The organism is Pseudomonas medicaginis, from assembly GCF_965119365.1.
GTDB lineage: Bacteria > Pseudomonadota > Gammaproteobacteria > Pseudomonadales > Pseudomonadaceae > Aquipseudomonas.
This window is the reverse complement of sequence record NZ_OZ221631.1, coordinates 2802816-2858592: the sequence shown is the minus strand read 5'-3', so window position 1 is coordinate 2858592 and position 55777 is coordinate 2802816. Positions and strand designations below refer to the sequence as shown.

The window sequence follows — 55777 nt, the reverse complement described above, 5'->3', positions numbered from 1 at the left end:
GACATGGCGCAGATGCACCGTCTGGCCTGCAAGTACCCGCACATCGCTCTGTCTTGCGGCTGGGACGATCAAGCCTTGGAGTTTTTCGCCTGGGGCGCCCGCAGCTGGGTATGTGCCGGTTCCAACTTCATTCCTCGTGAACACGTCGCGCTGTACGAGGCCTGCGTGGTCGAGAAGAACTTCGACAAAGGTCGCCGCATCATGGCGGCGATGATGCCGCTGATGGATTTCCTGGAAGGTGGAAAATTTGTCCAGTCCATCAAGTACGGCTGTGAACTGAACGGCTTGAGCACCGGTGGCCTGCGCGCCCCCCTGCACGGCCTGGACCTTGATGAGAAACAGGCGCTGCAAAGTGTCGTCACCGAGCTCAAGCGCAACATCGCGCAAATCACTGGAGGTGCATGAGATGGCTGATTTACTGACCAAGGAACAGTACGCGGCCATCGCCGCCAGGTTGCAGTTTCCTACCCAGGCATTCATCAACGGCGAGTTCCGCGATGCGCTCTCCGGAAACACCTTCATCACGACGAACCCTGCCACGGGTGAACAGCTTGCAGAAATAGCGGCTTGCGATACCCGTGACGTCGACGTTGCCGTGGCTGCCGCCAAGCAAGCGTTCGAGGACGGCCGCTGGCACAAGCTGTCGCCCGGCGCACGCAAGCAGGTGCTCCTGCGTTTCGCCCAATTACTGGAAGACAATGCCCATGAGCTCGCGGTGCTGGAAAGCCTGGACAGTGGCAAGCCGGTCAGCGAATGCCAGAACGTCGATGTGCCCGACACCATCCATACCTTGCGCTGGCATGCCGAGTTGATCGACAAGGTGTACGACAGTACCGCGCCGACCGGCCACGGGGCCGTAACAATGGTGGTGCGCGAAGCGATCGGCGTGGTCGGCCTGGTCCTGCCTTGGAATTTCCCGCTGTTGATGCTGGCCTGGAAGATTGGTCCGTCCCTGGCCGCCGGCTGTTCCATCGTGGTCAAGCCCGCCAAGGAAACCACCCTGACCGCGCTGCGTGTCGCCGAGCTGGCCCATGAGGCTGGTATTCCGGCCGGCGTATTCAACATTACCCCTGGCGGTGGTCGCGAGGCTGGCGAGGCAATCGGCCGGCACATGGATGTGGCGATGGTCAGCTTCACCGGCTCTACCGACACGGGCCGGTTGTTCCTCAAGTACGCGTCCGAGTCGAACCTCAAGCGCGTGGTGCTGGAGCTGGGGGGCAAGAACCCCGCCGTGGTGATGAATGACTGCGAAGACCTCGATCAGGTTGCCCAGTATGTAACGGCCGGTGCTTTCTGGAACATGGGCGAGAACTGCTCGGCGTCGTCGCGGCTGATCGTCCATGAAGACGTCAAGGATGAGTTGCTGCAACTGATCGGCAAGCACCTGCGCGATTGGAAAATGGGTGACCCGCTGGATCCGCAAAATCGCCTCGGGGCCATGATCAGCAAAACGCATTTCGAGAAGGTGCGTTCGTATCTGGAATATGCGGCCGAGCAGAAACTCAATGTGCTGCAGGGTGGCGAGACCGAGTCCGGTGTGTTTGTGCAGCCGACGATCATCGATGGCGTTGAACGTGACAGTCGCCTGTTCATCGAGGAGATCTTCGGGCCGGTACTCAGCGTGACCAGTTTCAGTTCGATCGACGAGGCCATCGAACTGGCCAACGACACGGTCTACGGCCTGGCGGCATCTGCCTATACCGGTAGCCTGCGTAACGCCTTGCGGCTGTCGCGGGAAATTCGGGCGGGCGTGGTCACGGTCAACTGTTTCGGTGAAGGCGACGCCTCCACGCCGTTCGGCGGCTACAAGGAGTCCGGTTTTGGTGGTCGCGACAAATCCGTCTGGGCACACGATCAATACACCGAGCTGAAAACCATCTGGATCGATGCTTCGTAACCTGATCGAGCACGGGCTGTACTGACAGCGTTCAGCACACCGGTCACCGCTCCACGCAAGCGGTGATCGGATCAGGTACTCAAGCACTGATCCGTTATTCAAGCCCGTTGAGCCTTCTAGCAGATTGAACATTGGACGCCACCATGACCACTTCACCTTTTTCGATTCCAGCCAATGCTCGGCGTATCGACCCCGCCAGACAGCGTGCAACCGCATTAAAAAAAGATGGCTCCGTCAATGACAACGACCGCGTCGAAATAGGCCCCACTCCCCTGGCGTTTGCGGAGTGGGAGCGTTTGGGCCTTGAGCCGCCCCATTTACCCACCCTGCGTAGCTATCGATTGCAGCGAATAGTCGATCAGTTGGTCGTCCGAGACCTGGGCGGCATTCTGCTGTTCGATCCCCTGAATATCCGCTACGCGACCGACACCACCAACATGCAACTCTGGACGACCCATAACCCGGCGCGGGCATGCTTCGTCGCCGCCAGTGGGCACGTCGTGTTGTGGGATTTCCATGGCTGCGATCACCTTTCCGCGCACTTGCCGCTGGTAACAGAGTTGCGCAGCGGCGCGTCTTTTTTCTTTTTCGAGACCGGCGAGCACACCGATCGACACGCCAGGCATTTCGCCGCCCAACTCGACGAGTTGCTGCGCCAACACGCCGGAGCCAACCGCCGGCTTGCGGTAGACCGAATCGAAGTCGCCGGCGTGCGCGCACTGGATGCCCTGGCGATCAAGATTTGCAGTGGCCAGGAAGTGGCCGAATTCGCGCGCATGATCAAGGGCCCGGATGAAATCAAGGCGATGCGATGCGCAGTGGCCTCGTGCGAAGCCTCGGTGGCCGAAATGCATCAGGCAATGCGCGCCGGCGTGACCGAAAACGATGTCTGGGCCGCCCTGCACGCCGGCAATATCCGCCGTGGCGGCGAATGGATCGAGACACGAATCCTCAGTTCCGGTCCTCGCACCAACCCCTGGTTCCAGGAGTCTGGCCCAAGGGTGTTGAGCGACGGCGACCTGTTGTCGTTCGACACGGATCTGATCGGCACCTACGGCATGTGCGTGGACATGTCCCGCAGTTGGATTTGTGGGGGACTTGAGCCCACGGCCGAACAGAAGCGCCTGTATCGAATTGCCCATGACCATATCACCTACAACAGCGAGCTAATCAAGCCAGGCGTGCGCTTCACGGAACTGACCGCCAAGGCCCATCGGCTGCCAGAGTCCTGCCGCGCCCAGCGGTACGGCGTGCTGTTCCATGGTGTCGGCCTCTGCGACGAGTACCCCTGTGTCCGCTACCCCGAGGACCTGGAATCCTACGGATACGAGGGCGAGCTGCAAGCTGGCATGGCCCTGTGTGTCGAGGCGTACGTGGGTGAAGTGGGCGGCCGCGACGGCATCAAGTTGGAGAATCAGTTGTTGGTCACTGAAACCGGCTATGAATTGCTGACGCATTACCCCTTCGACGACAGCTTTCTGCGCATATGAAGCTTGATTGATGAGTCAGTCAACTGAGGGTCATAAACCATCAAGCATAGGATTTCTCTTGCTTGATAACTTCTCCCTGACGTGTTTCACGCAATGCCTGGACGTGCTCGTGACGGCCAATCTGATCCGGCCAGGCTCGGTAAAAGTCCATACATTCAGTCGAAACGACTCCGAAGTCGTCAGCGACCTGGCCATCCCGATCAGGCCGGATACCCCCCTGACGGACATCAGGATCGCCGCCCTGGATCTGATGATTGTCTGCGGTGGGTTGCGCACGCCGAGAGTCGTGCCTGACGGGTTGGTGAAACTATTGAACAAACTCGCCAGCATGCCCATCGCGCTCGGTGGGCTATGGAATGGCGCCTGGTATCTGGGCAAAGCCGGGTTATTGGATGGCTACCGCTGTGCCATTCACGCAGAACAACGAATCGCGTTATCCGAGTTCTCACCTAACACGAACGTTACGTTGGACGCCGTGGTATTTGATCGAGACCGGCTTACGGCGGCGAGCCCTGCGGGCGCTTTTCAAATGATGATGAAGTGGCTCCACAAAGTGCTTGATCAAAAAGTCGCAAACGCGGTTTTTGATCTGTTGGATCATGACCAATCCAGATTCCGTACTGCGGTACAAGCCCAAGATGGCAAGGTCAGTGCCCCGCTACGAGAAATCATCACGTTGATGGAGTGTAATTTGGAGGAACCGCTAGGCCCGGATCAACTTGCCGAGTGTGTTCAACTATCAAGACGTCAGGTCCAACGTCTTTTCCAGGAACAATTAGGGGTCCCTCCACAGCGTTATTACTTGGAACTACGACTTAAAGGCGCCCAACGCCTGATACAAAACTCACGCCTGACGATCATCGATGTTTCGATTGCCTGCGGTTTTGTCTCAACCCCCCATTTCAGTAAATGCTACAGCTCTTTTTTTGGTTATCCACCCTCCAGGGAAAGTCGCCACGAACTATGAGCGCTGCTGGGAAAGTGACTCGCGAATGAGCCCTCCCCTCGCCCCAACATTGAAACACTCACCACCGCCACAGTCTCTGCCGTTCCAATACCTATAAATACCCGCGGGAGAAGTCATGAATATCAAACAGAAACTGACGTGGGCGTTCGCGGCCATCGCCTGCCTCCCGGTAGCCCTGGTGGCCGTGCTCGTTGTGCTGAACCTGCGCGACGCCGCCGAAGCCAGCTTCCTGGACAGCAGCGGCCGTGAAATCCGTCAGATCGACCATGGCATGAAACAGTTCTTCGACGGCATCAGCCAAAACGTCGAGTACATCGCCAAGGATCCACGGGTCATCGCGGCCAAGGGCTTGAAAAACTATTCCGGTGCCGACGCCGCACAAGCGCCCTTCCCCGAGATCAACCAACAGCTTCTGGGTATCTTCGAAAGATTCGCCAAGAGCCACCCGACCACCGCCTACCTTTCCCTGGGGATGAACGACGCCGGCTACGCCACGTGGCCTGATGATCCCAAAATGTCCAACTACGACCCGCGCGTGCGCCCTTGGTACAAGGCGGCCATGGCCGCCCCGGGCACCACCGTTCGCACGGGCGCCTACTACTGGGCACCGGACGATGTGTCGCTGATTGGCACCGTACGCACCGTTGCCGACGCCAGTGGCAACCCGGTGGGTGTCGTCGGCCTGGATGTGTCGCTCAAGCAACTGACCGAGCTGGTCAAGAACATCAAGCTGGGCGAAAGCGGTTACCTGATACTGCTCGAGGCCAACGGCAACGTTTTGGTCGATCCCAGCGATGCCAAGCACAACTTCAAGCCGCTGGCCGACCTTGGACCCAACTATGCCGCGCTGGCCAAGAGCAGCGATGGCGTGACCCAGATCGAAATCGACGGCGTGCCCTACATGGCCAACGTGATCACGTCCAAAGACCTGGGCTGGCACTTCATCGGTCTGATCAAGCGCGATGAAGTGATGGCCGAGGCCGCGAGCCTCACCTGGTTGATCGCCGTCATTGCCGCTGCGCTGGCCGTGGTCTTTGCCATCGTCGGTACAAGTTTCGCCAGCGTCATCGTGCGACCGATTCGCAGTGTTGCCAACGGCCTGCAGGAAATCGCCGAAGGTAAAGGCGACCTCACCCGCAAGCTCATCGTGCAAGGCAAGGACGAAACCGCCACCCTCGCCAGCTGGTTCAACCAGTTCCTGGGCATGATCGTGGAGCTGGTGCAGCGCATCGGCAGCGCCTCGTCCGACCTGCAAAGCGCCGCCGCCGATACCAGCCACGTGGCCCAGAACATGAACGAAGCCGCCGGGCGCCAGCGTCAGGCCGTAGAGCTGGTGAGCACCGCGTTCAACGAAATGGTCGCCACCGCCAACGAAGTGGCCCGCTCTTGCAGCCAGGCCGCCTCCAGTGCGGACGAAGGCTATCGCGATGTACACGACGGCCAGCGCCACATCGGCGAAGCCACGGGCAGCGTGCTGAAACTGAGCGAGGACCTGCAACAGTCGACCCAGACCATGCAGGCGCTGGAGCAGGACAGCAAGAACATCAACACCATCCTCGACACCATTCGCTCGATTGCCGAACAGACCAACCTGCTGGCCCTCAACGCCGCCATCGAGGCCGCGCGGGCCGGCGATCAAGGTCGTGGGTTCGCCGTGGTCGCCGATGAAGTGCGAGCGCTGGCCCGGCGCACCGCCGATTCCACAGGCGAGATCGACAGCCTGCTGGGCAACCTCGCGCGGCGCACCCAGGAAGTGACCCAGCAGATGCAGGGCAGCCTCCAAGTGTCGCAAACCAGCGTCGAGCGCATCCAGCAGGCCCGCGACAGTTTCGACAAGATCCGCACCTCGGTGGACTCGATCCGCGACCAGAACACCCAGATCGCCACCGCCGCCGAGCAACAGCACCAAGTGGCCGAAGACATCAACCGGCACATCACGCAGATCCATGCCGATGCGCAGTTGGTCGAAGAATTCGCTCACTCGGCACAGACCGGCTCGGGGCGTTTGACGGATATCTCCGGGCAGCTCAAGGGGTTGGTTGGACGCTTCAAGTTCTAATTCGCACAACCTGAGGCAGATATGCCCAAAGAGGAGCGCAACATCGTGTCTACTTCGCAGGACCCTGCCCCCCGATCCGTCGGATTCCTGTTGCTGGATGACTTTACGTTCATCTCCCTGGCATCGGCCATAGAACCCTTGCGCATGGCCAATCAACTCTCCGGCAGAGAGTTGTATCGATGGTTCACGCTGAGCAAGGACGCAAAGCCCGTGCGTGCCAGTGCCGGCTTGCAAATAACGCCCAACGCCAAAATGGAAGAGGCCTCGGCGTTAAGTACCGTGATCGTGTGCGGCGGGATGAGTGTTCGGGACAGCGTCAGCGATGAACATGTGCTTTGGTTGCAGCACCAGGCCAGCCTGGGCTGCAAGTTGGGCGCCATCTGCACGGGGAGCTGGGCCTTGGGCAAGGCCGGACTGCTGGATGGACACCGCTGCAGTGTTCATTGGCAATGCCTGGCGACAATGCGCGAAGCGTTTCCCGGAGCGGATATCACGACACACCTGTTCTCCATCGACAGAAGCCACCTGACCTCTTCGGGTGGCACGGCGCCGATGGATATGATGTTGCACTTGATCAGGAGCGAGCACGGCCGTGAATTGGCCGCGGCGATCTCCGACATGTTCATGTACGAACGCATGCGAGATGATCAGGATCAACAGCGGATACCGCTCAGGCATACATTGGGCGAACAACAGCCCAGGTTGCAAGCGGCCGTCATGTTGATGGAGGCCCATCTGGATGTCCCTCTTGTGCTCAACGCGCTGGCCTTCAAGGTCGGTATTTCACGTCGCCAACTGGAGCGGCTGTTTCATAAGTACCTGGACGTCTCTCCGTCGCGCTACTACCTCACTCTGCGTCTAGTCCGGGCACAACAGTTATTGAAACAGACCTCATCGCCCGTCCTGAAAATAGGCGCGCTGTGCGGCTTTGGTTCAGCCGCCCATTTCACCAGAAGCTATCGCGGCTATTTCGGCGTAACGCCTCGTGATGAACGCGCTTCGTCGAATACCCATGGGACAATCCCAACGAACTCCCGGACAGTCACCGCCTTCACGTAGACGGTGACCGTTTTTTGATGGGGCTCGAACACACATTGCTTTTATCCATTAAGGATTGGCGTTAGACGGCCTCGACAGCCCGCCGGTGAGTGTAACTGGTGGCAAAACAACCGTATTTATATTGACCGCAGGTGTAAGGCGTGTATTTGGCCGTTTTATCGTTTTCGATCCCATTTCCCGAGCGATGTAATCGAACGGTCTTACAGACGGCTAAACTGCTCCAGCAGGTCGACGGGAACGCTGATCCCATCATTCTGTGCGTTGGTCGTTGAATGTTGCCGTTTCCATCCCGGCCTGTGGATGCCCAACTGCCTCAAGCGGGTCAGTTGATTTGAAAGCCGCTGCTCGAATCCCGTTGGAAAGAAGTCCGGCGCCAGGAGCAGGACCAACAGGCCACAGCCAGGTGTCTGGGCTCCCTGATTGAACGCCTGCGTATCCAAGGCCCAGTTGGCGCCCTTGAGCCCCGCCGCTAGAACCTCGACAATAAATCGGTCGAGATGAATCACAACGGCGGCATTAGACAAGAGGCAATCGACAAAGGCCCGCGTTTGCTGTGCTGCAGCAAGCCCACTTCTGACCTTATCCTTGGTATTAGCCTTGCCTCCCTCATTAGGTAGTCACCGCACACGGCTTTTGCACTATCCCGTGGGCTCAGCACCGGGACTGGAGTGGCTGGAAAGAATGGTTCCAACGCCTTGGTTACCCAGCGCCAGAACCTCGCCGGCGCATCAATATCAACAGCTACGCCATGCTGATTCAGTCAGCGCTGGCTGGCCAGGGAATCGCCCTGGCCTGGTCGGACCTGCTCAGCAATCACTTGCAAACCGGCAACCTCGTGCGGCCGACGCAAGCCATCCTGCGTACCGATGCACAGTTCTGCCTGCTGGAACCCCAAGGCCGGGCCCCGAGCAGGCAAAGCGTCAACCGCTTCCATCAGTGGCTGATGGCGCATCTGGCGGCGACGGTCGACGTCTGAGCGATCGTCTAGGCCAAGGATGGCCCCTACAGCGGGGCCGTGGTCACCGGTTTCAAGCAAGGTATGTTCGGACATTTTTTTCTCGTCGAACGTTGCGTGGAGTTGCCGGACTCAGGCAGCGGAACCGGGCGTCCTTTAATTAACATCTTAATAATAGCTGCCGTCAATCGTCCTTCTGTCGCCAGGCGGTGTCCGCACAACGCAAATATCTTGGCCGCCAAGGTCAAACCCGCCCTCCCCGCGCTGTTTATAGTCGGCTTCACCGACAACCATGACAGACGTTAATCATTCCCGAAGCCGCTAACCGCGCCTGCCTTGTTAGCTCGTCGCAGTGGCCTGGACACCCATGTTCTACAAGGAAACCAACCATGAAAGCACTGCGTTGGCATGCCGCCCGCGACCTGCGTCTGAGCGACGTTGAGCTCCAAGCGCCAGGGGTAGGTCAAGTTGAACTGCAGGTCGCCTACTGCGGAGTTTGCGGCAGTGACCTGCATGAATATTAGGACGGTCCGCACTCGATTCCCCAAACCGAGCCCCACCCCTTTTCGGGATGCCGGCCCCCCTGACACTCGGCCACGAGTTCTGCGGTGTCATCAGCGCCATCGGTGCCGGTGTCACGGATCTGGAGATCGGTGACCAAGTTGCAGTGGAGCCTGAGTATCGCTGTGGCGAATGCCGTTATTGTCGGGAGGACGCTATAACCTGTGCGAATCGATGGGGTTCATCGGTCTGATGGGCGACGGTAGTTTCGCCGAACGGGCGCTGGTACCCGCTAATATGCTGCACCGCCTTCCTGACGACGTCAGCTTACGCCAGGCCGCAGTGCTCGAACAGGCTGCCGTCGCTTTGCACGCCCTGCGCCGTAGCAGCCTGGCGCCCGGGGATCGCTGTGTCGTGTTTGGACTCGGCCCGATCGGTTTGTTGCTGGTGATGCTGGCTCGTCTGCGTGGCGTGGTGGACATCACAACGGTCGATATAAGCCCGGAACGATTGGCCCTGGCCGGGGAATTCGGTGCCAACCGAGTCATCGACGCACGCGAAGGTGATTTGGCTGCAGCGCAACTGCGAGAAGGTGCCGCTCCAGACTGCGTCTTCGAAGCCGCGGGTAGCCAAACCAGTCTCAATGCGGCCCTGGCTTGCCTGCGTAAGGGCGGAGAGTTGGTCCTGGTGAGCCTGATGGGCGAGATCCGACTGGACGCCTTCGACCTGGTCAACCGGGAGCTGAGCTTGATCGGTAGCGTGGGTTACTGTGACGTCTATCCCGAGCTCATTACCCTGCTCGCCGACGGCCGCCTCGACCTGGCCCATGCGGTGACCCGTAGCGTATCCCTTGAGCACGCGGTGGAGCACGGCTTCGAAGCCCTGCTCAGGGACAAGTCGCAGATCAAAATATTGGTCAACCCCAATCCAGCCTTGGCCAACGCCTAAAAGAACAATACCGCCATCAGCCGCGACCTGTCGCGCCCAAGCGTGGTGATCAAGAACACCCAATAAAGGTGCCCACATGACATTCACTGCCCCCTGTGCCTTCGACTACATCGTAGTGGGCGCCGGCTCTGCCGGCTGCGTCCTGGCCAACCGGCTTTCTGCCGATCCCAGCGTCTCGGTCTGACTGGTTGAGGCCGGCCCCAGCGACCATACACCGCTTCCTGGCGGTTATATCCGCGTCCCAGACGGGATCATCCGCTTGATTGCCAACTTGAAGTGGAACTGGATGCATCGCTTCAGTGCCCAACCCGGCACTGCCAACCAGTCTATTCCCAGCCCACGCGGCAAGGTCTGGGGGGCTCCAGCGCGATCAACGGGATGATTTACATCCGCGGCGACCGCCACGACTACGACCGTTGGGCCGCCTCAGGCAACCGAGGCTGGAGCTACGACGATCTGTTGCCCTATTTCCGCCGCTCCGAGCATTTCGAACCCGGTGAGTCACCCTGGCACGGTCGCGGCGGTGAGCTGAATGTGGCCGAGCAGCGCAGCCCTAGCTCGATCAACCCAGTGTTCTACCAGGCCGGGAAGGAAATGGGCTGGGCCTATAACGCTGACTTCAATGGCGAGCAGCAGGAAGGCATAGGCCCCTTCCACGTCACGCAGATCAATGGCGAGCGTTGCAGCGCCGCACGCGCCTTCCTTCACCCCATCCTCCACCGATCCAATCTCACGGTACTGAGTAACACGCTGACCCACCGGGTAATGCTGGAGGGCAAGCGCGCTACTGGTGTGGAGGTTTTTCACGCCGGCCAAGTGACGCAATTGCAAGCACGCCGAGAGGTGATCCTTTGCGCCGGCTCGATCAACTCGCCACAACTGCTGTTGCTCTCCGGCATAGGCCCGGGCGCTGAACTGGCGCGCCACGGTATCGTCCAGCATCACGGACTGCCGGGGTTGGCGAGAACCTGCAGGACCATCAGGACATCGTGCTCATGTATCGCACCGGAGCCGAGCATGGCTACGGCCTCAGCGCCCAGCCCAAAAGCTGGCTGCCGCTGCTGCTTTCGCCCTGGCAGTACCTGTTCGGGCGACGCGGTCCCATGACCTCCAATACTGTCGAGGCTGGCGGTTTCCTTCGCCTCAATCCACAGGCGCAGACACCCGAGCTCGGGGTGATCGTGGCGCCGGCGCTAAAAAACCAACCGCAACGGTTAATCCCGCTGGGCCACGGTGTCAGCTTCCACGTCTCCCTGATGCATCCGCAGAGCCGTGGCCGGGTCCGCCTGGAGTCCGCCATTCCCCACGCCAAACCGTTGATCGAGGCCAACCTCCTGAGCCATCCAACCGATGTCGACATGCTGGTGGAAGGCTTCAAGCTGATTCGCAAGCTGGCGACAACGCGCACCCTCACTCGCCGCCTCAAAGGCGAGTTGGTGCCCGGGCCGCAGGTGGCCAGCCGCGACCAGATCGAGCGCTGGATTCGCGCCAACCTTGGCACCGTTTCCCACCCTGTGGGTACCTGCAAGATGGGCCACGACGAACTCGCGGTCGTTGATGACGAACTTCGCGTGCGGGGTGTGGAACGGTTGCGGGTCGCCGACGCGTCCATCATGCCGACGCTGATTACCGGCAACACCAACGCTGCGGCAATCATGATCGGCGAGAAAGCGGCAGACCTGATCCTGGGCAGGGCAGCGCCTGGTGGCGATAATAGTCTGCGACCCGAACGCGCGCCCCACGCTGAGCAGGTTTGACCGCCTCTGCTTCTGAGTAAAACCCTACACTTGTCCCAGGCCGCCATCGACCGGCAGATCGATGCCGGTCACAAACGAGCTGTCGTCACTTGCCAGAAACAGCGCGACGGTGGCCGCCTCCTCCACGCGTCCGACCCGGCCCATTGGCATCGCCTGGAGCAGCGTCGGCAGCGCTTGCTCAATCACTTCGGCCGGAACGCCCAGCTTCCCGAAAATAGGGGTTTCTATCAAGCCAGGACTGATTGAGTTCACGCGGATCTTCCGGTCCTTGAGATCCGTCGTCCAACTACGGGCAAACGAGCGCGTCGCGGCCTTGGTCGCCGCATAAACCGAATGCAACGGTGAGCCCTTTTTATGCGCGACCGACGCGTTGAGAATCACAGAGGCCCCCTCGCTGAGCAGCGGCAGCGCTTTTTGCACAGTGAAAAACAGGCCACGGACATTCGCGTTGAATTGCCGGTCGAAGTCCTCCGGCGTCACCGCCTCGAATGGCGCAAGATTGTTGACCCCCGCGTTGGCGAACAACACGTCGATCCTGCCAAAGCGCTGGCCGACTTCAGCATAGAGGGCGTCCAGCGCGTCCAGATCGGAAACATCCGCGACGATGGCCACGGCGCTTTCGCCAATGTCGGCAGCGGCGTTATCGAGGGCGGATTGGGTGCGGCCGACGATGACGACATTGGCGCCTTCCTGGGCAAACAGCTTCGCCGAGGCGAGGCCGATGCCGCTACCGCCGCCGGTAATGACCGCGACCTTTCCAGTGAGTTTTCCCATTTCATTTACCCCTTGTATCGATAGGGTGCGATAAAGCGCGTCGCACCAGCGCGTTGAGAATGGTCACCCAGGTCGATAAACACGGCCCCGGGCCGATTTCTCAGGCTTGATGTGTGATGACGACCTTGCCAAACACATTGCGCTTGGCGAAATGCTCGAACGCGGCCTTGCCCTCGTCGAAGGTAAAGCGGCTGTCGATCACCGGACGAATGCCGTTGTGTGCTACCGCGGCGACCACGTTTTCCAGGTCCTGGCGGTTGCCGGTCGCAATCGTCTGGAACCGGGCGAAGGTCAGGAACATGTCGAGATAACCGGGCATCTCGCCCTCCGCCAACACGCCAACCATCGACACTTGGCCGCTCAGCGCAATGGCTTTGAGGGACTGCGCCAAGGTACCCGGGCCACCGACTTCGACCACGCGGTCGACGCCGCGCCCACCCGTGAGTGCCTTAGCCTGCTCGCCCCAGTTGGGATGCTCGGCATAATTGATGACATGGTCGGCGCCCAGAGCGCGTAGCCGCTGTGCCTTCTCGTTCGACGAGGTGGTTGCGATCACCTGGGCACCGCGCGCCTTGGCGAACTGAAGCGCGAACAGCGACACGCCACCGGTTCCTTGTGTCAGCACGCGATGATGCGGCCCGACATCAGCGACCGCGTTCCAGGCGGTGACGGCGGCGCACGGCAGTGTCGCGGCATCCTCGAAGCTGATCGAATCGGGAATGGCGACCAATTCGTTCTGGTCGATGGCGCGGTATTCAGCCATCCAACCATCCATCTGGGTGCCAAATTGCGGCCCGAACTCGCGGAACGGTCCTGCATGCCAGCCCGGCATAAAGTTGTTCGCCACCCGGTCGCCCACCGCGAAACGAGTGACCCCCGCGCCAACGGCCTCGACAACGCCGGCGGCATCGGACAACTGCACGCGCCCGGCTTCGAGGGGAAAGGGTGACCAGCCGTTGATGATCGTGAGGTCACGAAAATTGAGCGAGGTTGCCTTGATGTTGACCAGGACTTCGCCTGGCCCTGGTTCAGGAATGGGCTCCTCGCACATCACCAGGCCGTCGATTGAGCCGATATCCTGCAAACGATAGATCTTCATGCATAACCTCCAGAATGTGGCAGGAGTATGGCGGCGCTTGACCGGACCCTCCATTGCCTGGAGTATGCAATTCATAATCCATCGTCCGATATCATCATGCATCCCTTTGATTCCGTCCTCAGCGCCATGCAGCTCGAGAGTTCGCTCTTCGTGCGCATGCGCGCCCATGCACCCTGGGCGATCTCGTTCGACAGTGGCGGCCAGGCACGGCTTGTCGTGGTCGCCAAGGGCCGGGGCTGGTTCACCCACGTCGGCCACCCGCCGATGGTCGTCCAGGAAGGTGACTGCCTGATCATCAAGCAGGGCGTCATGGGCATATTGGGTGATGCGCCGGAGCGAATGGCCGTGCCTTGTTGGGAAATCGCCGACCATGTCACCGGCAAGACCGTGTCGTTCGGTGGGGACGGTGAAGCGTTCGAGTTTTTCTCGACCTTGTTCACGTTCGACCACACCGCAGGCGAGCCCCTGTCGGCACTCCTACCCGATGTCGTCCATATCGCGATGCCCGAGTCCGACGCAGGGCGAATGGTCTCGATCCTCGAGCAGATCGGGGCAGAGGAGGCACAAGCCGCCCTTGGCGGTTCCTATGTCGTCGGCCGGCTGCTCGACGTGCTGTTCATCCAGGCGATCCGAACCTGGGCCAGCTCGGAGGGTAATTTGCCCGAGGGTTGGCTCGCCGGACTGACGCATCGCCAGTTGGCGCAGACACTGCAAAGGATTCACGCCGATCTAACACACCCCTGGACGCTGGAACAGCTCGCTCGCGACGCCGGAATGTCGCGTTCTACATTCGCAGCCCTGTTCAGGTCGGTCGTCGGTGTGCCGCCGATGACCTACATCACGACGTGGCGAATCTATCGTGCCAAGCTCCTCCTCGCTGCCGGTCACTCGATCGCGGTCGCGGCGCAGCAGACCGGATACGGCAGCGACATCGCGCTGAGCCGCGCATTCAAGACCGCCACCGGCGTGTCACCCGGACAATGGCGGCGCGAGCGCCAGGCTTAAGACAGGAGTGACCGGGACAATCTTATCGTCTGAGGTCTGCCAATCGATTTCGCTACCGTTGACAATCGCGTGGAGGAAATCCTGGCCTTGGCCAGGTATTCGTTGCTCACGCCTTTGGGAATCCAGCCAGCACCGCTGGGGTAGACACCTTGGCCATCATGCCGCCGCCAGTTCTGCCGCGTTGCACAGCACGATGGCGTAAACGGATGCAGAATGGCTTATCGGTCTGAGCCACCATGATCTTGTCAGTGGGTAGCGTCCAAAACAAAACGCAGCAGATCTATGGCAGTGATTCTGGACGATGGGTTAAGAATTTCGCACTCTACGCAATGGAACATCTACTGCAGTCAAGCCATGATTAATTTAGACCATTCCGCCCAGGGTGACTTTCAACTCATAAAGTTATATTTTCGAGTACAGGAAGCGTTACTCCAACAATGCCATTACATTTAACTCGATCTATCGTTCGGGTTTAGGAGGACGTCCGCCCCCCTGTTAACCCTATGTAAACCCAAGCCCATAGGACCAATTTATATTGGGGAGTACACATTAACGCTCGGTAATCCACGGCAAGCGCCAAAACTAAATTAAAACCGTCCATCTCAAAACAAAAACGTTGAAAACAGGCAAGAAGTTGACTAACAGGTAATTGGAATGACCTCGCCGAGTTGAATTTTAAAGAGTCAGCAATGCTCTACATTGTCCGCCACTGGACAATTTTACAGTTCTGCACGGGAGGCCCAGCCACGAGAAATGGAGGTCCGCCCGCCTATGGCTACTTACGTTTTTCATCCACAAATCAAGCTATTCTACCGGCCCATCGAAGCAGCGCTGCGTTGGCGCAACCTTATTCATCATGAACCAGAAATACTAAAAGCCGCTTGGTCCAGACCGGATAATTTCACTGATTTGTTTTCACAATGGCCGGGCCTTCAAGAAACTGTAGAAAAAATTGATGACGCCATACGACATGGTGATTTGCGCTACGGCTGCCTTGGAATCTCGGTTCCCATGGGAACATACGTGGAGCCTTATCAACTGACCATACGCCATTCCGATCTACTCAACTGGATGCGGCTTTTCTATCCTGACCAGAGACCTGCTTTCCTATTTGGGCCTAGCAAAGAGCCCCTTGAAACCATAAGTTTAGGTACCTTTCTTGCATTACAAGCAGATCGGGACGTTCTATTGCGAGAGTTAAAGGCATTACAGCGACAGCACCATGAGATTCTGGTAGATCTTCAAACAATTGGGGTCGAACGGGACGATCTCAGGGCAATGATCAAAACTCATGGACATCTTAGTGAGCGTAGCGAGCTCACCTATAACAATATCATCGGGGCTTTACTCAACCTATTTCTGGAGCATTCTCCTGCTGGTAACCCTCTCTCAGTATTCAGGAATCAGTCTGCAATCGTCGATGCGATTGTTGCTCGCTATAGCGAGATACCTGGCTTAAGCAAACGAACACTGGATGAAAAGTTCGCTGCCGCCAATCGAAGCTTTAAAAAAAACAAGTAGGGCTAGGGTATTGCACTGCAACGCGCTCAATTGCAGTGCAATGACTCAATCCCTTTCCTGCTGTTCAATTCAGGTCACTTCCCACTGCGCGCCAATCGATGCCAGGAGTGACGATCATGTCCAACCAACTCTCCCCCATCACCGAAGCAGATCAACCACCGGTCGAACGTCACATCATGCGGCGTGACGAGGTGGAGCGTAAAACCGGCTTCAAGCGTGCGCACATCTACAACTTGATGAAGGAGGGTAAATTCCCTCGTGCCAAACGCATTGGTCAGCGTGCCGTCGGCTGGGACTCGCAGGAGATCGAACAGTGGATCATTGCGCGTTTGACGCAGCAGGCCTGATGCCATGCGAGTGGTGTCAGTGGTGTCCACGAAGGGTGGAGTAGGCAAAACAACAGTGGCTGCCAATCTTGGCGGTCTGCTGGCAGATGCTGGCCTACGCGTCCTGCTGCTCGATCTGGATAGTCAACCCGCTCTCTCGAGCTACTACGCTTTGAATCATGAGGCCCCCGCCGGTGCGTACGAACTCATCGCGCTCAACCAAACAGATCCCACGCAGATAATTTCCACGACGGCGGTCGCCGGTCTCGACCTGATCTTTTCCAACGACGATCAAGGTCGACTGACCACTTTACTGCTGCACGCCCCGGATGGGCGATTACGGCTGCGGAATGTGCTCGACCATTTCCATCCTCGTTACGACCTGTTGTTGATCGACAGTCAAGGCGCACGGAGCGTGCTACTGGAAATGGCCATTCTGGCCTCTGATCTCACCCTTTCTCCCGTTACGCCGGAAATGCTCGCTGCCCGCGAACTGCGCCGTGGCACCTTGAAGCTGCTCAGCGAACTCGAACCGTTTCGCCACCTGGGCATTCCACCACCCTCCTTGCGACTGCTACTGAACCAAGTGAAAGCCATTAGGATTGACACCCGGATAATCATCAGCGGTCTGCGCGAGACCTTCACTGGGGCTGCCAACATCTCGGTGCTAGACACCGTAGTTCCAGACGCAGTGGCGTATCTCAATGCTGCCTCCCTCGGTCTGCCAGTCCATCGGATCGAGACGCGCCGGCCCCATAAAAGACGCTCGCCATCGGCACTGGAAACCATGCAAGCACTGGCCGTCGAATTGTTCCCGGAATGGCGCACAGCGATATCTACTTTGAGCAGGTGCGCGGAGGGTCGATGAAGTGAATCGCCAAGCTGTAGTTCTCGAAACAAAATTTTGTTTGATCGACATTGAGGCCAATTACGTTTGGCAAGGAGTCTTTTGATGTTGGACCAGCTTCCTATCATTGTTCAACCAACCATCCACCCCTGCCGCCCACCTAGCGAGGAGTACTGCACAGTGGTCTTTCGTCTACAAAGCGGGCGCTCAGCCATGGGTTGGTTCCTCGCGGACCTATCTCGTTATTTCGAAGGCCCAGGCACTGCCGAGATCGTCAAGTTCGAGGTTGGTGACCACTTGCGCACCCGGCGTTAACTGAGGTTGCTCCAATGAAGAAGCTCACTCAGGAGGAAATCACCAAAAAACTGCACCAAGACCACTTCCCTCGCGGTTCAGAAATGGAGCGGCTTTCCGATCCACTCACTGATACGCCTATGCTGATCACTCTGGAGCAGTTACGGCCCTACGAACACAACCCGCGCTTCATCCGTAATCCGTTTTATGACGACATAAAGGCCTCCATCCGTGAACGCGGGCTGGACCAACCTCCACCGATTACCCGCCGCCCGGGTGAAACCCACTTCATTATCCGCAACGGCGGCAATACGCGCTTGGCGATTCTCGGCGAGCTGTGGCAGGAAACCCGCGACGAGCGTTTCTTCCGCATCCATTGCTTGTTCCGACCCTGGACCGATGAAATCAGCGCCCTACTCGGCCATCTGGCCGAAAGCGATCTGCACGGTCAGCTCACCTTCATCGAGCGTGCTCAGGCAGTGGCCAAACTCAAGACCATGCTTGAATCGGATGGCGCAATACTCTCGCAACGTGAGCTGGCACGACGTCTTGCCGCTGGAGGCTATCCGATTTCGCAGTCGCACATCAGCCGGATGCTTGACACCCTCGAATACCTACTGCCCGCAATCCCACAAACCTTGTATGCCGGATTGGGTAAACCCAAAATTGAACGCCTGATCGCTCTGCGTAGCCAGGCTGAACAAACCTGGAATCGTTATCCAACCGACGCCATCGCTTTTCCCGAGTTTTGGCTCGACACCTTGGGGCAATTTGATACCGACCCAGGGTCCTTCAAACTTGAGCAAATCCAGGATGAACTGCTCGAACGCATGAGCCGCTTACTCGGACAGTCCTACCGCATGTTGGCCCTGGAGCTGGGCGATACCCAACGGGTCATCCAGACGCCCGGCGTTGTCGTCACGCCCCTTGAGAACGACCCTCTGCCGAGCGTCGATGAGCTCGCGGCCGAGCCTCCCCCCTTCGAGCCGCATTCCAAATCAGCTGAAACCAGAACGCAGACCGAAACAGAGCGAGAGGAGCAAGTCACACTGCCCGAAACGAATGTCGCATCAGGAGTCAGCCCTCCGTCACGTGTCCAGCAGATCCGCGAACAGATTGAGCGCGCCGCTGCCCCCGAAACAGCACAAACCGTCGAAACCAGCCCGATCGACGACATCTGGATCATCGCACCCACACTGGATACCCCCGAACAACTACGTTTAGCCATTGCCGGCTTGGCTCGGGAAATGGCTGCCTATGCCGGACATCCCGAGAGCATCATCGACCAAAAGCACGGCCTGGGTTTCGCCCTCAACATCGAGCAGCTTGATCTTGCAGCCCCTCGTGCGGCCGGCGTTCACCTGTTGCTCTTGGCCCTGCTGCGTGCCCAAGACGAAGTGAACTGGGAGGATCGCAAGCAATTGCCCTCAGCCCTGTTCGGGCAACTGCTATTGGGGGTCTATCAACTCCCGCTGGCAGATCGTCCAGCCGTGGACGTAGGGCTGGAGCGACTGCCCGACTATTTGTTAATCAAACTGTATCGCCTCATTCGCTTAGCCCGGCGCCTGATCGACTTAACGCTTAACCATGAAGACGATTCACCAAGGGAGCAGCCATGAACCTGTCCTTCAATGTGCTCAACCAGGCCATGCTGACTCAGGTCCTTCACGAGTTGCGCCTGGGTAACCTGCAACGCTGCAAAGCGCTCGGGCTGGGTGAAGAGGACATTTACTTATTGCAATCCTTACCGCCTACCACGCTGTCACGCCTAGCCCACGCCACCGTCCCCTGGGTTGAGATCAAGATTGATTCGCCGGTGCTACATCGCTTGATCGACCAGGCCGAACGCGACGAACAGAACGAGCGCCTGATCAACCGAGCGCTCAAGCTCGGTGCCAGCAGTACAATCATGTATCAGTGCTTCGGCTTGGCGCATTCGGAGACCGCCCTGCGCCGACGGCTGCTCAAAATAGAAACTCGTAAGGGCCGCCCCCAGAACTTGAGCGAAGCGCAGGAACATGCGCTCTGGCAGCGTTGGTGCCAGCTACGCGCTGAGGACGGTGCTGAGGATCAGCTCGACGCCATGATGATGTTGGCGGAGGAGCAACAGATCAGCTTGACCATCGTTTGGCAGCAGATTGATCAGTACAGCAATGGACTATGAACATTGCCCCTTCCAGTCGCTGGCAGCGTGTCCTGCAGCAATGCACCCTACAGTTGAGTGAGGGCTGGCCGGCACGCCCTACCATCGAACAACCTTCCAACCAGACGCTGCAGGCTGGCTTTCTGTTCAGCGGCCAGTCACACGAAGTCGTGCCGCGTCGGCTGCTGTTGGACAGCCGGTTGACGCCGTTGGAACGTAACGCCTGGCAAGTGTTTCGACTCATGCTGCAAGGCCAGGGCGTGGTCACGCCGCGCTATGAGGATTTGCAGCCCTACCTGTCGAGCGTGCCCTACGGTGCATTAGCGTCCCGTGAAACCATCGCTCGCGTCTTAACGATGCTCAGGCTGACTCGCTGGCTCAGTTTGGTGAGTCGTGGCCGCGATCAGCTCAGCGGGCGCCTACAAGGTTCTCTGTATGTCCTGCACGATGAACCGTTAACGCCCGCCGAAGCCATGGAGCTGGATCAGGATTATCTGGAGCTGGTCGGACATGCCCTCTCTCATGCGACCAAGGCTGTGCGAATTGTCGCTCGGCATGTTTTGGAAGAAATTCGTCAGGACACCGATATCGATTTGGGTCGACTCCCCACACGGCTCGACAGTTGGAGCGACCATTGGACACAACAAGGATTAGATAAGGCGCCCGATGAAGCGTTACACGATTCCGAACTGGGTGGCGATCACCGCGTTCGGAATAGTGCGGGACCTCGTTCGGATTCCGAACCGGGTCTGAACGTCCATATTTCCGGCACCGTTCGGAATCCGAATGCCGCCTGTACTGTATTAAAAGAAAGTATATGTACTGTACCGCGCGCGACCCCAGCAGTGGATAACCTGCACTGGCCTGATCCGTTGCACCTGAGTCTGAGCGAGCGGCAGGCCGTCACCGTGACGCTGAACAAGCTAAAACCAGCAGATCGGCAGGCGGTGCTCAACGAAGCGGGCGCGCGATGTGCGGCGGGCAGCGTCCGCAAACCCGCAGCGTATCTGATGGGCCTGATCCAGCGGGCGCTCAAAGGCAATTTCCACCTTTGGGCAGGTCAGGCTGAATCGTCACCCATGGCAGAATCGCTACCCACCCCTTCACGCCCACCTAGGAAAAAGGGCGAACCCGCCTCTGCCCTCGCCCAAGCGTGCTTGGATGAACTGCGCCAGCTGCGTAGCAAACGCCCTGGACGTCAGTAGATTTGATGCCACTGGCATCACTGACGAGCGTCTCGAAAATCAACCGTCTCAAACCAAATCGAACAGACAGCATTCAGCTTTTCGGATGTCCTTGACCTTCGTCTGTCGCAACGTTCCCGTCCAAGCCTATGCGAGGACGACACCGTGGCCGATCACTATCAGCTCAACCTGGGTTCATTGCGCAGCAGCATCACCCTGACCCTGCACACGCACCACGCCGCCCGGATCTGGCACGGCCGGACCGCACGCGAAGGCGTCCACTCGATTATGGGTATGGCCGGCTACATCAGCGTCACCAACCTGATCAAACAAGCCGCAGCGCAGGACGATCCTTATGCCGACTGGGCGATCGTGCAGCTCGAAGAAAAATTGATGCAGGCCAAGGCTGGGATGCTGGAACTGACCCAGCAGTTGGACCGGATCAGACAGGACCTGCCGACGCAGATCGACATGAGCGACAACCTCAATATCCACCCCGTCACCTTACCCTTGTACATCGGCAGCCAGCTGGGATTTCTCGCCGTCTACCTGCTGACTGACTACGACACGCTGGTGCGCCACACCCTGTTGGCCCATCACACCGCCTTGATTGGTCGCCGAGACATGGAAGCCTGGATCGACGACGGTGCCCATTTGCTGCGTAGCCTGTTCGGCCAGGCCCAGCGCTATCGGCATGCTGGCGTCACCCGTGATGACATGGCAGCGAACAACGCTCGTGCTCTGGCGGCAATCGAGAGAATGGGTTTGCCCCCTACGGACATCCTTGAAGGGCATCGCCGCTCCCAGTTCGCACCACCCATCATTCGTCGTGGTGCTTTGGCAGTGGATGGCGCTGACGCGTTGGCAGAGGAAGCAGTAGAACCATCTGCGACAGTCGATGAGCCGGAGGACGAAGTATGAGGCCCCTAATCCCGACTCAACCAATGCCCCTCGAAACACTCACACCGGATGCCTATCGACAGCTCGAACACGCTGCCTCCCTAAAAGGCCTTTTAAAACCTTTTAAAGGTAAGGGGGAACTGGAATACCTGGCGCAGGTGGCGAGGGAAACCGAGGCGCAGTTACGTCGTCTGATGGACGCTGTGGTGCAGCAGGCCGGACAACCGCCTTACTCGCTGCTGGATATTCGAATGGTGCTGCAAAACACCACTGCGGGCAGCACCTTTTTGCGATGGCGCACCCGTGACTTCGCCCGTATGGGCGTTGCGGTCTGGGAACGCCAGGCCTCCAACAAGGCCTTGCCGCAAGCCGTACGCGAGGGATTACACCGTTTTGAATGCGAGCGTATTGCACTGAACTTGCAAATGAGCGTGGTGCATTCGCTCTATCGTCAGGCCTCGACTTGCGCGATCAAAATGGCCAGCGCCGAACAGCTGCTGCGCCAGTTCACACCAGCAGCGGAGATATCACGATGAGTACCTTTTTCGTCGGCGAAGGCAACATTGGCAGTGCGCCAGAGTTCCAGGAGTTCCCATCAGGCAATGACGAGCCACGGCGTTTGCTGCGCCTGAATGTATACTTCGACAACCCCGTGCCACGCGATGGCAGCTATGAGGATCGAGGCGGCTATTGGGCGCCGGTCGAGCTCTGGCACCGCGAGGCTGAACACTGGAGCATGCTGTACCAGAAAGGTATGCGTGTACTGGTCGAGGGCCGCACAGTGCGCGATGAGTGGGAGGACAGTGAAGATAACGCGCGGGTGACCTTTAAGATCGAGGCGCGTCGTGTCGGCATCCTGCCTCATCGCGTGCAGAACGTGGTCATGCGGGAGCGCTCAAGTGAATCAGCCTCGTCTGCGGCTCCCGTCGGGCAGGCTACAGACCAGGCCAGTTCGCCTGCGTCGAAGTCCAAAAAGCGCAGAGGGCAGCCACCATCGGCATGACTAACTAGGAGGCATAAAAATTGCGCCTTTGCGCGAAGTTCCTGGCCTGTCATTACTCGCTGCTCGTGAAGCACTGTCGTCCACGTGACTACAAGGTAGTAGCCTCACCCCCAATCAAAACTTCCCTCACCGACTAATATGAGGAACCTGCCGTCCAGGTTTCTCATAGCTTGCACTGCTGTTTCCAACAACGCTGCTCCGAACTCAACCCGAAGCAGTTCTATGCGTCTCTTTCTCTGCGAGAAACCCTCCCAAGGTCGTGACATCGCCAAGGTTCTCGGAGCCAGCCGACGTGGCGATGGTTGCTTGATCGGACGCGAGACAACCGTCACCTGGTGTATCGGTCACCTGCTGGAAACGGCCCCACCTGAAGCCTATGGCGATCAGTACAAAACTTGGTCGCTGGATGATCTACCGATCATTCCCGCGCAGTGGAGGGTTGAGGTCAAACCCAAGACTGTCGCGCAGTTCAAAATCATCAAACACCTGCTCAGCGAAGCTACCACCGTCGTCATCGCCACCGACGCCGATCGCGAAGGTGAAATGATTGCCCGCGAGTTATTGGAGCTCTGCAACTATCGTGGCTCTGTTGAGCGCCTCTGGTTATCCGCACTTAATGAGGCGTCGATTCGTAAAGCACTATCGTCGCTGAAGTCAAGTCAGGAGACCTTCCCGCTCTATCATTCAGCCCTCGCCCGCAGCCGCGCCGATTGGCTGATTGGTATGAATCTCAGTCGTTTGTTTACCCTCCTAGGACGGCGGGCGGGCTATGACGGCGTGCTGTCGGTCGGACGCGTCCAAACGCCCACTTTGCGTTTGGTGGTTGAACGAGACCGCGCGATTGCCAGCTTCGTCTCTGTGCCGTACTGGGTGGTGGATGTGCACCTGTCCTCAATGGGACAACCCTTCATCGCATCGTGGATACCGCCAAGCTCAGGACGTGACGAAGCCGGTCGCTGCCTGCAGCAGGCGCTTGCCAGTCAGACCGTCCAAGCGATTTCTAGCAGCAAGACTGCCACCGTTGTCTCGCTGCAGACTGAGCATTTGCGCGAAGCGCCACCCCTGCCATTCGACCTGAGCACACTGCAAGAAGTCTGTTCACGCAAGTTGGGACTCGGCGTTCAGGAAACGCTGAACATCGCCCAAGCCTTGTATGAAACTCACAAAGCCACCAGCTATCCGCGCAGCGATTGCCGCTATTTGCCAGAGAGCATGTTCAACGAGGTCGCCGCGGTATTCGATGCCCTGTTTAAAATGGATCCCGCGTTACGCCCAGCGCTCGGAAGCATCGATCGATCATTGCGCTCACGAGCATGGAACGATGCCAAGATCACCGCGCACCACGCCATCGTCCCCACCACTGAGCCGGCGAACCTCGGGCGGATGTCTGAACAAGAGCGCCAAGTCTACAAATTGATTCGTAGCCACTACCTAGCGCAATTTCTGCCGCATCACGAGTTTGATCGAACCGAGGTCGAACTGGAGTGCGGCGCCGAGCGTTTGACTGCTGTTGGCAAACGGATCCTCGTCCAAGGCTGGAAAGGCTTGCTCTCCGACAGCACCGAAGACGATGAACCCAGTCAAAAATCCCAGGTGTTGCCCGCTCTACAACAGGGTGTGAAGTGCACAGTGGACAACGTCGAATTCAAATCCATGCGCACCGCTGCGCCCAAACCGCTCACCGAGGGCGATCTTATTAAGGCAATGAAAAATGTGGCCAAGCTGGTCAACGATCCACGCCTGAAACAGAAACTTCGGGACACCACCGGTATCGGCACCGAAGCCACACGTGCCGGTATCATTAAGGGGTTGATTGATCGCGGTTATTTGTTGAAGAAAAAACGAGCTTTGATGGCGTCCGCAGCGGCCCATACCCTGATCGAGGCGGTGCCCGCTGCAGTCGCGGATCCGGGTATGACAGCAATCTGGGAGCAGGCTCTGGATGAAATCGAAGCGGGACGTCTGACCTTGGATGCATTCGTTGCCAAGCAGGCACACTGGATTACGCAGCTGATCGCAAACTGCGGAGCGCTCACTTTGTCGGTACCGGTCGAAGCCGGGCCGGCTTGCCCCAATTGCAATGCCTCAATGCTCAGGCGTAAGGGAAAATCAGGGCCGTTCTGGTCATGCTCCCAGTACCCGGACTGCAAAGGCACTGTGCCGATCAGCAAAGGTACGCGTCGTCCATGAGGCGCCATTGGCGTTCACATGAACCCCGGGGGTGTTGTCAGTGCATCATTAACGGCGCCTGATCCTTCTCCAACTCGTCTAGCGGTCGTCCGATTTCACGGGCCAAGGCGATGCCTGTCGCGATCCATATCTGCCCCAGTTCGTTGAACGCTTCCAGGTGAGCAGGATCTTCGTTTAGCCAATGAACAAGGCTGTCGAGATGTTCGGGGCTATTAGGGCAGTCATGGATCTTGATGAACAGCTCCAGTGTTCGATCCCAGATCAGGTCCATGTCGTTCTCGCGCGGCTCATCCATGCTCAACCTTTCCTCCGTTTGGCCCTATCAGGCCACTCAGTCCCGCTGGTCACTTCGGCCTCTGATTCCTGGAGGAATAGATGTCACGTCGCGACAAAAAGCTATTTCAGTCAATATAACAACCCTATAAGTCGATACTCAACCGATAAGGATGTTCATGTCAACGGGTCTTTGCTCAACCATTCGGGTTGAATTGGAGAACTCATCACTTGGCACATAAACATCCAACCCAAGCCCAAATCGGACGCATGATCGCGAAGCACCGCACTCAGCGTAATCTGACCCAGGAAGAGGTCGCTGAACGCCTAGGGATCGGCAGCGAAGCCATTTCGCGCCTTGAGCGAGGTGTAGTGGAGCTTTCCGTGATCAAGCTGATGCAATTGGCGGACATCTTCGACTGCCGGATGGATGAACTGTTGACGGAGTCAAGCAATCGCCCCAACGACCAGGGCCAGATGATCGCGGGCCTGCTGAGCGGCCTTCAAGAACGCGACCGTGCCTTTATCCTGACGACCGTCGAACAGCTGGCCGCTCATCTCAGTAGCAAATAACCTCTCAGCACACTGGCTTGACGTCGTCACACCCGCTCTGCTGTAGTGCCTCAGGATCATCGCTACGGCGACCCAAGACCGATTCGCTCCGGGTAGCTCGGTCGGACTCCCTGAGTTCGGAGCCTTCTCTTCTGCGGAATTTCATTCCCGCTTTGTGCTCGACCGGATTAATGTGGCGGATGACCACTGTTGCCTCTGCAGACAACAGCGGTCATCCGCCACGGCGATCGCATTCAGTCCCGGAGCCCGCCGGGGAAACACTGGGCACCCTTTGTGCGCGGATGCGTGCCAGCATGTTCCGACCCAGGCCACGACAAGGGTCGGTTGGCGAATCATGGCGCAGTCAAACCAAGTTTTGCGAGGAGCTTGTCGACTGTGCAAGACCGTCAAAGGTGGCTTTTTTATTCCTCGCCTGGCACCCGCCAGGCCCGCTCTTCATTTTTTTCAGTCCAATAATGTCCATTGTATTCCGGCTATAAAAAATCAGCTTTCGGCTTCTTGACGCTCTCCTGTGGCAGGCTTATACAAAGGGCGTGGTTCGCTGTCGTTGACAGCCCAGCCCAGGTAGCTTGAACCTTCAAGGCTACGCCACGCTTGTGGTGGTTTACCCAAGTGCGATCAGCATTCGGAGGCTCGCACGATTACCGCTTCAGCGGTGATGAATGCCCACTACCCAGGTCCACAGACCACTGCTGCGGATTTCTCCTCGGCTGCACCGCTATCCTCCAGGCGCATCGATCTGATGCTCATCGGCTTGCCGGTGCCGTGTCGTTCATCGCTTGCCTTCACCTTACCCACCCTGACGGGGCTCACTTCCCCCTCAGGGGCTGTGCGTCGCCGTTTTCCCTTGAAAGGAGAATCACCATGGCCCACGCCAACCAATCCCAAGAAGCGACCACTTACTTCAATCTGCACACCGTCGGTATCGGCTACCTCAACCGTGTCCGCGAAGTACAAGTCCGTCGCGGCCAGCCGTTCATGGCCTGTGATATCGCGGCCCTGCATGGCGCCACGGATGCGGTCGAATACACCCGCTTCGACTGCAAGGTCGCTGGCGGCGAAGCTGAACGTTTGATTCGCCTCTATATGGACGCCGTCAATGCCGAGAAAAAAGTCTTGCTGTCATTCCGTATCGGCGACCTGTGGATTGACCCATTTCTCTATGAGAAAGGCGCTAAACAAGGCCAACCGGGCGCCAGCCTGAAAGGTCGTTTGCTCTTCATCGACTGGATCAAGGTCAACGGCGTATTCGAGTACAAAGCGCCTGCCAGGCAGGAGGCAACAGCACCTGCTGAGCCAGCGCCAAACAGTGAGCCATCCCCAACGTCGGCTGATGCCGAAGCTGAGGATACCGACAACCCAACAGAGACCAGGATCAAATCTGAATCTGCACCCACTCCCCGCATGGCCCGCCGTGTTGCCACACGTACTGTTCAGTCCGCCTGAATACAATCCACGATGTTTACATCAAGGCGCTCAATCGAGCGCCTTTCTTCAATCCGCACAGGAGAACCTACATGGAATTCTTCTGGCTTTGCGACGACTGTCTGTTCGCTGCGGCTTACGAGGACCACAGCACGTTATCGCTCTACTACACGACGGATGAAATCGAGAAACGCATCGCCGGTCTCCATCGCGGGCTGGTTCGGCTAATGCCCATCAGTGCCGACTTCGACCCCGAAACTGGCCGTGGCATAAGAACCTTCTCCCCATCGCCCTGCGACGGTTGCGATTCACACCTGCACGGACAACGCCACCGATTCACTCGGCTGTAAACAGCGCGTCATCGCGCAATGCCCGTCATTCTATATCCACCTCGGGGACACCACTCCCCTCGGGTGTGTACCCCGGATTGTTCCCTTCGGAGGTACCTCATGAACACCCCACTCACCCTGATTGAAACCTCGGATGTCGAGGCTGATCGTATCGCCCAGGAAAACCAGCTGATCGACGAAGCGCTGCACATCCTGGATCGTCGGCTGTTCACCCGCGGCCCCAACCTGACGTCGCCTGACGCCGTGGCCTCATATCTAAAACTACATATTGCCCCCCAAGAGCATGAGGTTTTCGGTGTGATTTTTCTCGATGCCCGCCATCGCGTTCTGGCATTCGAGATTCTCTTTCAGGGCAGCATCGATGGTGCCAGCGTTTACCCTCGCCATGTCGTCAAGCGCTCGCTAACGCATAACGCGGCAGCTGCCATTGTCGTTCACAACCACCCCTCCGGTTGCACGGAACCCAGCCTGGCGGATCGCGCCTTGACCGCACGGTTGAAAGATGCCTTGGACTTGATTGAAGTGCACTTATTGGATCACTTCATCATCGGTGAAGGTCGTCCTCTCTCCCTTGCCGAGCATGGCTTGCTTTAACCCCCCAAAGGCGTCTTCGGACGCCTTATTCATTTCCCTCCTGGAGAATCCTCATGAACCCAACACCCCAACCCTTAGCTCTGCCGGAAACCTCAAACCCATTTGCTCGCGGCTACGACAACTTGCATATCGAACGACTGCTACAGATCACCTACGCAAATGACTGCCCTCCCTGCTTTCGCCCCGTACACGACGCACAAGCCCATCTGCCCGATGACGCGTTAGAACTGTACCCGTGCATGTTCAATGACGATTTCGCTCTGATTAGCGAGGGTCAGTCCATCCCGGATGAATTGGATGAACGCTTCCAATCCACCGGACTGGTGCGGCAAGTGACCTATGCCGTGACTGGCGAAATGCTCAACGAGCGACATCACGTCGGTGACCTGTACTCCCTGGAAGAAGCCCAAGCCATGATCCATCGCTTGAACTTCGACACAGGACACTACAGTCGAGTCTGGGAAATCAGTACCGCACACCTCACTGACGAAGCACTACGCCACTTGGAAATCCGGGTTGGCAATTTCGACTCCAAGCCAACCGGACTGCTGTTTGAACCCTTTACCCTGCCAGACTGCAATGGCATCGGATGTAAGCTGATCGGGACGCCCTGGACCGACGATAACTTGGTGAAGATCGAGGGCAATCCTTACTCGTCGCTGAGGCAAGAGCAGCTCGACGCAGGTACGCCGGAGGCCTTGATCAACGTGCTGTATCTGGCGGCATTGGCGGATGTTAGGTTGTTGATTTTCGACCCCGACGCTGCCGTCTTGGATGGGCTAGCCATTTTTGATCAGTAGTAATGCCTTCAGCGTTAACGCGACTCGCCTTGAATCGACTTTCTCACTGCTTGGCTCCTTCACCTCATGTCAGGTTCTGCACTGAATCTGACATGAGGTTTTTTCCATGGAGCGTTTTTTCACGCCTGTCTGCCTGCTGGGCTTGTTGAGTGCTTGCACCGCGCAAATCCCAACCCCATTGCCGACTCATCCAGAGATTGACGGTGGTTCCAATCGGCCTCAGTTATCGAGGAGCCCAGCCGACGAAAACCATCCGTCAGAGCTCCGCTATGGCCGCTATACGCTGGTCAGCACCGACCCCACCACGGAACAACGTGATCTTCTCGCTCAAATCGTTGACGTGAGCATTCCGTCCCACCTGAATTCTTCGGTACAGGAAGCGATGCACTACGTGCTGCTGCGCTCGGGTTATTCGCTCTGTCCTGCCGAAGAGCCAGTGGAAATACTGTTTACCCGGCCTCTGCCCGCCGCCCATTACCGGCTCGGCCCAATCTCATTACGCAGCGCGCTCCAAGTGCTGGCTGGCCCCGCCTGGCAACTCACGACCGATGAAGTTAGCCGTTCGGTCTGCTTCGAACCGCAGAAAAATAGCGGCACGGTGCGGGTCACGCCAACCTCGTCCCATCAGTCGGAGGCTCGTCCATGAAAGCCTCAACATTTCAAACTCTCATTGTCGGCTCACTTTGTCTGGCGGTCTCCGGGCTAAGTGGTGGCTTGTATAACCAGTATCAACGCATGACCGAGCTGGAAAATGCGAACGCCCAACGCGCACAGACCCTGGATACCCTGCAACGTGATTCAAGCACCCTCTTGGATGCTCAGGAAAAGCTGCAGTACGCACTGAAAGACCTGAAGCAGATGGTCGATACCGGTGAGCAACAGGCCAATACCCTCGATCCGATGTTGGATCAATGGGCGCAAGAGATACAGGAGCTACGCGACGGTCTGGCAGACCGTGCCACCGAAGCCGACATGATCGCGCTACGCGCACGACTCGAGCACGTCGAGCAGCAACTCCTGGACCTCAAAAGCCAGCCACCACTCCCACCACCGACGCCCTCCTCGGCCAAGCCGAAAAAAACCGCTCAGCCCAAGCCTGCCCCGCTCCTGCCGCCATTTTCAGTGTTGAGCGTCGAGTACCGCGGTGGCGAGCGCTTTCTGGCCGTAGCACCTCCTGATAGTCGCTCACTCAAGGATATCCAGTTGCTGCACAACGGCGAGCAGTTCGGCACATGGCAGTTGAAGGTGCTGGAGTTGAAGGCCGCCATCTTCGCGGTGACCAATCACCCAGACCAGACCGTACCATTCCCTTGAGAAACGATCATGAACCGAGCGCTACTGTCCTCCGTTGTCTGTCTCGTTTCACTGCTTAGCACCGACGCTGCGATGGCTAACCCTGCCACGACACCGTCACGGGTCCAGGACACACAGTCCACTCCGCTGGGGCGCTCGCACCCTGAGCAGGCGACAAGCTGGGGGCTCACGGAGCAGGAGTGGACACGCTTCGAACAGATCCAAGCCGGCCCGCGTGGTTACTGGAGCCCGAATCTCGATCCGCTGACTGCACTCGGCGTCGAAGCAGAGAACGGCCAGGAGCGTCAGCGCTATGCCGAATTGCAGGTAGCGCTGGAAGCCAAACGTGCCGAGCGCGAGTTGGCCTACCAAAATGCTTACACCGCGGCCTGGGCCAAGCTGTTTCCGGGACTGTTGCCGATCCAGGGTATGGCATCCCCGTCCGCTGCCAGCTCATCGCTAGAGCCGCGCCAAGCTCTGTTTGTCGAAGACCATTGCCCTGCGTGCACCGCTGAAGCGCAGCGTCTGCAAAACAGTGATACAGCGTTCGATATCTATGTGGTGGGTAGCCAAGGCGAGGATGAACACGTCCGGCGCTGGGCGACGCAAGCAGGCATTGATCCGAGCAAGGTTCAACGCCGGCAAATCACCCTGAACCATGATCGCGGCCGCTGGTTCAGCCTGGGTGCCCCAAGACCATTACCCGTCATATTTCAGCAGGTAAACGAACAATGGCAGCGACTCGATTGATTGTCTTTGTGCCCCTGCTGACAGTCCTCGTCGTCCAGGCTGACGACTTTCCGCCTCCGGCTTATCAACTGGCGGCGCATGACGCCAATATTCCTCCTACGGTCTTGTTCGCGATTGCCCTGCAGGAGAGTGGTGCCCGCCTTCGTGGTCGACTGCTGCCCTGGCCCTGGACGCTGAATATTGCCGGTAGCCCTTACCGTTTCGCCAATCGTCAGACCGCCTGTCACGCTTTGCTTCAGGCACTTGCTCGGCATGACGCTAAGCGCGTCGATGCCGGGCTTGGGCAAATCAACCTGGGTTATCACGGACGGCATTTTTCCAGTCCCTGCGAAGCCCTTGAACCCTACCGCAATCTGGCCGTGACTGCCGCGCAGCTGCAAAAGCATCACGCCGTCACCGGTGATTGGGTGTCAGCTGCTGGCCGGTATCACCGCCCGGCAGGAGGAACGCCAGCCGCACGTTACCGCGCCGGCTTTTCTCAACAACTCGAACGATTGCAGGTTTCCTCTAAAGAGGGCACACCACCATGAAGCGAATTCCCAGTGCGTATTACTTCGCCGTGCTCTTGGCTGCGCTCGCCCAGCCGGGACTGTCGTTTGCAGAAGTTCAGCCTGGCGGTTTCACCCGCCCCCAGTTTGAAGCTTCCAGGCCGCCAATAAACAACAAGACCCAGCCTGCTCGGGCCATACATGCAGACCTATCTGCATTTGCCGATGAAACCTGGATACTGCCCGTGCGCAGCTCTCACTTGAGCCCAGGCCAAATCACAACTCGCACCCTGGACATGCCGGGCTTGCAGCCATTTTTCCTTGTCGGGGAGGATCCCCGATCGTTGACTTGGCTGCATCAGCGTGCGACTGAACTGCAAGAAATGGGGGCGGCCGGCCTCGCCGTCGAAGTGACCGATACTGAAGCCCTGGCCCGAATTCGAGCAGCCGCGCCGGGCATCACCATCCTGCCGGTCAACGGCAACGACATCGCCACCCGCCTGCAGATTGAGCACTACCCTGTCTTAATCACAGCCACCTCACTGGAACAGTGAGTCTGGGTCATGGCCGAGCATGCGATGGAGTCCAAACTCCGGCCCGCAGTCGAGCTGTATACCGTGGCGATCTGCGTCGCCGCGGCGGTGTTATGCGTGTATTCGCCCTGGGCCGTGGCCCTATCACCCGAGATCGGTCTGATTGCGGCTCTGGCCTATGCCCTGTTCGGTTTGATCCGCCTCCGACAAGCCTGGGAGGTGTTGCGCTATCGACGCAATATCCGCCGGCTGCCTCGCTACGAGCTGACCAGCCGGCAGATTCCGGTGAGCCGCAAACGTCTGTTCATGGGCCGAGGCTTTCGCTGGACCCGCCTGCACACCCAGCGCTTAGTCGAGGCCGAGGATCCGGCCGTCGCTCACTACGTCGACCAACCGACCCGTTACCGCCTGGCACGTGGACTCGAACGTCGCCTAGAACATGCACCGTTTCCGCTCTCGACACTGGCCCGTGTCACAGCCTGGGACAGCACCTTTAATCCGTTGCGCCCTTTACCCCCAGTCGGTGGCTCACCGCTGTTGCATGGGGTTGAGCCCGACGAAACGGAAGTCAGTCTGCCGCTGGGTGAACGGGTCGGACATACCCTGGTGCTGGGGACCACTCGTGTCGGCAAGACGCGACTCGCCGAGGTATACATTACTCAAGACATACACCGAGTAGAACATGAGGTGGTCATCGTCTTCGATCCGAAGGGTGATGCCGACCTGCTCAAACGCATGTACGTCGAAGCCAAACGCGCCGGTCGGGAAAAAGAGTTCTATGTCTTCCATCTGGGTTGGCCAGAGATCTCTGCCCGTTACAACGCGGTGGGACGTTTTGGACGCATCTCGGAAGTGGCGTCGCGCATCGCTGGGCAGCTCAGTGGCGAAGGTAACTCGGCGGCGTTTCGCGAGTTCGCCTGGCGTTTCGTCAACATCATCGCCCGCGCCCTGATCGAGTTGGGCCGACGTCCGGACTACCTGCAAATCCAGCGTCATGTGGTAAACATCGACGCGCTGTTCATAGAATACGCCCAGCAGTTTTTCGCCAAGACCGACCCAAAAGCGTGGGAAGTGATTGTCCAGCTTGAAGGCAAGCTGACCGAAAAGAATATTCCCCGGCATATGGTGGGACGCGAAAAACGCGTGGTGGCCATCGAGCAGTACCTGGCGGTGAAGCGGGTATTTGATCCAGTAATGGACGGGCTGCGTTCGGCTGTACGCTACGACCGTACTTACTTCGACAAAATCGTTGCCTCGCTACTGCCGCTGCTGGAGAAACTCACCACCGGCAAGACTGCCCAGTTACTGGCCCCCAACTACACCGATTTAGATGACCCGCGGCCGATCTTCGACTGGATGCAGATCATCCGAAAACGCGGCATCGTTTACGTCGGACTGGATGCACTGACCGATGCCGAGGTGGCTGCCGCCGTCGGCAACTCCATGTTCGCCGACTTGGTCTCGGTCGCGGGCCACATCTACAAACATGGCATTGACCACGGTTTGCCCGCATCGGGCAGCAGCGGTGACAAGCTGCCGATCAACCTGCATGCCGATGAGTTCAACGAGTTGATGGGCGACGAGTTCATCCCACTGATCAACAAGGGTGGCGGAGCTGGCATCCAGGTGACGGCCTACACCCAAACCCTCAGCGATATCGAAGCACGCATTGGTAACCGCGCCAAGGCCGGCCAGGTTATTGGTAACTTCAATACGTTGCAGATGCTCCGCGTACGCGAGACCGCCACCGCGGAGCTGCTCACACAGCAGTTGCCCAAGGTTAACGTGCTGACCAAGACCCTGGTGTCGGGTGCCACCGATACCTCCGATCCTGAAGCCAACACGGACTTCACCTCGTCCTCACAGGACCGTGTCAGCAGCACCAGTGTGCCGCTGATCGAGCCCGCACACATCGTCGGTTTGCCCAAAGGGCAAATGTTCTCTTTCCAGGCCGGTGGGCAGCTCTGGAAAGTGCGCATGCCATTGCCAAAACCCTCTAACGACGATGCCATGCCCAAGGACCTACAGGAGCTCACCCAGCGAATGCGGGCCACCTACAACGAGCAGGCAGGGCAATGGTGGAGCGCAAGCGGTGGCGGCCCAACAACCAACTTCGATCTGGATCAGGTGGGATAGCCCGCCCCTGCCTCAGGTTTCGATTCAGCAGAAAACTGTCCAGAAGGCGTCGTGACGACATCAATACTGCAGCGCGCAATGGAGTGAACGATGGCGAGTTCCGTCCGGCACACGCCGCCACAACCGGTCCAGCGCTCGGGGTTAATCATCTCGGCGATCGCCTTAATCCTGCGCATCATCGGATTGCTGATCGCCTCGTTGCTGTTCTCGATCTTCATAGAGTTCGCCGGCCTGCTGCTCTTCTGGGGCGATCAGGGCTGGCGACACAGCCAGGCCATGTTGAATAGCGAACTGGGATGGCTCAGCGAGCACTTCCAAGCTTCACTCATCATCCAACAGCCTGGACAGACGATTGTCCAGTGGCTGGATTTTCTCAATCAGTGGCTGTTGGTCAAGACTGGCTTTGCGGATTTTGCCCGGCAGGCGCGGGTGTCGAGCCAGGGTATCGGCTTCTGGAGTTGGACCAATCAGCTGTACGTGAGCATTGAAGATTTCGTGCTGGCCGCAGTGTATGTGACATTTACCTTCATGGTGCGCCTAGCCATTCTGATCCTGGCCACCCCCTTATTTTTGCTAGCCATGTTCACTGGTTTTATCGATGGCTTGATACGCAGAGACCTGCGTAAATTTGGCGCGGGTCGGGAAAGTAGCTTTGTATACCACCGTGCAAAACGGACTTTGATACCGCTATTGATTATGCCCTGGATCATTTACCTATTATTGCCCATTACATTCAATCCAATGGCCGTTTTTATTCCCTGCGCCGTGATGCTCGGTGTAGCCACTGCCTTGACGACAACCACATTCAAAAAATACATTTAAACAATCCACCTGAAGTACAACCAAGGAATCCACAGCACTCCTACCCAAGCGAGCCGGAAAACCAGAATGACTTGTCACTTAGCGAGCCCTCAGCTTTATAAGGAACCACCACTTAAAAAATATTACTCTCAATGCTCGCAACAACCACGAGCGCGACTTCATGTTACCCTCTCCTATTATTGACAATGACGCTGTTGCAGCCTTGCCGCCGGCGAGAAAAGAAACAATACAAAAGAGGAAATACTTTAGATTTTCGTGCTCGCGACTCAGTTTAACTTTATCGACTAACTTTCCAAGCTTGTCATAAAGTTTAGCTACACGCTCCCCATGGGCAGTCAATGGAATGTAATCTTTGCTACCAAACTCCTGACTACTTATCATTAGATTGGAAGGCGTTTCACGGCACGCATCACTGCCGTTATGAGTACAAAAATAAGCATTTATCCTAGCGATATCATTGGGACCTGGTAATGATTGCAGCCACGAATCTCCGTATCGCCTCAATTCTGGCTCATCCCCGACGCTATTTAACGATAATGTCGAATACACATTGATAGCGGACTTGCAGACTGCATTTTCGGCCGCTGAAAAAGAGGTGTCGGTTAGACAACTCCCCTTCAAGCCTTGATATCGATCTTTATAAAATAGCAAATAACCCCCTAGCAATTTATTAGTATCAACCATTTGATCGCGATCAAATTTTGCTTGAGAGTCAACCACCAAATACATACATCCCACCAGGCTTAACATACACCACAGATGGTCATAGCCATGCTTAAACTTCGGGCTTTTGAATAAATTTGCGACAATTAAAACAATCGACCACCCCAAGACGAACGCAATTAAGAAATTTATCCCACTACTCCAAAACCCCCCTATATAGCCCGCCCCCAGGTTAAAGCTTTCAGGAATAAGTAACCACCAACTCGGCGAGAACCCAGCCAATGATAAAACCCCAGGAAAAAACACGACCAACAAACCCAACAGGCCCGGCTTATGCCCTAGAACATAAGCACCTCTGACAAATATAAAGCCCATCAAAACCAAGAGCATGAAAAAAAATATAGAAATTATTTTAACGCCCGCAACGGGACTAAGATTCAATAACGGGTACGGTATACCTGGCTCGTATATGCCATTAAAATAACCAAACCACCCAATCCCTTCTAGGTTCTGCGCTACCCCATAAGAGGCAATGAAAGATACCCAATAATATGGTTTTATAAACAGATAAACCCATTGCATAAAAACTTCTCCCTAAAAACCAACTTCATGTTCAAAAGCGAGGAGGTAACACCTCGGCACAACCCTATCGTCGGCGTATGTGAACCGCGCAAATCACGAACACCCAAGAGGTCAATCGCCCTCAAAAACGATTGTCTCTGCTTCAGTTTTCCTAGGGATTTAGCTAGTCACTTTCACAATCCTGCACGTGAGAATCCAGAGCCAATCGCCATGCTTACTCCCTTCATCCCCCGCCCTCTGATTTCCATATTGTTGGTGGCGTGCAGCTGCGCCAACGCGACACCCAGTCAAGAACCGGTTGAGATGGAGCTCATCCAAAAACAGCTTGAGGTTACCGAGCACCTCGCGAATCGCGCAAATACAAACAATACTCTAGGCACGTCCACACGATATCGCTTCGACTATCCCCGCCTAATTCAAGACATCCAGCGCATCCGCCACGGTGTGCAGGATTATCTTTCCCCTTCTCGCGCTCAACCCCGCGATCCCGCCGAACTCGTCGGCGATTACCGCCTCGACACCCCGCTAACGGAGCCGTCGCCATGAGCATGACTGACGCTCAGACCGCTGCGTTCCAAAACGCCTCCGGCTTCGCACCGCAAAGCAGTTCGACGCTCTGGCTGTCCCTGGTTCTCGTCCTGGTATTGCTCTGGTGCGCCTGGGTGATGTGGACGGCTTACCGAGGGTGGGCGACTGGCAGTGTGCGCTTTGGAGCCTTCGGCGGCATTGCCGCGCGCGTTTTGCTCGCCCTACTCGTCCTGATGTTCTTCACCTTGTCCTAATCCAGGAGATCGCCGCCATGCTCAAGTATTTTTCCCCCCTGAAAAACAACCTGCGCGATCGTGCCAGCCAGCGCCTAATCGGTCTGTTGTTGGTGCTCAGTCCAAGCCTGGCTTTTGCCGAGCTCCCCACTATGGAAGCGCCTTCTCGTGGTGAAGGTTCCGGGTTGATCGAGACGATCAAAAACTACGCCTACGACGGCGGCATCCTGCTCGGTCTGCTGATCGCTCTGCTCGCGTTTCTCGGCGTGGCCTGGCACTCCCTGACCGTCTATGCCGACGTGCAGAACCAGCGCAAGACCTGGAAGGACCTCGGCGCCGTGGTAGGCATCGGCGCCTTGCTGGTGGTGATCATTATCTGGTTCTTAACCAAGGCTGCCGCAATTCTGTGAGGCCGACATGAACGACACTATCGAACGCCTTGCCGACGGCACCTTAGTGTTTCTGCCTGAGCGACTCAATCGTGATCCTGCCGTGTTGCGCGGTTTGACTAATGATGAGATGTGGGTAGCGCTCGGTACCGGCGCAATCATTGGGCTGGTGCTGGGAGTTCCTCTGGCGATTGCCACCGCCTCCATTGCCGTGGCGCCAACCAGCATGATCGCAGGCATGGCGGTAGTGTTATTGGCCGGTGGAGCGCTACTGCGTCGGGCCAAACGAGCCCGCCCCGAGACCTGGTTATACCGCAAAATCGAATGGGTCCTCGCCAGCCGTTGGCGCCTGGGTCGCGGAAGTTTGATCCTTCACTCCGGCGCCTGGACGGTTCGCCGCTCGCGTCGGCTGCGCCCTGCTCTGTCCCGGTGGCAGCGATGAGCCGCTTTCGAAACAAGGTCGATGCCCAACAGGCGCATATCTTCAGCCTGCGTTTGGCGGTAATGATCCTTGCCCTGGTCTGTGCCGGGCTCTGGTACGGCTGGCGTTCGGCACCGACCGATCTGACCGTGCATGTACCACCAGATCTGCGCTCGGGCAGCACTCGCAAGTGGTGGGATATCCCCTCAGAAAATATCTATGCCTTTGCCCTGTATATCTTTGGTCAGCTAAACCGCTGGCCCTCGGATGGCGAGCAGGATTATCGCCGCGCCATCTATGGCTTGCAGTCCTACCTGACACCTGCCTGCAAAGCCTTCCTCGACGGCGACTACGAATACCGCAAGGCCGCCGGTGAACTGCGCCAGCGAGTGCGCGGGGTCTACGAAATTCTGGGCCGCGGTTACAGCGAAGATCCGGAACTCAGGGTCAAGCAACTCGACCGCGACAGCTGGCTGGTCACCCTCGACCTCAACGCTGATGAATATTACGCCGCGGAACCGGTGAAACGGGTGGTGGTGCGCTATCCACTACGCGTGGTGCGGTTCGACCTCGATCCCGAACACAACAAGTGGGGACTGGCACTGGATTGTTATCAAGGCACGCCACAAAAAATCGCTCTGCCTGGAGGTGATTCATGAAGCGGATTTCTACCCCGGCGCTCACCATCGCACTGATGCTATGGGGAGTTGCAGCGCAGGCCGTCGAGTTGATGCGCTGGGAACGCCTCCCTCTCGCGGTCCCACTGGTGATCAATCAGGAGCGGGTGGTCTTTGTCGATGAGGCTGTTCGCGTCGGAGTGCCCTCAACCCTGACGGGCAAGCTGCGCGTGCAATCAACTGGCGGCACGCTGTACCTGCGCGCGTCGGAGGCCATCGCCCCGACCCGCCTACAGCTGCAATCTGTCGCGACGGGAGAGATCATCCTCTTGGACATTGCGGCCACGCCTGGCGATCAACCGCTGGAACCCGTGCGTATTCTTAAGAATGCTCAGGAGCAGCCTACCGAGGCTGAATCCAGCACCGTCCCTGCTCCAGAACGTACGCCAATCCCACTCGCTTTGACGCGCTACGCCGCGCAAAGCCTGTACGCACCTCTACGCACCGTGGAGTCCCTGCCCGGCGTACGTCGCGTCCCGCTAAAGCTGCGCACAGAACTGCCAACCCTGCTGCCGACCGAAAACGTGTCCAGCACGCCCGTCGCCGCCTGGCAACTCGGAGACTACTGGGTTACCGCAGTGAAGTTGCGCAACCGTGGCTCAGCGACGGTGCAACTCGATCCGCGTTGGCTACAGGCCAAGCTATTCGCCGCGGCATTCCAGCACACCTTCCTCGGACCTGTCGGCAGCGCCGAAGACACTACGGTTGCCTACCTCGTCACCCGCGGCGCCGGTCTTGAACACGCCGTGCTGCTCCTGCCTGTTTCGGAAGGTGCCGACGATGAAAGCTAACGCCTTACTTAAATGGCTAGTACCAGCTGTGCTGCTGGGCGTGGCTTTCATCATCCTGAAAACCTGGATAGCGGGTAGTACCTCCCCTCCAGAGCACCCAGTTGACCAGGACAATATTCAGTTATCCGCCGAGCAAGCCAAGTCGCTCGGTGTTGCGGGCGACACTCCACGCGATACGGTCGCCACCTTGATCGGCCAAGTGAAGGCCATGCGTAGCGACATGCTCGGCTTGAAGAAACACAACGATTCGCTGCAGGCGGAAAACAATCGTCTGCGGGACAGGGAAAACAGTATTGACTCGCGAATCCAGACGGCGCTTGGCAGCGTGACTCAACAGGTCGACGAAGGTCGCCGACAAACCAACGAGGCCCGACTCAAAGCGGAACAAGATAGTCGCCAGGCCCGTGGTCTGCTGACGCAATTGCAGGAGCAGCTGTCGGGGCTGACCGGCAAAGACAAGGATATGCCTATCGGACTGGGGCTTGAGCCGGGCGACGGCTCCCAGTTCGAACGGCAGCATTCTGCCAATGATGCACTGCAGTGGATTGAGCCCTCGGATGCTCTGCCCACCGACGCCCAAGGCAAAACCAAGACCGCATCCGCCCTGAGTCTGCCTACTGCCTTCAACTCACTGGAGGGTTTGAAGGACAATGCCATCGACCGCAGCCAGAAGCAGCTACGCGAGGTCACCAAGGGTGAACGTGACCAGACACGCTCCACTGATCGTACCGAAGGCGCGAAGCCGGTCTACACCATTCCCGAAAACGCGACATTGATGGGTTCGGTTGCCATGACTGCGCTGATCGGTCGAGTCCCGGTGGACGGCACGGTGAATGATCCCTACCCCTTCAAGGTGCTGGTTGGGCCCGAGAATCTGACGGCCAACGGCATCGATCTGCCAGACGTTGCGGGCGCCGTAATGAGCGGCACGGCGTCCGGTGACTGGACCCTGTCGTGCGTACGCGGACAGGTCGAGTCAATCACCTTTGTGTTTACCGACGGCACCATCCGCACGGTGCCTCAGCCGAAGGCGGTAGCCAGCCGCAACGCCGACACCGCCCAGAGTTCGAACACCGACAAGATTCGTGGCGGACTCGGTTACCTGTCCGATCCGTTTGGCATTCCTTGCATTGCCGGCGAACGCCGCTCAAACGCTCAACAGTACCTCGGCAGCCAGAGCTTGATCACTGCCGCCGGCGCCGGTGTCGCTGCCTTGCTCGGGGATGAGCAGAACAACAGCAGTGTGATCAGTTCCGGCGGCAGTACGCTCGGGGTTACCAACAACACAGGTAACAGCGCGCTGAGTTCAATTCTCAGTGGTGGGGTCAGCGACATCCGTGAGTGGATCAACGAACTCTATGGCGAGACCTTTGCTGCCGTGTACGTTCCACCAGCCGCCCAAGTCGCGCTGCATCTCGACCATGAGATTACCATCGACTACGAGCCCAAGGGCCGGAGCGTTCGCCATGAAAAAGACCACGTTTCTCTGCCTGACCTGGATTAGCGTTTTTTCCTTGGTCCTGACAGGGTGTTCCACTGACAAGGAGACGCTGCTGCCCCATGGCGAGCAAACCATGCTGGACATCTGGAACGGTGCCGGCTCACAGGGCACTCAGCAGCAACTGTTGGATGCTCGGCAACAGTTACGCCGCCCGTTGGCCCAGGCAGATTTCTCCGTTGCTCTCCAGGAGCCGTACACGCGCACAGCGGCGAACGAGATCCGCAACCTGTTCCCTCGCCTGCCCAATCCCGATCTGGTGCTGTACGTGTATCCGCACCTGAGCGGTACCGAGCAGGCACCGGTCCCGGGTTACTCGACCGTTTTTCCGTTTTACCAACGGGTACAGTACGCATTACCGGGTGAACGTCAGGAAGACTTGTAGTGCCTACCGACGACTCGGGCAAGGGCTCTTCTGCATGGAAAGCCTGGCGCCACCCATCGCGCCCTCGTGCCACCTTGACCGATGAAGCTGCACTGTATGCACACAGCCCCAGCTTCACCGATCATCTGCCTTGGGTTGAATACCTCGACACCGAGCAGTGTTTCCTACTGGATGACAATCGCTCGGTGGGCGCGGTGTTCGAGTTGCTGCCCATCGGCACCGAGGGGCGCGAGCCTGACTGGCTGATGGCGGCTCGTGATGCCCTCGAGGGTGCCCTGCAAGACAGCTTTGACGAGCTGGATCAAGCGCCTTGGGTGGCGCAGTTTTTCTGCCAGGACGACAACGACTTCGTCCCCCATCTGACCCGGCTCACCGATTATATTCAGAACAGCGCGCGCGGCACGGTCTTCACCGATACGTTTTTGGAACTCAGCCGTCGTCATCTGAAGGCTATCGCCAAGCCGGGAGGTCTGTTCGAGGACAAGGCCGTCACGCGCCTGCCCTGGCGTGGCAATAACCGGCGGGTGCGCCTGGTGGTCTATCGCTGGTTTGAGTCTGACGCTGATGAGACGGGACTCACCCCAGTGCAATCCCTGCAACAGGCTTGCGAACGTATCGGTGCTTCCTTGCAGGCGTGCGGGGTGCAATCGACACGAGTCGATGGCCGAGGTTTGTATGCCTGGTTGTTGCCCTGGTTCAATCCGGCACCCAGGCTCACCGATGAAGCGCCCGAAGAATTCTACCGCCGCGTGGCCTATCCGGAGTCAGGTGATGGCGAGTCACTGGAACTGCCCTTCGATCACGACTTTGCCGAGCGGCTGTTTTTCAACGAACCGCGTTCGGATGTGCAACAGGGACTCTGGTTTTTCGACGATCAGCCCCACCGGGTGATGGTGGTGGACAAACTGCGGCGGGCACCGTCGATTGGTCAACTCACCGGGGAAGCCCGCAAAGGCGACGCGGTGAATGCGCTGTTCGACCAGTTACCCGAAGGCACGGTGATGAGTCTGACCCTGGTGATCAAACCTCAAGATGTGCTCGAGGAGCAGCTGAACCGTCTGGCGCGCAAAGCCATCGGTGAAAACCTGGCCTCGACCCAGACCCGCCAGGATGTTGAAGAGGCTCGCGCGATCATCGGCCGTCAGCACAAGCTGTACCGGGGCACCCTGGCATTTTACGCGCGCGGTCACGATGAACAGCAATTGCATCAGCGATCGGTCAGCCTGGCCAACGCGCTGTTGGGCGCGGGGCTGCAACCGGTACGTGAGGGTGATGAAGTCGCCGCGTGCAACAGTTACCTGCGTTGGCTGCCGATGAATTACAACCCGGCCCGCGACACACGCAGCTGGTACACACGCCTGATGTTCGCTCAACACTTGGCAAATCTCGTTCCCATCTGGGGTCGCAGCACCGGCACCGGCCACCCGGGCATCACACTGTTCAATCGTGGTGGCTCGCCGTTGAGCTTTGATCCGTTGTCACGCCTAGACCGAGCTATGAACGGCCATCTGCTGTTGTTCGGCCCGACCGGCGCCGGTAAATCGGCCACCCTGGTCACCCTGCTGATGCAGGTCATGGCGGTGTACCGCCCTCGCCTGTTCATCGTTGAGGCCGGTAACTCATTCGGCTTGCAGGGCGACTACTTCGCAACGCAAGGCCTGTCGGTCAACAAGGTCCAATTGAAACCTGGTACCGCGGTCAGCCTCGCCCCGTTCGCCGATGCCTGGCGCCTGGTCGAGCAGCCGGATCAGGTGGCGAGTCTGTCGATCGATGAGCTGGACGATGAGGCGGTAACCAGTCGCGAAGACCAGCGCGACATTCTCGGCGAACTGGAAATCACCGTCCGCCTGATGATCACCGGCGGCGAGGCCAAAGAAGAGGCGCGCCTGAGTCGAGCCGATCGCAGTTTGATCCGCGAGTGCATCCTTGACGCGGCGCAGGCCTGCATCGCCGTAGGCCGGCAAGTGCTGACCCGCGACGTGCGGGACGCGTTGCTGCGCGTCGCCGCCGACCCGTACTTACCGGAAAAACGTCGTGAGCGTGCCCAGGAAATGGGTGAATCCATCGACCTGTTTTGCCAGGGTTTCGAGGGTGAACTGTTCGATCGCAAAGGTACACCTTGGCCCGAAAGCGATGTGACCATTGTCGATCTCGCCACTTATGCTCGCGAAGGCTACGAGGCACAGATGTCCATCAGCTACATCAGCCTGATGAACACCGTGAATAACCTTGCCGAACGAGACCAGTACCTGGGCCGACCGATCATCATGGTCACTGACGAGGGCCATATCATCACCAAAAACCCGCTGCTGGCGCCATTCGTAGTCAAGGGAACCAAGATGTGGCGCAAGCTCGGAGCCTGGTTCTGGCTGGCGACGCAAAACCTTGCCGACTTTCCTTCCGCCGCGCAGACCATGCTGAACATGATCGAATGGTGGATTTGTTTGAACATGCCGCCCGCGGAGATCGAAGAAATAGCACGCTTCAAGAAGCTCACGCCTGCACAGAAATCTTTGTTGCTCTCAGCCAGCAAAGAACCGGGGAAATATACCGAGGGAGTGGTGCTGTCGAAGAAGCTCGAAACGCTGTTTCGAGCCGTGCCGCCCAGCCTTTACCTCGCCCTGGCCATGACGGAACCCGAGGAAAAAGCAGAGCGCTGGACATTGATGCAGAACATTGGCTGTTCGGAGTTGGAAGCCGCTTACCGGGTAGCTGAACGGATCGATAGAGCGCGAGGCATAGAACCCGCATAGGGAAATCTACTCAAGTATCGCGCTCTAAAGTAAGCGGCCGGTTACTGCGATGCGCCTCGAAGCCGCTGCTGAATCCTCAACAAGAATCCGGCTTCAAAAGCATCTTGGCAGTTACCGATAGGAAAGGTCTTGCGTGTTTGGGCCAGCTCCCACCACAGTGGAGTCTCGCCGGGAGTATCGAGCCAAGCCTGGGCGCATTGCACGCCACGTTCGATCATAGGCGCAAATTCGCTGCCCCACGGTGTCAAAAGGCTCGGGCAGCCGTCCGCCGCCGGAATTGAAACGTAATTTTCGTCCATAGACACCTTAGCTTTCGATTATTTATTAATGCTCGGTCTGTTCTAAGCAGCATAGAAACAAAATTGACACTCGGCTTAAGCATCAAAAAAGCCCGAATCAGAGCCAATGTAGACTATATCCCGTGGATTGAGAGTCCCTCAAGGCGCAGTTTGCGCGCATGACTCAAGACTACGAACAGCTCCGTCTGCAACTCGCGGAAAATATCCGCTCGATGCGTCGCGTGAAGAACCTTACCCAGGAGCAATTGGCGCTCATGGCCGAGGTGGATCGTACCTACGTGAGTCAAATCGAACGAGGGGTAGGCAACCCGTCGTTGTTGGTCCTCTGCAAACTCGCCAACATTTTTGAAATCAAAACAGATCAGCTGCTCATTGAGTCTGACGCGCTTGCTCGTACGCTGAGCGCTGAATGACCCTCTGCTGATCTAGAAGATCGCTGTAAACCGACAATCCTGCGTTCGGTTTTCTCACTGACACCCCTCTCTCGATTATTGAACCTGTCCAGGCCATACACCCAGAGCCTGGATCATGTCTGCTGCCTGCCCGCGTATTTCGCCCCAGAAGCTACATCCTTTGGTGCTGAGCATCCTGCTGGCATCCGGGTCAAGCGTGGCGCTGGATACCGGCAGCATTACCGCCTCGGTGCTTTCTCCAGATTGCATCGAGTACAGGGTCGTCGGCATCTGCTTCTGGTTGCTCTGCACCCCTTTTGGCTGCACGGTTAAAAGCTCAACCAAGGTTCGTCATTTCGTTCCTGAACTGGTGGTCTCCAGCTATGCCACCACCGGTAGCAATCCGTGGACCGAGATGGCCGCTCTCGCCTCTCCCATCAGCGGTGCGGAAGGTGGCGGTAACCTGATCACGCCGAACACCCAGCGCGATAACCTGCCTCGTTTCAAAAATGTTGATGGCATCGGCCATCCCGGAGGCTGGGCCGCGACGCAACTTGCCTCGCAATCCGGCTACGCCTGCGCCAGCGGCGCCACTGCGTTCATGCCCTACTATCTGAGCACTTTGGACTCACTGGCCTGGCGTCATGGAATCCCGGAAAGCCTTTACCCCGAGTCGCTCGTGCCCGGGATCCGTGAAATCGGTCGTCAGCTCGCGGGCAACATGTGGGGCAACGTCTATCCCCGGCAAGGATTTCTGGTGCAACCCGACGATTTCAAAGCCGCTGCGGTGATGGCGCAGCGGGCGGGTGATGTTATTACCCGCAACTGGCAACCGCACGTGTATTTCCCGCTCATACCCGTACCACGCGATGGTTATTGGCCGCCAGGCCCAATCGTGGAAAACGACGCTTCGACCCATAAATGGCAATTGCTCTCCCCCCTAGTTCAACCCACATGTGCCATCTTCCCCAGTGCTCAGGTGCAGAGCGCGGATGGCGGCTACTCCTGGTCGCTGTGGCGTCCCTATAGCTGCTGCAAGCGTGAGGGACAGACCTTCCTGTTCAGCATCGACTTCGAAGGTGGTACGTCATGAGTCGACTTCTCGCAGGATCATGGTTGGGCCCGATGAGTTTTTTGCTCTGCGGGCTGCTCGCCGTGGTCACGCATACCCATGCCGCCGAGGACGATTACCGTCTAGGCACTCAAGGCGAAGTGCTCGACGACCGGGTGATGTACACCATCGGTGGCGGCTCGGCAGCGGGCTCGCCGAGCTCGCTCTATCGCCCCAACGGGCTCGGTGTCGGCGGCTCATGGCAAGCCAACATGATGTGCGGAAACATGAGCCTCACCAACACCCTGCAAAACCAGCTAAACGGCGTTACCGAAGGTTTCCAGCAGATCATGGGCAGCATTGTGCAGAACGCGACCCAAGCCGTGATGTCGCTGCCAGCATTGATCATCCAGCGCGCCAATCCCGGTCTCTACGAGTTGTTGAGTAACGGGGTGATGCAAGGACGTATTGACTTCGACCGTTCCAAGCTGACCTGCCAGGCCATGGCCGAGAAGATGGCGGACAAGGTCGGTCAAGCCGGCTGGGGCACATTGGCCAAGAACCAGGAGATGCAGGGCAACCTCGAACAAACCGGCGGTGATGCGGTGGCCGCGGTGAAAAACACCGAGGCCCGTAACGGCAATAATGGGGTGTCTTGGGTCGGCGGGCAGAAGGCTGGAGGTAACGGACAAACACCCATCCGGGCCACCTCCGATGTGGTGCGCGCGGGCTACAACCTGCTGCATAACCGGTCGGTGGATGACAGCGCCTCGATCAGTAGCAGTGATTGCCTGGGCGGCGCTATTTGCCAGGCATGGACCTCACCCCAAGAGGAATCCGAATGGGCTGTTCGAGTGCTGGGCGAGACCGAAGTCGCGACCTGCGACACCTGCGAGACTCTGCGGGCTACCGCTGGCAGCGGACTGACGCCGCTGATCCAGGAGGCCTACAGTGAACACCTCAAGACCCTGCAAGGCTTACTGTCCGGTTCTCTGCCGCCTACTCCTGACAATCTGAGCAAAGCCTCCAGCCCGATGCTGCCGGTGACCCGGGGGGTGATCGAAGCCCTGCGCGACGATCCTGACCAGGATCTATTGGCACGACGCTTGGCCAGTGAGACGGCCCTGTCCAGCGTGCTCGACAAAGCACTCCTGCTATTGCGCACGCTGCTGGCAGGCAGCCACGAACCGAACATCGCTTCCGCCGAACCGGCCCAAACGGCCTTGACGAAAAACATCGACACTCTGGAACGCGAAATCCGCCTGCTGCAGACCGAACTGCAGGTTCGGCAGATGCTGGCCACCAACACCGCCAGCCTGGTGCTCGATCGGCATGCCGGAGGCGCCGATGCTTCGCGTACCGTCGAGCAAGGCGACCCTGAGCCGGGCCGACTCAATGATGCTGACGCCAGGCGCAAGTGAGCCATGAAACGCTCACTGCTATTCACTTTGCTTTCAAGTCTAGGGATCGCCGCAGGGATGATCCTGACCGTCGCACTGATCGCCTGGATCGGCTGCACTGCGCTGGGCAGTTTCGGGGCCTGGCAGCAAGCCTTGGAATCGATACGGCCTTATCTGCGGTGGTGGCGTGTCCTGCTCTACGGCGTCCTCTTTGCACTCTGGTGGGACCTGCTGAGGCGCTACCGACATCGACCACAAGACCGACTGCGCGTGAAACGCGTCGGGACATTAGGGCTCTTGCTCTTTACCTGCGTCGAGCTCACTCGATTGTGAGGTCACCACCATGCTCATGAGCACCAACAGCTACCTGGAGTTTTACCTCTCCCTGCTGGCATGGATCATCAACAACGGTATCTGGAACGTCCTGTCCGATACTGGGCTGTTCGCCGCGCCCTTTGGTGCAATCATCTTGCAAGAATGGTTGTCGGCCCGTCAGCAAGGCGCGGATGAAGGCAACAAAGGATTGCTCTCTGTACCGCGGATAGAGAACCGGCTGTGGCTGGCCTACATCGTCGTCTTGTTCGGCTGCGCGCCGGTCTTTCCATTGAGCCTCACGTCAATGACGTTCGATGATGCAGCGAGCCAGCGCTGCGGTATCAGTGTGGCTAAGCCAGCAGAAACCGCCTGGGGGATCACCTTCAATACCATCGGCGAACGCTCCGCCAACGTGCCAATTTGGTGGTTTCTGGTGCACGCCTTGAGCAAAGGGGTGACGGCGGCGGCAACCGCCTCCATTCCCTGCGCACCGGATATCCGGCAGATGCGCATGGAGATCGACAGTTCGCGCATCGATAACCAGGTATTGCTGCAGGAAGTCGCCGACTTCACTCGTGACTGCTACGGCTATTCCCGCTCTCGGCTGTTCACCAATCGTCCGCAGCTGGATAAGGCGCAAAGTCATGATGCGTCCTGGATCGGCTCAAGCTATTTTCTCGACACTCCCGGCTACTACGACACCGATCGCTCACGGACACCGCGAGTCAGCTGGCCCTATGATGAAACCCGCGATATATCCTTGCCACGGCTGGAGAGTGGTGCAGGCTATCCCACCTGCAAACAGTGGTGGAGCGACAGTGGTGTCGGGTTGCGCGAGCGCTTGATCAAGCAGGTCGATCCTTCGCTGCTGACTCAGCTAAAAGATTGGTTGACTGGCCGTTCGAGTAACGAGATTGAGGATGCCACCCTGCGCGAACTGGTCAGCCCGCGCCAACAATCGATGTCTATGTCGCCCGGACAGGTGTACCAGGACTATGGCTCCAGTGCTCGCGGTGGGTCGATCAATCAGGGACTTAATAACCTGGCCACCAACACTGGGCTGGCCCTCGGTTCCTTCAGCAACTTCCCGGCGATGAACGCGCTACGCGCCGCTCTGCCGATGGTGCAGGCTTTCGTGATTATGGGCGTCATCATCAGCTTGCCGCTGATCCTGCTGGTCAGTACCTACCAATTGAAGACCGTCATGACGGTGACGTTCGCACTATTCACGCTGCACATGCTGACCTTCTGGTGGGAGTTGGCCCGCTGGGTCGACTCCAGCATGCTCGATACCTTGTACAACCAGGTGTCGGCGTCCAATCAGGTGCTGTTGTCGCTGCCCACATCCGGATTTATGGATGGAACCGTCACGGCACAGGTGATTGAGTATGTGATGGGGGCGATGTTCTTGGTTCTGCCAGGTCTATTTCTGGTTGCTATGAGCTGGGCAGGCTACGCAATTGGCAGCAGCCTTGAAGGGATGCTAGGAAGTGCGAGCAAGGCAGCGCATGGCGCGGCAGGCAAAGGCACAGATCAGCTGATGGGAGCTACGAAAAGGATCATCTGACGTCACTACTCGATGATTTGGAATGCCCGATGTAATGGCCGTTGTCGTCGTAATTGCCTAGATAGGAGTTGGCCCCTAAAAAGTCGGGACCTGGATCATTGCCTTCAAGATCCGCGTCAATGGCAGCCTTGGACAACAGGAGACCAATCACAGCAACCATCGTTACGACAGAAGCGACCAACCAGAAACCGATAAAAAGCAACCCAAGGATGAGTGCCAGCTTCGTAACCAGAAAGCTCCCACGAACCAATAGCCCACCCGCAGGCATACCTGTCGCCACCGCACGTTTAGCCACACGAGATTCAAATCCTTTCAACCTGCGATAAACACGTTTCACCGACATACCGCATGCATATGCCCAGCGGTGTGCGCGGGAGATTTGAAGTGGCTGCTGAGCCGGCATGATTGCGCCCTCTTCTGAGCGTGTTCCTGTGGAAATTGAGACTACAGCCTACTACTGAAAATCGCCCATGCTTAACCGTTTATCAGCTTGCTCGGTCAAAAAAATCTTCACTGGAAGACAGAAGACGCAACTCGTGCACCAGCGCCTCTATGGCCGTTGACCCATCCATATCATCCAGCTACATAGAGGGTACGGATCGCTGTTATCGACAGCACCTTCCCAGGTAGCCAGAGCCTTCAAAGCTACGTCACTCCGGTGATGGCTCCCCCCAAGTGCGATTAGCGTTCGGTGGCTCGCACGGTCACGTTTCACGGTGATGAACGCCTATTGCTCTCCCGAGCGTCTTTCGAGCTCGGCTCGTCCTAACCCCTCTTGTTTTTCTTCAACCCACCGCGGGAAATTCTTTCCCCTATGGGACAGGTTTCTTCGCGCTTTCAACGGAGGCACACCATGTCCGACTCACTCACAAGCGAAGCACTGAACACTCTGCGCTTGCCCGTTGTGTTCACTCCAGACGCGTGGCAACACGCAGTATTGCTCGATGGTTCAAGTCATCCTGAAAAGCTGCAGCTCGATAGGCTGAGCAACGTCGTACGCGCAGCCTTCAAAGCTCACCTGGCCGATCCAAACACACCCTACGTGGTGTTCGAGGTAGCCAAGTTCGGCTCAGCGAGTGATGCAGATCATGAGCCATTACTGCTACTGAGCCTCAGCCTGCTTCAGGCATCAGACCAACCTAACGCCTTGCTGATAGCGCTTGCGGAAGAGCAACAACGCTAAACGCAAACGGCCATACCCGGCCGCCGATTCACACTCAAACGGTGCGCGGTATTGCGCCATTCCAACCAACACCCACCGGGGAACCCTCCCCGACGGGAAAGGCGTTCCTCCGTTTTCTCCGAGGAAAATGCCATGCGTAATATCTATCAAGACGTGACAGACAAGATCGTTACCGCGTTAGACCAAGGCGTAGCCCCCTGGATCAAGCCTTGGTCCTCAAGTGGCTCAACTGACGTCGGTCATCACCAACCCTATCCCATCAACGCCGTCACGCAGCGTCCCTATTCGGGCATCAATTTACCGTTGCTCTGGGCCGAGGCCAGGTTGCAGGGGTTCACTCAAGATCGCTGGCTGACCTTCAATCAAGCCAAAAAAGCCGGCGGGCACATTCGTAAGGGTGAGCACAGCACCCTGGCAGTGCTCTACAAGCCGATGGAGCGCGAGGAACAGACCGAGTCAGGTCAACCCGTACTGGATGAAAACGGTCAGCCCAAGGTCGCCCACTTTGGCATTCTCAAGACGCATTTTCTGTTCAACATCGAGCAGACGGAGGGACTCGAAACGCTCAACGAAACCGTGCTCGAGACAGAACCGGGCGATCCCTTCTTCCCCAACAGTGCTGCCGAAAACCTGTTGCTAAGTTCGGGCGCGCATATCATTCATCGATTTGCCGACGAAGCCTTTTACCACCCGATCAGGGATCTCATCCAACTGCCGACAAAATCGCAATTCCACGATCAAGGTGGATACTACGCCACTGCACTTCACGAGCTGACGCACTGGACCGGACACCACTCTCGATTGCAGCGCGAAGGCGTGACCTCTCCGTGTCCATTTGGCTCGCCAGGCTATGCATTTGAAGAGTTGATCGCCGAAATGGGCGCCGCTTTTTTATGTGCCTACGCCGGTATACGGGGAGAGCTTCGGCACGAGGGCTATATCGACTCCTGGCTCGGCCTGCTGAAGGCTGACAACCGCGCGATCTTCCGCGCCAGTGGCCAGGCCCGATGCGCGTCGGAGTATGTGCTCAACCTGGAACAGCAACGGAAGCAGTCGGGAATGGATGGCTTGCAAAGCATGAACGATGGAGCTTGATCGTCACCTCACCGCTGTACACGCTTCATAGGGTCCAACATGAGTTGGACCCTTTTTCTATGCCCAGAAAAATCCCCACACTGCGGTGCTCTGACGCAAAGAACATGAGGTAATCCCGTAACCGCAGTACGCCGTTACGTATCCAGATTCTCAGCCAGGTAATCCACCAGCTCGAGTGGACTTTGGCTATCGATCACCTTGTAGATCAGATCACGTTTGCTGCGCGGTAGCTTCTTGACCACGCTCTTCGCCGAGGCCCTGACAGCTTCGTCTGTCCCATGGATACGTGCCGCGAGCAGCAGCACGAGCGTGGCGTCAGTGAGATTCATGACAAGACCCAATAAAATTCGCACCGCAGTGTACCGACACTTTCCTTTTTCGCGCCAGCACGCGCCATCCAATAAAACGGCACCCGGACAAATCGATATTCCCATTGCCGCACAAAGGGAAACGCGTCAAAAGGACCGGTAAGGGTTGGAAGGGAATGGGGAGTCAAGGGTAAGAGCCCTATCCGAAAAGGCTAAAAGGCCGCTGACTCTGCCAGCTCCCGGGAGGATCATGATGCTCAGTCTGTTTCGGCAAAAAAGGCAAAAGCCTCCTCCGCCACCGACCATAAACGTCGCTGAAGGTTACCTGCCCGTCGAGTCGCCCCAGAGCTTGTTAGCCGCGGAGCACCGCCGTCAGTTGCTCGATCGCATCTGGCAGTACACCGCCCTCTCCCATCAGCAGTTCAGCCAGCTCTATTTAAATCCGATCCATCGATACGCCGAGCTGGTCCAGCACCTTCCAGCCAGCGAGACGCACCATCATGCTTATCTTGGCGGCATGCTCGATCATGGGTTGGAGCTGGTCGCTTGTAGTTTGAAACTGCGTCAGTCGTATCTGCTTCCCACCGGTGCCGCACCCGAAGACCAAGCAGCCCAGACCGACGCTTGGTCCGCTGGCATCGCCTATGGCGCGTTGCTCCATGACATCGGCAAGATTGCCGTGGACCTGTTTGTCGAACGCCAGGATGGCCGTGTTTGGCATCCTTGGCAGGGTTCCCTGGATCAGCCGTATCGTTTCCGCTATCTCAAGGGGCGCGACTACCACCTGCACGGCGCGGCCGCAGGCTTGCTCTACAACCAGATTCTCGACCGGCCAATCCTCGATTGGCTCAGTGGATTTCCGCCACTGTGGGCCAATCTGCTGTATATCCTGGCGGCCCAGTACGAACGTGCCGGCGTGCTCGGAGAGTTGGTGATGCAGGCCGACCGCGTTTCCACCGCACAGAACATCGGTGGTAACCCGAGCAAGGCGCTGCAAGCGCCGACTCATTCACTGCAACACCACTTGATCAGTGGACTTCGTCATCTCGTTCAGCACGAGCTGAAACTCAACCAGCCAGGTGCCGCGGGATGGCTGACCCAGGACGCACTCTGGCTCGTCAGCAAGACGGTCACAGACAAGCTGCGAGCCTATCTGTTGTCGCAGTCGATTGAGGGCATTCCCTCGTCCAATATCGCCGTGTTTGACGAGCTGCAGTCGCATGGGCTGGTCGAGTCCGCGCCAGAAGGCAAAGCCATCTGGACTGCGCTTGTCGCGCAGGGGAACTGGCAGCAGAGTTTTACCTTTTTGCGCCTCCAACCAGCACTGATTTGGGGGAGCGAAGATCGGCCTGAGGCTTTCAGCGGAACGGTGAGCATTGCGACCCATGACCACTCAACTGACACCCCGGTACCAACACCAACGCCCGAGACAGCCAGTACAAGATCAGATCAAAGTCAACCGCAGCCGGACGCCTTGGCACTAGAGGATGCCGATTACCTCGGCACGCTGCTGGACATGTTCGAATTGAAAGAGCCTGAGGTCAGAAACGCACTGTCAGAAAGTGCTGTCGAAACTTCAACGCTTCAATCGGATAGCCCAGGCCAGGCATTCCTCAGTTGGGTCAAGGAAGGCATCCTGAGCCACAAGCTGATCATCAATGACAGCAAGGCCAAAATCCATACGGTGAGCGGCACTGTGTTCCTGGTCACGCCTGGCCTTTTTCAGCGCTACGTTCAGGAGTTTCCGGGCATCTCACTGAGGACCGATTCCGCAGGTGAGGAATGGCGATGGGTGCAGAAGCAATTTGAAAAACTGAAAACCCACCTAAAGCGTGATGATGGTTTGAACATCTGGATCTGTCAGGTGGAAGGTCCAAGAAAAAAAGGAACCCTCAAAGGCTATTTGTTAGAAAATCCAGCACTCTTATTCGAAGCTGGGCCGGTACCTGCCGATAATCCTTTCCTTAAAGTGGAAAAAGCATAAACGTCCGAAGCCTCCCAAAAGAGCTCAACACGCAGAGTCAACGCTGGCACACCCGCCACTGAACGGTACTCTTGCCGCCTCTCAGTGGCCCCAATGTTCAATGATGAACTTGATGCAGTAAGCACCGCATAGCACCATTTTCCAGGTAGTGCGTCAGCGCTACCCAGCGTTTAATACTGTAATCCAGGGTCTTGGACGTAGCCGAGCCCTCGGGTACACGTTTGCGTTGGGCCGGCATCCACTCATGAAGTTTTTCAGCGATGGGCGCTGCTGTTTCCTGGCGTAATCGCCACCTGTCTTCGCCGCTCATTTCCTTAGCGTGTCGCTCGACTTCGTACAGCCCGCCAATCGAGCGAAGCGCCTGCTCTGCCCACTGGCTTTTGTTCTCCACGTGCTGGTCGTAGAACTTGCGCCGAGTATGCGCCATACAGCCGATTTCGGTGATGCCCAACTCGAAGCTGGCCTTGTAGCCGGCGAGTCATCACAAATTAGCTTGTCGTTCCATGTGACCAGGAAGTTACGCGCATGTTCGCCGACACAACTGGGGCTGAAGTCGTAGACCACAGCCTTGAGTGCCGAGAATGGCGTGCTGCTGTAGGCCCAGACCTAAGCGCGGTAGGTTTTCTTCTCTCCTGGAGCCAGCATTTGTACCGGTGTTTCATCGGCGTGGACTACGCGCTAGGCCAGCACTGCTTCGCGCAGCGCATCGACCAGCGACTGAAGCTGCACGCCGGTTTGACCCACCCACTGCGCCAGTGTCGAGCGCGGGATACCGACGCCATCATGCACCAGCACTTTCACACGGTTGGCCCGACGGTTGGAAAGAGATCGGCACAGTGCCGCTTCGCCGCACCGAATACCGCGACCACTCTGGCCAATGCGCTCTCCGTGCCGGCACGCCATATTACATTTCCGCCATCTGGGGCTTCCCATTGGAGCGTGGTACCAGCCCTACCCATGCCCAAGGCAATTCGCCAGCATTGGTCTATCCTTGCTTTCTCAAGGTATTTCATGGAGAGATCTCAATGACTGGCGTTCAAGAGTTGGGCGAGGAAGATGTACCTGTTGTTGACGCATTTGAAGGCTGGCTTGGCGAGAGAAACCGCTGGTTGCAAACAGCAGCCAAGAATCTCATTGAAACCAAAAAGCCTCCAACGGATGACCAGGTCGCGGAGCTGGCTCGGCTCTGTATCACCGAATCAAAAAAAGGCGAAGATCCTGGCTTCGGTACAGTGACACCCGGCTCTCTGGCTCTTGCCGCCAACCGCCCAGCCATTCGTATAGACGGCATAACAGATGTCTATGGGCTGAATGCGGTGAAATCAGGAGCAGCACTACCCTTTTGTGCTGGTAACATAACCGTTTTCTATGGCCAGAACGGCTCAGGAAAAAGTGGGTACGCACGACTACTCAAACAAGCTTGTGGCTCAAGATCAAAAGACGAGATTCACCCCAATGTGTTTGTCGAAGAGCCGGAGGCTTGCCGAGCGACTTTCCAAATCTCCGTAGGAGGACAGGTAGGAAAAATGTAAGCGTCCCGCAATCACACCTTGCGGCATCGCGCTTAGCGCACCCTACTCACCGGTCAGTAGGCGTTCAGCGAGCATTGATACGGCTTGAGCTGGTAAAGTCACAGCCGTGTCTATCGTAAACGGTGCTTCAGCCCACGCTTCATATTCGTGATTTAACACAGATTGCCAGGTTGGTGGAGTCAACCCAGGAATATCGCCCAGCCTCGTTTCTACACGTCGCTGATGTTCATTTTTATCCGAGCAAATCACTTCAATATTCATCAACCTAACGCCAGCCCTTGAGGCGATTTCGCTCCAGGCCAGTCGGCTATCGATCACTGGATTTACACAGTCAACGACGACGGTGCGCCCTAGATCAAGATTACTCAGTGCAAGCTCATTAGCGACCATGTAACCGCTGCGCCCTACGCCTTGGGCAAGTACGCCAGAGTTTCGTATCGCTTGCTCAATAGTATCGATCCGCAGGTAGAACGCGCCCATCGTATCTACCAGCCCTTTGGCAATAGTAGTTTTTCCGGTTCCTGGAAGGCCGCTGAATACGATAAGCATTATCTGTCCTTCGTCGTGAGTTAACTCAATACTGGCCTTGGCCAGTTATGCGGTAGTAGTTGCCCAATTTCACTCGCCCGCTGTGTCGGTAACCGCGTCAGCACGTCCTTGAGATAGGCATACGGATCATGCCCATTGATGCGTGCAGACTGGATCAGACTCATGATTGCCGCAGCCCGTTTCCCGCTGCGCAAAGATCCGGCGAACAACCAGTTGGAACGACCAA

General features: G+C 57.7%; 55 protein-coding genes and 7 pseudogenes (2 of these 62 only partly in view). 51 read left to right on the top strand and 11 right to left on the bottom strand.

From position 1 onward, the window contains the following. The 7 genes and pseudogenes from ACMTA2_RS12775 to gbdR form a co-directional block, all read left to right on the top strand. Positions 1-405: the final stretch of a dihydrodipicolinate synthase family protein gene (locus tag ACMTA2_RS12775; protein WP_413795124.1), read on the top strand. Its footprint begins 498 nt before the window's first position; only the last 405 of its 903 coding nucleotides appear in the window; its start codon lies off the left edge, out of view; its stop codon occupies positions 403-405. Position 406: 1 nt separating this feature from the next. Next, complete coding sequence (locus ACMTA2_RS12770; RefSeq protein WP_413795123.1) at positions 407-1897, top strand: aldehyde dehydrogenase; 1491 nt, start codon at positions 407-409, stop codon at positions 1895-1897. 143 nt (positions 1898-2040) lie between these two features. Further along, a complete protein-coding gene (gene dddP, locus ACMTA2_RS12765) occupies positions 2041-3387 on the top strand; it encodes a dimethylsulfonioproprionate lyase DddP (protein ID WP_413795122.1) in 1347 nt (448 codons plus the stop codon). A gap of 58 nt (positions 3388-3445) precedes the next feature. Continuing rightward, a complete protein-coding gene (locus tag ACMTA2_RS12760; RefSeq protein WP_413795121.1) occupies positions 3446-4354 on the top strand; it encodes a GlxA family transcriptional regulator in 909 nt (302 codons plus the stop codon). Between the two features lie 115 nt (positions 4355-4469). Next, positions 4470-5552: pseudogene (locus ACMTA2_RS12755) on the top strand (HAMP domain-containing protein); the annotation flags it as partial. A 324-nt stretch (positions 5553-5876) separates the two neighbouring features. Beyond that, positions 5877-6413: pseudogene (locus ACMTA2_RS31545) on the top strand (methyl-accepting chemotaxis protein); the annotation flags it as partial. A gap of 21 nt (positions 6414-6434) precedes the next feature. Beyond that, positions 6435-7424, top strand: a pseudogene (gene gbdR, locus ACMTA2_RS12745) (choline metabolism transcriptional regulator GbdR); the annotation flags it as partial. Between the two features lie 248 nt (positions 7425-7672). Here gbdR and ACMTA2_RS12740 read toward each other — a convergent pair. Continuing rightward, the gene (locus ACMTA2_RS12740) at positions 7673-7996 is read right to left on the bottom strand and encodes a hypothetical protein (RefSeq protein ID WP_413795120.1); all 324 of its coding nucleotides are present in this window, start codon (positions 7994-7996) and stop codon (positions 7673-7675) included. 131 nt (positions 7997-8127) lie between these two features. Between ACMTA2_RS12740 and ACMTA2_RS12735 the strand changes: the two are divergent. The 3 pseudogenes from ACMTA2_RS12735 to ACMTA2_RS12725 form a co-directional block, all read left to right on the top strand. After that, a pseudogene (locus tag ACMTA2_RS12735) lies at positions 8128-8448 on the top strand (LysR substrate-binding domain-containing protein); the annotation flags it as partial. 368 nt (positions 8449-8816) lie between these two features. After that, positions 8817-9876: pseudogene (locus ACMTA2_RS12730) on the top strand (2,3-butanediol dehydrogenase). A 76-nt stretch (positions 9877-9952) separates the two neighbouring features. Then, a pseudogene (locus ACMTA2_RS12725) lies at positions 9953-11633 on the top strand (GMC family oxidoreductase). Positions 11634-11657: 24 nt separating this feature from the next. On the opposite strand, the gene ACMTA2_RS12720 reads toward ACMTA2_RS12725, so the two are convergent. Both ACMTA2_RS12720 and ACMTA2_RS12715 read right to left on the bottom strand, forming a co-directional pair. Then, complete coding sequence (locus tag ACMTA2_RS12720) at positions 11658-12407, bottom strand: SDR family NAD(P)-dependent oxidoreductase (protein WP_413795119.1); 750 nt, start codon at positions 12405-12407, stop codon at positions 11658-11660. Between the two features lie 100 nt (positions 12408-12507). Continuing rightward, positions 12508-13506: a zinc-dependent alcohol dehydrogenase family protein gene (locus tag ACMTA2_RS12715; RefSeq protein ID WP_413795118.1), complete on the bottom strand. Its 999-nt coding sequence runs from the start codon at positions 13504-13506 to the stop codon at positions 12508-12510. 27 nt (positions 13507-13533) lie between these two features. Between ACMTA2_RS12715 and ACMTA2_RS12710 the strand changes: the two genes are divergently transcribed. The 11 genes from ACMTA2_RS12710 to ACMTA2_RS12660 all read left to right on the top strand — a co-directional run bounded on the left by ACMTA2_RS12710 (position 13534) and on the right by ACMTA2_RS12660 (position 24919). Next, complete coding sequence (locus ACMTA2_RS12710; RefSeq protein WP_413795117.1) at positions 13534-14511, top strand: AraC family transcriptional regulator; 978 nt, start codon at positions 13534-13536, stop codon at positions 14509-14511. A 771-nt stretch (positions 14512-15282) separates the two neighbouring features. Beyond that, positions 15283-16032, top strand: coding sequence for a hypothetical protein (locus ACMTA2_RS12705; protein ID WP_413795116.1), 750 nt, complete (start codon positions 15283-15285; stop codon positions 16030-16032). A gap of 116 nt (positions 16033-16148) precedes the next feature. Then, positions 16149-16379, top strand: a complete 231-nt coding sequence (locus tag ACMTA2_RS12700; protein ID WP_413795115.1) for an AlpA family transcriptional regulator — start codon at positions 16149-16151, stop codon at positions 16377-16379. Between the two features lie 4 nt (positions 16380-16383). Further along, positions 16384-17226 (top strand): ParA family protein, encoded by an 843-nt coding sequence (locus ACMTA2_RS12695; RefSeq protein ID WP_413795114.1) that lies wholly within the window; start codon positions 16384-16386, stop codon positions 17224-17226. Positions 17227-17534: 308 nt separating this feature from the next. Then, positions 17535-19118, top strand: coding sequence for a ParB family protein (locus ACMTA2_RS12690; RefSeq protein ID WP_413795113.1), 1584 nt, complete (start codon positions 17535-17537; stop codon positions 19116-19118). Next, on the top strand, positions 19115-19663 hold the full coding sequence (locus tag ACMTA2_RS12685) for a DUF2857 domain-containing protein (RefSeq protein ID WP_413795112.1): 549 nt from the start codon (positions 19115-19117) through the stop codon (positions 19661-19663). Before ACMTA2_RS12690 ends, ACMTA2_RS12685 begins: the two co-directional genes overlap by 4 nt. Continuing rightward, positions 19660-20847, top strand: coding sequence for an STY4528 family pathogenicity island replication protein (locus tag ACMTA2_RS12680; protein ID WP_413795111.1), 1188 nt, complete (start codon positions 19660-19662; stop codon positions 20845-20847). Before ACMTA2_RS12685 ends, ACMTA2_RS12680 begins: the two co-directional genes overlap by 4 nt. A 144-nt stretch (positions 20848-20991) precedes the next feature. Further along, positions 20992-21747 (top strand): PFL_4669 family integrating conjugative element protein, encoded by a 756-nt coding sequence (locus ACMTA2_RS12675; protein WP_413795110.1) that lies wholly within the window; start codon positions 20992-20994, stop codon positions 21745-21747. Next, positions 21744-22262, top strand: a complete 519-nt coding sequence (locus ACMTA2_RS12670; RefSeq protein WP_413795109.1) for a DUF3158 family protein — start codon at positions 21744-21746, stop codon at positions 22260-22262. The genes ACMTA2_RS12675 and ACMTA2_RS12670 overlap by 4 nt, the downstream gene beginning before the upstream one ends. Then, complete coding sequence (locus tag ACMTA2_RS12665; RefSeq protein WP_413795108.1) at positions 22259-22729, top strand: single-stranded DNA-binding protein; 471 nt, start codon at positions 22259-22261, stop codon at positions 22727-22729. Before ACMTA2_RS12670 ends, ACMTA2_RS12665 begins: the two co-directional genes overlap by 4 nt. Positions 22730-22951: 222 nt before the next feature. Then, complete coding sequence (locus ACMTA2_RS12660) at positions 22952-24919, top strand: DNA topoisomerase III (RefSeq protein WP_413795107.1); 1968 nt, start codon at positions 22952-22954, stop codon at positions 24917-24919. 37 nt (positions 24920-24956) lie between these two features. On the opposite strand, the gene ACMTA2_RS12655 is transcribed toward ACMTA2_RS12660, so the two are convergent. After that, entirely contained in the window at positions 24957-25214 is a 258-nt protein-coding gene (locus tag ACMTA2_RS12655) for a hypothetical protein (RefSeq protein WP_413795106.1), read from the bottom strand. A gap of 209 nt (positions 25215-25423) precedes the next feature. Here ACMTA2_RS12655 and ACMTA2_RS12650 point away from each other — a divergent pair, with 209 nt between their 5' ends. From ACMTA2_RS12650 to ACMTA2_RS12595, 12 genes are all read left to right on the top strand, one after another. Next, on the top strand, positions 25424-25765 hold the full coding sequence (locus ACMTA2_RS12650; RefSeq protein ID WP_163854356.1) for a helix-turn-helix domain-containing protein: 342 nt from the start codon (positions 25424-25426) through the stop codon (positions 25763-25765). An 864-nt stretch (positions 25766-26629) separates the two neighbouring features. After that, complete coding sequence (locus tag ACMTA2_RS12645; protein WP_413795105.1) at positions 26630-27211, top strand: STY4534 family ICE replication protein; 582 nt, start codon at positions 26630-26632, stop codon at positions 27209-27211. 71 nt (positions 27212-27282) lie between these two features. Beyond that, positions 27283-27540: a hypothetical protein gene (locus ACMTA2_RS12640; RefSeq protein WP_413795104.1), complete on the top strand. Its 258-nt coding sequence runs from the start codon at positions 27283-27285 to the stop codon at positions 27538-27540. A 99-nt stretch (positions 27541-27639) separates the two neighbouring features. Further along, the gene (gene radC / locus ACMTA2_RS12635) at positions 27640-28134 is read left to right on the top strand and encodes a RadC family protein (protein WP_413795103.1); all 495 of its coding nucleotides are present in this window, start codon (positions 27640-27642) and stop codon (positions 28132-28134) included. Positions 28135-28187: 53 nt separating this feature from the next. After that, on the top strand, positions 28188-28934 hold the full coding sequence (locus ACMTA2_RS12630) for a DUF5983 family protein (protein WP_413795102.1): 747 nt from the start codon (positions 28188-28190) through the stop codon (positions 28932-28934). A gap of 106 nt (positions 28935-29040) precedes the next feature. Continuing rightward, a complete protein-coding gene (pilL2, locus tag ACMTA2_RS12625; protein WP_413795101.1) occupies positions 29041-29580 on the top strand; it encodes a PFGI-1 class ICE element type IV pilus protein PilL2 in 540 nt (179 codons plus the stop codon). Next, the gene (locus ACMTA2_RS12620; protein WP_413795100.1) at positions 29577-30248 is read left to right on the top strand and encodes a chemotaxis protein; all 672 of its coding nucleotides are present in this window, start codon (positions 29577-29579) and stop codon (positions 30246-30248) included. The genes pilL2 and ACMTA2_RS12620 overlap by 4 nt, the downstream gene beginning before the upstream one ends. 9 nt (positions 30249-30257) lie before the next feature. Further along, on the top strand, positions 30258-30977 hold the full coding sequence (locus ACMTA2_RS12615; RefSeq protein WP_413795099.1) for a TIGR03759 family integrating conjugative element protein: 720 nt from the start codon (positions 30258-30260) through the stop codon (positions 30975-30977). Further along, positions 30959-31507, top strand: coding sequence for a lysozyme family protein (locus ACMTA2_RS12610; RefSeq protein ID WP_413795098.1), 549 nt, complete (start codon positions 30959-30961; stop codon positions 31505-31507). The genes ACMTA2_RS12615 and ACMTA2_RS12610 overlap by 19 nt, the downstream gene beginning before the upstream one ends. Continuing rightward, positions 31504-32019, top strand: a complete 516-nt coding sequence (locus ACMTA2_RS12605) for an integrating conjugative element protein (RefSeq protein WP_413795097.1) — start codon at positions 31504-31506, stop codon at positions 32017-32019. Before ACMTA2_RS12610 ends, ACMTA2_RS12605 begins: the two co-directional genes overlap by 4 nt. Before the next feature lie 9 nt (positions 32020-32028). Next, complete coding sequence (gene traD, locus ACMTA2_RS12600; RefSeq protein WP_413795096.1) at positions 32029-34134, top strand: type IV conjugative transfer system coupling protein TraD; 2106 nt, start codon at positions 32029-32031, stop codon at positions 34132-34134. Positions 34135-34224: 90 nt separating this feature from the next. Beyond that, a complete protein-coding gene (locus tag ACMTA2_RS12595) occupies positions 34225-34956 on the top strand; it encodes a TIGR03747 family integrating conjugative element membrane protein (protein ID WP_413795095.1) in 732 nt (243 codons plus the stop codon). A 78-nt stretch (positions 34957-35034) separates the two neighbouring features. Here ACMTA2_RS12595 and ACMTA2_RS12590 read toward each other — a convergent pair whose 3' ends face one another. Continuing rightward, positions 35035-36201, bottom strand: a complete 1167-nt coding sequence (locus ACMTA2_RS12590; protein ID WP_413795094.1) for a hypothetical protein — start codon at positions 36199-36201, stop codon at positions 35035-35037. 210 nt (positions 36202-36411) lie between these two features. Between ACMTA2_RS12590 and ACMTA2_RS12585 the strand changes: the two genes are divergently transcribed. Genes ACMTA2_RS12585 through ACMTA2_RS12545 form a run of 9 tightly spaced genes read left to right on the top strand, consistent with a single transcriptional unit; the run spans position 36412 to position 43876 of the window. Then, on the top strand, positions 36412-36747 hold the full coding sequence (locus ACMTA2_RS12585; RefSeq protein ID WP_137204805.1) for an integrative conjugative element protein, RAQPRD family: 336 nt from the start codon (positions 36412-36414) through the stop codon (positions 36745-36747). After that, on the top strand, positions 36744-36983 hold the full coding sequence (locus tag ACMTA2_RS12580; RefSeq protein ID WP_137204804.1) for a TIGR03758 family integrating conjugative element protein: 240 nt from the start codon (positions 36744-36746) through the stop codon (positions 36981-36983). Before ACMTA2_RS12585 ends, ACMTA2_RS12580 begins: the two co-directional genes overlap by 4 nt. Positions 36984-37000: 17 nt before the next feature. Continuing rightward, a complete protein-coding gene (locus ACMTA2_RS12575; protein ID WP_413795093.1) occupies positions 37001-37372 on the top strand; it encodes a TIGR03745 family integrating conjugative element membrane protein in 372 nt (123 codons plus the stop codon). Between the two features lie 7 nt (positions 37373-37379). Further along, positions 37380-37793 (top strand): TIGR03750 family conjugal transfer protein, encoded by a 414-nt coding sequence (locus ACMTA2_RS12570; RefSeq protein WP_137204802.1) that lies wholly within the window; start codon positions 37380-37382, stop codon positions 37791-37793. Then, positions 37790-38431 carry a PFL_4703 family integrating conjugative element protein gene (locus ACMTA2_RS12565; protein ID WP_014338741.1) on the top strand — a complete coding sequence of 214 codons (642 nt, stop codon included), beginning with the start codon at positions 37790-37792 and terminating at the stop codon, positions 38429-38431. The genes ACMTA2_RS12570 and ACMTA2_RS12565 overlap by 4 nt, the downstream gene beginning before the upstream one ends. After that, positions 38428-39240, top strand: a complete 813-nt coding sequence (locus ACMTA2_RS12560; RefSeq protein ID WP_137204800.1) for a TIGR03749 family integrating conjugative element protein — start codon at positions 38428-38430, stop codon at positions 39238-39240. The genes ACMTA2_RS12565 and ACMTA2_RS12560 overlap by 4 nt, the downstream gene beginning before the upstream one ends. After that, complete coding sequence (locus tag ACMTA2_RS12555; RefSeq protein WP_413795092.1) at positions 39230-40744, top strand: TIGR03752 family integrating conjugative element protein; 1515 nt, start codon at positions 39230-39232, stop codon at positions 40742-40744. Before ACMTA2_RS12560 ends, ACMTA2_RS12555 begins: the two co-directional genes overlap by 11 nt. Continuing rightward, entirely contained in the window at positions 40707-41123 is a 417-nt protein-coding gene (locus ACMTA2_RS12550) for a TIGR03751 family conjugal transfer lipoprotein (RefSeq protein ID WP_081352440.1), read from the top strand. Before ACMTA2_RS12555 ends, ACMTA2_RS12550 begins: the two co-directional genes overlap by 38 nt. Continuing rightward, positions 41123-43876: a conjugative transfer ATPase gene (locus tag ACMTA2_RS12545; protein ID WP_413795091.1), complete on the top strand. Its 2754-nt coding sequence runs from the start codon at positions 41123-41125 to the stop codon at positions 43874-43876. The genes ACMTA2_RS12550 and ACMTA2_RS12545 overlap by 1 nt, the downstream gene beginning before the upstream one ends. Positions 43877-43917: 41 nt before the next feature. Here the strand turns inward: ACMTA2_RS12545 and ACMTA2_RS12540 are convergent, their stop codons facing one another. Further along, complete coding sequence (locus tag ACMTA2_RS12540) at positions 43918-44175, bottom strand: LasR-specific antiactivator QslA (RefSeq protein ID WP_413795090.1); 258 nt, start codon at positions 44173-44175, stop codon at positions 43918-43920. Between the two features lie 158 nt (positions 44176-44333). Here ACMTA2_RS12540 and ACMTA2_RS12535 point away from each other — a divergent pair, with 158 nt between their 5' ends. The 5 genes from ACMTA2_RS12535 (at position 44334) to ACMTA2_RS12515 (ending at position 48900) form a co-directional block, all read left to right on the top strand. Further along, positions 44334-44588: a helix-turn-helix domain-containing protein gene (locus ACMTA2_RS12535; protein ID WP_046062023.1), complete on the top strand. Its 255-nt coding sequence runs from the start codon at positions 44334-44336 to the stop codon at positions 44586-44588. Between the two features lie 115 nt (positions 44589-44703). Then, positions 44704-45660 (top strand): TIGR03756 family integrating conjugative element protein, encoded by a 957-nt coding sequence (locus ACMTA2_RS12530; RefSeq protein ID WP_413795089.1) that lies wholly within the window; start codon positions 44704-44706, stop codon positions 45658-45660. Next, positions 45657-47039, top strand: a complete 1383-nt coding sequence (locus ACMTA2_RS12525) for an integrating conjugative element protein (protein WP_413795088.1) — start codon at positions 45657-45659, stop codon at positions 47037-47039. The genes ACMTA2_RS12530 and ACMTA2_RS12525 overlap by 4 nt, the downstream gene beginning before the upstream one ends. Positions 47040-47042: 3 nt before the next feature. Beyond that, the gene (locus ACMTA2_RS12520) at positions 47043-47351 is read left to right on the top strand and encodes a hypothetical protein (RefSeq protein WP_413795087.1); all 309 of its coding nucleotides are present in this window, start codon (positions 47043-47045) and stop codon (positions 47349-47351) included. Between the two features lie 10 nt (positions 47352-47361). Further along, complete coding sequence (locus tag ACMTA2_RS12515; protein ID WP_413795086.1) at positions 47362-48900, top strand: conjugal transfer protein TraG N-terminal domain-containing protein; 1539 nt, start codon at positions 47362-47364, stop codon at positions 48898-48900. On the opposite strand, the gene ACMTA2_RS12510 is transcribed toward ACMTA2_RS12515, so the two are convergent. Continuing rightward, positions 48893-49303, bottom strand: a complete 411-nt coding sequence (locus ACMTA2_RS12510; protein WP_310360524.1) for a DUF3742 family protein — start codon at positions 49301-49303, stop codon at positions 48893-48895. The genes ACMTA2_RS12515 and ACMTA2_RS12510 overlap by 8 nt on opposite strands. Positions 49304-49753: 450 nt before the next feature. Between ACMTA2_RS12510 and ACMTA2_RS12505 the strand changes: the two genes are divergently transcribed. Next, positions 49754-50083, top strand: a complete 330-nt coding sequence (locus ACMTA2_RS12505; RefSeq protein ID WP_074845393.1) for a hypothetical protein — start codon at positions 49754-49756, stop codon at positions 50081-50083. A 132-nt stretch (positions 50084-50215) separates the two neighbouring features. After that, complete coding sequence (locus ACMTA2_RS12500; protein ID WP_413795085.1) at positions 50216-51178, top strand: ArdC family protein; 963 nt, start codon at positions 50216-50218, stop codon at positions 51176-51178. A gap of 134 nt (positions 51179-51312) precedes the next feature. Here ACMTA2_RS12500 and ACMTA2_RS12495 read toward each other — a convergent pair whose 3' ends face one another. After that, a complete protein-coding gene (locus tag ACMTA2_RS12495; RefSeq protein ID WP_413795084.1) occupies positions 51313-51507 on the bottom strand; it encodes a DUF7740 domain-containing protein in 195 nt (64 codons plus the stop codon). A gap of 232 nt (positions 51508-51739) precedes the next feature. On the opposite strand from ACMTA2_RS12495, the gene mobH reads away from it, so the two are divergent. Then, positions 51740-53470 carry a MobH family relaxase gene (gene mobH, locus ACMTA2_RS12490; protein WP_413795640.1) on the top strand — a complete coding sequence of 577 codons (1731 nt, stop codon included), beginning with the start codon at positions 51740-51742 and terminating at the stop codon, positions 53468-53470. 127 nt (positions 53471-53597) lie between these two features. Here mobH and tnpC (ACMTA2_RS12485) read toward each other — a convergent pair. Further along, a pseudogene (gene tnpC, locus ACMTA2_RS12485) lies at positions 53598-54250 on the bottom strand (IS66 family transposase); the annotation flags it as partial. A gap of 245 nt (positions 54251-54495) precedes the next feature. On the opposite strand from tnpC (ACMTA2_RS12485), the gene ACMTA2_RS12480 reads away from it, so the two are divergent. Beyond that, the gene (locus ACMTA2_RS12480; protein ID WP_413795083.1) at positions 54496-55002 is read left to right on the top strand and encodes a hypothetical protein; all 507 of its coding nucleotides are present in this window, start codon (positions 54496-54498) and stop codon (positions 55000-55002) included. A gap of 42 nt (positions 55003-55044) precedes the next feature. On the opposite strand, the gene ACMTA2_RS12475 is transcribed toward ACMTA2_RS12480, so the two are convergent. After that, entirely contained in the window at positions 55045-55551 is a 507-nt protein-coding gene (locus ACMTA2_RS12475) for a P-loop nucleotide/nucleoside kinase family protein (RefSeq protein ID WP_212795724.1), read from the bottom strand. Positions 55552-55571: 20 nt separating this feature from the next. Beyond that, a protein-coding gene (gene tnpC / locus ACMTA2_RS12470; RefSeq protein WP_212795864.1) for an IS66 family transposase crosses the window boundary here: on the bottom strand, positions 55572-55777 show its 3' portion. The gene runs 1330 nt beyond the window's last position; only the last 206 of its 1536 coding nucleotides appear in the window; the start codon falls outside the window, past its right edge; it ends in the stop codon at positions 55572-55574.

Coding starts and splice junctions, on each gene's coding strand:
- ACMTA2_RS12610 (WP_413795098.1), top strand. CDS start 30,959: ATGGCAGCGACTCGATTGATTGTCTTTGTGCCCCTGCTGACAGTCCTC.
- ACMTA2_RS12680 (WP_413795111.1), top strand. CDS start 19,660: ATGAACATTGCCCCTTCCAGTCGCTGGCAGCGTGTCCTGCAGCAATGC.
- ACMTA2_RS12505 (WP_074845393.1), top strand. CDS start 49,754: ATGTCCGACTCACTCACAAGCGAAGCACTGAACACTCTGCGCTTGCCC.
- ACMTA2_RS12615 (WP_413795099.1), top strand. CDS start 30,258: ATGAACCGAGCGCTACTGTCCTCCGTTGTCTGTCTCGTTTCACTGCTT.
- ACMTA2_RS12530 (WP_413795089.1), top strand. CDS start 44,704: ATGTCTGCTGCCTGCCCGCGTATTTCGCCCCAGAAGCTACATCCTTTG.
- ACMTA2_RS12715 (WP_413795118.1), bottom strand. CDS start 13,506: ATGAAGATCTATCGTTTGCAGGATATCGGCTCAATCGACGGCCTGGTG.
- ACMTA2_RS12665 (WP_413795108.1), top strand. CDS start 22,259: ATGAGTACCTTTTTCGTCGGCGAAGGCAACATTGGCAGTGCGCCAGAG.
- radC (WP_413795103.1), top strand. CDS start 27,640: ATGAACACCCCACTCACCCTGATTGAAACCTCGGATGTCGAGGCTGAT.
- ACMTA2_RS12695 (WP_413795114.1), top strand. CDS start 16,384: ATGCGAGTGGTGTCAGTGGTGTCCACGAAGGGTGGAGTAGGCAAAACA.
- ACMTA2_RS12570 (WP_137204802.1), top strand. CDS start 37,380: ATGAACGACACTATCGAACGCCTTGCCGACGGCACCTTAGTGTTTCTG.
- traD (WP_413795096.1), top strand. CDS start 32,029: ATGGCCGAGCATGCGATGGAGTCCAAACTCCGGCCCGCAGTCGAGCTG.
- ACMTA2_RS12475 (WP_212795724.1), bottom strand. CDS start 55,551: ATGCTTATCGTATTCAGCGGCCTTCCAGGAACCGGAAAAACTACTATT.
- ACMTA2_RS12520 (WP_413795087.1), top strand. CDS start 47,043: ATGAAACGCTCACTGCTATTCACTTTGCTTTCAAGTCTAGGGATCGCC.
- ACMTA2_RS12630 (WP_413795102.1), top strand. CDS start 28,188: ATGAACCCAACACCCCAACCCTTAGCTCTGCCGGAAACCTCAAACCCA.
- ACMTA2_RS12540 (WP_413795090.1), bottom strand. CDS start 44,175: ATGGACGAAAATTACGTTTCAATTCCGGCGGCGGACGGCTGCCCGAGC.
- mobH (WP_413795640.1), top strand. CDS start 51,740: ATGCTCAGTCTGTTTCGGCAAAAAAGGCAAAAGCCTCCTCCGCCACCG.
- ACMTA2_RS12575 (WP_413795093.1), top strand. CDS start 37,001: ATGCTCAAGTATTTTTCCCCCCTGAAAAACAACCTGCGCGATCGTGCC.
- ACMTA2_RS12595 (WP_413795095.1), top strand. CDS start 34,225: ATGGCGAGTTCCGTCCGGCACACGCCGCCACAACCGGTCCAGCGCTCG.
- ACMTA2_RS12535 (WP_046062023.1), top strand. CDS start 44,334: ATGACTCAAGACTACGAACAGCTCCGTCTGCAACTCGCGGAAAATATC.
- ACMTA2_RS12565 (WP_014338741.1), top strand. CDS start 37,790: ATGAGCCGCTTTCGAAACAAGGTCGATGCCCAACAGGCGCATATCTTC.
- ACMTA2_RS12560 (WP_137204800.1), top strand. CDS start 38,428: ATGAAGCGGATTTCTACCCCGGCGCTCACCATCGCACTGATGCTATGG.
- ACMTA2_RS12495 (WP_413795084.1), bottom strand. CDS start 51,507: ATGAATCTCACTGACGCCACGCTCGTGCTGCTGCTCGCGGCACGTATC.
- ACMTA2_RS12620 (WP_413795100.1), top strand. CDS start 29,577: ATGAAAGCCTCAACATTTCAAACTCTCATTGTCGGCTCACTTTGTCTG.
- ACMTA2_RS12670 (WP_413795109.1), top strand. CDS start 21,744: ATGAGGCCCCTAATCCCGACTCAACCAATGCCCCTCGAAACACTCACA.
- dddP (WP_413795122.1), top strand. CDS start 2,041: ATGACCACTTCACCTTTTTCGATTCCAGCCAATGCTCGGCGTATCGAC.
- ACMTA2_RS12720 (WP_413795119.1), bottom strand. CDS start 12,407: ATGGGAAAACTCACTGGAAAGGTCGCGGTCATTACCGGCGGCGGTAGC.
- ACMTA2_RS12685 (WP_413795112.1), top strand. CDS start 19,115: ATGAACCTGTCCTTCAATGTGCTCAACCAGGCCATGCTGACTCAGGTC.
- ACMTA2_RS12500 (WP_413795085.1), top strand. CDS start 50,216: ATGCGTAATATCTATCAAGACGTGACAGACAAGATCGTTACCGCGTTA.
- ACMTA2_RS12525 (WP_413795088.1), top strand. CDS start 45,657: ATGAGTCGACTTCTCGCAGGATCATGGTTGGGCCCGATGAGTTTTTTG.
- ACMTA2_RS12705 (WP_413795116.1), top strand. CDS start 15,283: ATGGCTACTTACGTTTTTCATCCACAAATCAAGCTATTCTACCGGCCC.
- ACMTA2_RS12700 (WP_413795115.1), top strand. CDS start 16,149: ATGTCCAACCAACTCTCCCCCATCACCGAAGCAGATCAACCACCGGTC.
- ACMTA2_RS12550 (WP_081352440.1), top strand. CDS start 40,707: ATGAAAAAGACCACGTTTCTCTGCCTGACCTGGATTAGCGTTTTTTCC.
- ACMTA2_RS12480 (WP_413795083.1), top strand. CDS start 54,496: ATGACTGGCGTTCAAGAGTTGGGCGAGGAAGATGTACCTGTTGTTGAC.
- ACMTA2_RS12645 (WP_413795105.1), top strand. CDS start 26,630: ATGGCCCACGCCAACCAATCCCAAGAAGCGACCACTTACTTCAATCTG.
- ACMTA2_RS12690 (WP_413795113.1), top strand. CDS start 17,535: ATGAAGAAGCTCACTCAGGAGGAAATCACCAAAAAACTGCACCAAGAC.
- ACMTA2_RS12640 (WP_413795104.1), top strand. CDS start 27,283: ATGGAATTCTTCTGGCTTTGCGACGACTGTCTGTTCGCTGCGGCTTAC.
- ACMTA2_RS12585 (WP_137204805.1), top strand. CDS start 36,412: ATGCTTACTCCCTTCATCCCCCGCCCTCTGATTTCCATATTGTTGGTG.
- ACMTA2_RS12770 (WP_413795123.1), top strand. CDS start 407: ATGGCTGATTTACTGACCAAGGAACAGTACGCGGCCATCGCCGCCAGG.
- ACMTA2_RS12605 (WP_413795097.1), top strand. CDS start 31,504: ATGAAGCGAATTCCCAGTGCGTATTACTTCGCCGTGCTCTTGGCTGCG.
- ACMTA2_RS12655 (WP_413795106.1), bottom strand. CDS start 25,214: ATGGATGAGCCGCGCGAGAACGACATGGACCTGATCTGGGATCGAACA.
- pilL2 (WP_413795101.1), top strand. CDS start 29,041: ATGGAGCGTTTTTTCACGCCTGTCTGCCTGCTGGGCTTGTTGAGTGCT.
- ACMTA2_RS12515 (WP_413795086.1), top strand. CDS start 47,362: ATGCTCATGAGCACCAACAGCTACCTGGAGTTTTACCTCTCCCTGCTG.
- ACMTA2_RS12510 (WP_310360524.1), bottom strand. CDS start 49,303: ATGCCGGCTCAGCAGCCACTTCAAATCTCCCGCGCACACCGCTGGGCA.
- ACMTA2_RS12580 (WP_137204804.1), top strand. CDS start 36,744: ATGAGCATGACTGACGCTCAGACCGCTGCGTTCCAAAACGCCTCCGGC.
- ACMTA2_RS12660 (WP_413795107.1), top strand. CDS start 22,952: ATGCGTCTCTTTCTCTGCGAGAAACCCTCCCAAGGTCGTGACATCGCC.
- ACMTA2_RS12555 (WP_413795092.1), top strand. CDS start 39,230: ATGAAAGCTAACGCCTTACTTAAATGGCTAGTACCAGCTGTGCTGCTG.
- ACMTA2_RS12710 (WP_413795117.1), top strand. CDS start 13,534: ATGGCGGCGCTTGACCGGACCCTCCATTGCCTGGAGTATGCAATTCAT.
- ACMTA2_RS12590 (WP_413795094.1), bottom strand. CDS start 36,201: ATGCAATGGGTTTATCTGTTTATAAAACCATATTATTGGGTATCTTTC.